Below are 57,671 nucleotides of genomic sequence, written 5' to 3'. Positions count from 1 at the left end.
CACGACCTGCGGCACTCGTATGCCACGTGGCTCATCAGCGACGGGGTACCGGTCGACGCCCGTTCAGCGGGTGATGGGGCACGAACGCGCGTCAACGACTCTCAACCTCTACGTGCACCCGTCTGCCGACCACGACGACGTACGGGACGTGTTCGGCGACTTCTGCTGACGATTCGCTGATTCTGGTTCATGGCCCGGCTGGTCAGCGTGACCAAGGTCGATGCCCTGGCACACTGACCAGCCAAAACGTGGGTGGAGCCAAGGGGACTCGAACCCCTAACCCCTGCCTTGCAAAGGCAGTGCTCTGCCAGTTGAGCTATGGCCCCGAGCGGTCCCGCGCCAACGGTGCCGACCGCCGTCGGGGGACCGGAGTCGGATCAGCGAAGGTCAGGAGCGGTGGTCGCCTCGTGCCAGAGGGCACGCTCGTCGCTGGTCTCCTTGACCTTCTTGGCGATCAGCGCGGCTACGCCGATGACCCCGGCGATGATGAGGAGCTTCTTGACCATGGGGCGTGTCCCCTTACGCTCGACTGTCGTGGAGTGGGGCTAGCTGGAATCGAACCAGCGACCTCAGAGTTATCAGCTCTGCGCTCTAACCGACTGAGCTATAGCCCCGTACGCGACGAGCAAGGTTACCGCACCCGTGCCCTACACCCCAACTCGGGGCGAAAGCCACCGGCGTCCCGGCGAACGGAGCGCCGGACCATGGGGAGACTACCGGATCGCGGACGGCCGGGGCCAATGGGTATCGACCCGCCCGGCCGTCCTCCACTTCCCTGCGTGGGCCAGGTCAGTCCCGCTCGGCCAGAGTCAGTTCGATCCCGCCGACCAGGTCGGCGCAGACGTTGTAGATGAACGCGCCGAGCGTCGCCAGCGCGGTGTAGAGCACCACGTTGATCAGCCCGAACAACGCCGCCGTGCCGATCACGCCCTGGGCGGTGATCCGCAGGCTCGGACCGTCCCCGGCTCCGGTGCCGATCAGGTCACCGAGGCTGGCGTTGACACTCTGGAACACGCCCATCGCGTCGAGCGCCAGGTAGAGCACCGAGGTCGCGACGATCACCACGATGAACAGCACCAGCGAGACCGCGAACGAGAACTTCATGACCGACCAGGGGTCGATCCGCTTCAGGTTCAGTCGAGCACGACGAGGCCCTCGCGAGGCAGCCGAGCTGACCCCGGGTCGCGCGGTCCGGGCACCGTCCGGGCCGACTCGCGCCGCGCCGGCGCCGGCACCACCGATCGTGCGTACGGTCGGCGAACCCAGCCCGGTCCGCGAGCCGGGGGTGGCCGTTCCCACCCGGGCCGTGCCGCCGATGGTGCCGAACTGCCCGGTGGGTCCGAGCCCACCGCCCGGTCGGGTGCCACTTGCCGCAGTGGCGCCGAGCGCTCCACCGGTGAATCCGCTGCCGGAGCTGGCCGGCGGAGCGGATGAAACAGGAGGTGCCGACGTCACAGGAGGTGCCGATCTTCCGGAAGAGGCGGAGCTGCCGCCGAGCTGAGTGGCGCTGTCGCCGGTGCCGCCGGCGCGGGTCGAACCGTCGACGGAGTCGCCGGTGTCACCGGCTGAGTCGTCGGCAGGTCTGTCGGGCGGGGGAGGCATCCCTGGCGCCCGGGTGAACTTGGGCGACGGCGAATCACCGGGCACGCTGGCCCGGCCGACAGCGGCGCGGCCGGTGGCCGTTGATGTGCCTCCGGCGGCGGATTCCTCGTCGACCGGAGCCGCCGAGGATCCTGTGCCCCCCGACTTCGCCTGGGTCTCCGTCATCAACTAGTCCTGTTCGTCAGGCTCGTCGGCATTGCGAGCAATGGCCACGATGGTCACGCCGTCTGGGAGGTCCATGAGCTTGACCCCCATTGTGTTCCGGTCCCGGGTACGTCGTACAGGCTTCACCGGGGTCCGGATCACGCCACCGTTGCTGGTGATCGCGAAGAGTTCGTCGCCCGGACTGATGACGACCGCGCCGACGAGACCACCGCGGCGCTCGGTGATCTTTGCAGTCAGCACGCCCTTGCCTCCCCGGCCCTGCACCGGATACTCCTCGATCGGGGTACGTTTCGCGTACCCGCCGTTGGTGGCGACCAAAACATCCAGGTCCATCCCCTCTCGGACGACCGCCATGGCGAGCAGCTCGTCGGTGTCGGTGAACCGCATCCCGATCACCCCCGACGTGGCCCGGCCCATCGGGCGCAGCGCCTCGTCGGTCGCGGTGAACCGAATCGCCTGGGCGTTCTTGGAGACCAGCAGCAGGTCGTCGGCCCCGCCGGCGAGAGCCGCTCCGACCAGTTCGTCGGCGTCCCGCAGGTTGATGCCGATGATGCCACCGGACCGGTTCGAGTCGAACTCCTCCAGCCGGGTCTTCTTGACTAGGCCGTTGCGGGTCGCCAGCACCAGGTAGGGCGCCACCTGGTAGTTCGGGATCCGGATGACCTGGGCGATGTGTTCGTCCGGCTGGAAGGCCAGCAGGTTGGCCACGTGCTGCCCCCGGGCGGTACGCGACGCCTCCGGCAACTCGTACGCCTTCGCCCGGTAGACCCGGCCCTTGTTGGTGAAGAACAGCATCCAGTCATGGGTGGACGCAATGAAGAAGTGGCTGACGATGTCGTCCTGGCGCAGCGTCGCACCGCTGACGCCCTTGCCGCCCCGGCGCTGCGAGCGGTAGAGGTCGACCTTGGTCCGCTTGGCGTACCCGGTGCGGGTGATGGTGACCACCACGTCCTCGCGGGCGATCAGGTCCTCCATCGAGACCTCGCCGTCGAACGGCACGATCTTCGTCCGCCGCTCGTCGCCCCACTTGGCGACGATTTCGCCGAGCTCCTCCGAGACGATCCGCCGCTGCCGCTCGGGCTTGGCCAGGATGTCCTTGAGGTCGGTGATCTCCAGCTCGATCCGGGCCAGCTCGTCGATGATCTTCTGCCGTTCGAGGGCCGCCAACCGGCGCAGCTGCATGTCCAGGATCGCGGTGGCCTGGATCTCGTCGACGTCGAGCAGCCGCATCAGGCCCTGCCGGGAGTCCTCGACCGTCGGCGACCGCCGGATCAGGGCAATTACCTCGTCGAGCATGTCCAGCGCCTTGACCAGACCGCGCAGGATGTGCGCCCGCTCCTCGGCCTTGCGCAGCCGGTACGCGGTGCGCCGCCGGATCACGTCGATCTGGTGCTCGACGTAGAACCGGATGAACTGCGCCAGGTTCAGCGTGCGTGGCACCCCGTCGACCAGGGCCAGCATGTTGGCGCCGAACGTCTCCTGCAGCTGGGTGTGCTTGTAGAGGTTGTTGAGCACCACCTTGGCGACGGCGTCGCGCTTGAGCACCAGCACCAGCCGCATGCCGGTACGCCCGGACGATTCGTCGCGGATGTCGGCGATCCCGCCGATCTTGCCTTCCTTGATCAGCTCGGCGACTCGCTCGGCAAGGTTGTCCGGGTTGACCTGGTACGGCAGCTCGGTGACGACCAGCGACGTCCGGCCCTTCTTGTCCTCCTCGACCTCGACCACGGCGCGCATCCGGATCGACCCGCGACCGGTGCGGTAGGCGTCCTGGATCGGGGTGGTGCCGACGATCAGACCGGCGGTCGGGAAATCCGGACCCTTGACGATCTCGATCAGTGCGTCGAGCGTGGTGGCCTCGTCGACCTCCGGATTTTCCAGGCACCACTGCACCGCCGCCGCGATCTCTCGCAGGTTGTGCGGCGGGATCTTGGTGGCCATGCCGACCGCGATGCCCTCGGAGCCGTTGATCAGCAGGTTGGGGATCCGGGCCGGCAGGATCACCGGTTCCTTGGCCCGCCCGTCGTAGTTGTCCTGGAAGTCGACGGTGTCCTCGTCGATGTCCCGCAGCATCTCCATCGCCAACGGGTCGAGCTTGCACTCTGTGTAGCGCATCGCGGCTGCCGGATCGTTGCCCGGGGAGCCGAAGTTGCCGTTGCCGTCGACCAGCGGGTACCGCAGCGACCAGGGCTGCGCCATCCGGACCAGCGCGTCGTAGATGGCCGAGTCGCCGTGCGGGTGGAACTGGCCCATCACGTCGCCGACGACCCGGGAGCACTTGACGTAGCCCCGGTCCGGCCGGTAGCCCGAGTCGAACATGGCGTAGAGGATCTTGCGGTGTACGGGCTTGAGCCCGTCCCGTACGTCCGGCAGCGCCCGCCCGACGATCACGCTCATCGCGTAGTCGAGGTACGAGCGCTGCATCTCGACTTCCAGCCCGACCGGCTCGATGCGGTCGTGGCGGGCGACCGCCGCCGCAGCGGCTGCCACGGGATCCGGCTCGCTGCCAAAGGACTCGGGAGTATCCGTCACAGTTAACCCTTATCAACCTTTAAACCGTCGTACCGTGCTGGACAACGGCTGTGGAAGCTGGCGAAGTTGCTGATGACGCGGCCGGGCCGGCACCGGTTCGGGGGTCGCCCGGCCGCGCGGGGCGCTAGATGTCCAGGAAGCGGACGTCCTTGGCGTTGCGCTGGATGAAGGAGCGCCTCGCCTCGACGTCCTCACCCATCAGAACGCTGAACAACTCGTCGGCGGTTGCGGCGTCGTCCAGAGTCACCTGACGCAGCGTACGCGTCGCCGGGTTCATCGTCGTCTCCCACAGCTCGGGGTAGTTCATCTCGCCCAGGCCCTTGAAGCGCTGGATGTCGTCCGGCTTGGCGTTCGGCTTCTTCTGCTGGCGCAGCACGATCAGTCCGTCGCGCTCCCGGTCGGAGTACGCGTACTGCGCGTCGTCGCCCTTCCGGTTCCACTTGATCTTGTACAGCGGCGGGGCGGCGAGGTAGACGTGGCCCAACTCGACCAACGGACGCATGAACCGGAACAGCAGGGTCAGCAGGAGCGTCTGGATGTGCTGGCCGTCCACGTCCGCGTCGGCCATCAACACGATCTTGTGGTAGCGCAGCTTCTCGATGTCGAAGTCGTCGTGGATGCCGGTGCCCAGCGCGGTGATCAGCGCTTGGACCTCGTTGTTCTTCAGCACCCGGTCGATCCGGGCCTTCTCCACGTTGAGGATCTTGCCCCGGATCGGCAGGATCGCCTGGGTACGCGGATCCCGCCCCTGCTTGGCCGAGCCGCCGGCCGAGTCGCCCTCGACGATGAAGACCTCCGACTCGCGCGGATCGGTGGACTGGCAGTCGGCCAGCTTGCCCGGCATCGACCCGGACTCCAGCAACGACTTGCGCCGGGCCAGCTTGCGGGCCTGCTGAGCGGCGATCCGGGCGCGGGCCGCCTGGGTGGCCTTCGTGATGATCATTTTGCCTTCGGCCGGGTTACGGTCCAGCCAGTCGACGAGCCACTCGTTGCAGACCCGCTGCACGAAGCTCTTCACCGGGGTGTTGCCCAGCTTGGTCTTGGTCTGGCCCTCGAACTGCGGGTTGGCCAGCTTGACCGAGATGATCGCGGCAAGCCCTTCCCGGATGTCCTCGCCGGAGAGCTTCTCGTCACCCTTGAGCAGCTTCTTGTCCATGGCGTACTTGTTGACCACGCTGGTCAACGCGGATCGGAAGCCCTCCTCGTGGGTGCCGCCCTCGTGGGTGTTGATGGTGTTGGCGAAGGTGTAGACCGACTCACCGTATGATTCGTTCCACTGCATGGCGAGCTCGACCGACATGCCCTCCTCCTCCGCGCCGAACTCGACCACGCTCTTATGGATCGGGTTCTTCGAGGCGTTGAGGTGGCGGACAAAGTCCGAAATGCCACCCTTGTAGCAGAAAGTCACCTCACGGTGCTTCCCGTCTTCATCAGCCACCCGCTCGTCCCGCAGCTGAATGGTCAGCCCACGATTGAGGAAGGCCATCTCCTGCAACCGGCGGTAGATCGTCTCGAACGCGTACTCGGTGGTTTCGAAGATCGACGGATCCGGCCAGAAGGCGACCGCGGACCCGGTCCGGTTCGTCGCCTCGCCCTTGTCCAGCGGCGTCGGTTTCGAGTTGGCGTACTGCTGCCGCCAGACGTGGCCGTCCTTGTGGATCTCGACCTCCATCTTCACGGACAGCGCGTTGACCACCGAGACACCGACCCCGTGCAGACCGCCGGAGACCGCGTACGCCTTACCGTCGAACTTGCCGCCGGCGTGCAGCACGGTCAGGGCGACCTCGACACCCGGCTTCTTCAGCTTGGGATGCAGGTCCACCGGGAAACCGCGGCCGTTGTCAGTGACCCGCACCCCGCCGTCGGCGAGCAGCACCACCTCGATGGTGTCGCAGTGCCCGGCCAGCGCCTCGTCGACCGCGTTGTCCACGACCTCCCAGACCAGGTGGTGCAGGCCGCGCTCACCGGTCGACCCGATGTACATGCCCGGTCGCTTGCGGACCGCCTCGAGACCCTCCAGCACGGTGATCGACTCGGCGCCGTACTCCTGGTTGTTCTGCGCTGACACCCTCAGCCACTTTCTCGCACCTCTGGGCCGCGACGGCACAGGGACGCGGGGTTCGGCGAATCTTCCGACGGCGGACGGACGCGAACCGGCACCATGGCCGACAACCCGCATTTTCCGGGTGGATCGCCGACGGGTGGCGAAACGCGCCGTACGCCGCAGCAGACCCGCGGATCACGAACGGCTGGGCCCCGTACGGTCTGGCGATCACGGCTGCCGGTGGTCACCTCGTCGGTGATCCTGCCAGGCGGGCTCCGGATCGTCGCGCCGCGCGGGTCTCCCTCGTCTCTGTCTCCGATCCTACTGTGCCGAGCCGACATAACCGGGACGCGGCACCCCCGTAAAGCGGCTGAGAGGTTCGTAGCCGGCCGCACCCCACCCACCGCGACCACCCCCACACGCATCAGATCCGTCATTCGGACGGCCACGGGGCACCGCAACGTCGGTCCGGCGGCCCGCTGGGCCACCTGAAGGTGAAACGACTACCCGGATGCCGCTACAGTGCCGCTACCGCACAGGCTCGCACCGGACAGCAGCATCTCGGATGCGCACCCGGCCCGGGCCACCAGCTGGAGAAGGGTGACGCTTGCGATGGGGCTGGACAACGTCGCGGTGCAATGGCCACGGGTCGGCGAATTCTACGAACCGGTCGCACCGGCCGAGTTCGTCGACTTCGACAAACTGGCGGAGCAGGCCGACGTCGCGGCGCCGACCGCCGCGCTCGCCGGTTACATCGCGAAGACCGGCAGTGTCCGGGCCACCGCCTACACCGAGCTGGTGGACCTGCTGCTGGGGCTGACCGGAGTGCTGTACGCCACCGAGGCAGCCGCCGAGGACGAGGACCCGGTGATCGACCCGGACGGCTGTGCCTGGATCGCCGGCGGCCTGGAGCGGTTCGTCGACGGCCATGACCGGTACGGCGACACCGTCACCTTCGACACGGTCGGAGCGGTGCTGCGCGACGCCCTCGCCGGGGCCCGGCTCGCCGAACAGCAGCTGCGCTGGCTGGCCAGCCGGCTCGACGCGCTACGCGACGACGCCGGTGACGCGCCGCAGTGGAGCTTCCCCCGGTCGGAGCTGGCGGCGCTGTCCCGCTTCTACCGCCGCTGCGCCGACCGCGGCTTCGCCGTCTACGCCGACGCAGAAGCCTGATTTCGGGCGGCCGGCGTCTTCCGGGCGACCGGCGTCGGCCAGGGAGCGGACCGGCCGGATGGGATCAACCGTACGTGTCCCGCGGGCCACGACCGCGGACCCGCCGCGGACCCTTCGACCAGGACGGCGCGGCCGGGCCGTGGATGTGCAGTTTCGTCACCACGTTGTGCCCGACCTCAGCGGCGATCTGGCGCAGCAACGAGCGGGCGAGCAGACGTAGCTGGGTCGCCCACGCGGTCGACTCCGCCTCGACCGTCAACTCGCCGTTCTCCAACTTGACCGGGCGGCTGTGCTTGGCCACCTCCGGCCCGACCACCCGTTCCCAGGCACCGAAGACGGTCGCCTCGGCAGCCGGCCGTTGCCAGCCGCGCGCCTTGACCAGCCGGGCCAGCACGTCGCCGAACAGCTGGGGATCACGGGGGTCCGGCCCCGGACCCGAGTAGCCGCGCAGTCGTCGGCTGCCCGACCCGGCTCCCCCCGCGTCACTGCCGCCACCGGTCCGGCGGCGGGGCCGATTCGCCCCCCGACGGGCGCGGGCCGCGTCAAGCACCGCCCTGGCCAACTGCGGGCCGGTGGACGGCGGTGGCAGGATCGGTGGCTGGTTGGCAGCCTGCGCCGACTCACCGTGCTGCGGCTCATCCGACATGGCGTACCTCCCCGCGGCTGACCTCGAAGCGTGCCCCGCGCAACGCTACCGGGACGTCCTCGGCCACCGCGCAGGTCACCAGCAGTTGGCTGGCCCCGGCGACCAACTCGGCGAGCCGTTCCCGGCGGCCGCTGTCCAGTTCGGCGAACACGTCGTCGAGGACCAGGACCGGCTCGATGCCTTCCGCGCGGAGCAGGTCGTACGCGGCCAGCCGCAGCGCCAGCGCGCAGGACCAGGATTCGCCGTGGCTGGCGTACCCCTTCACCGGCAGGCTGCCGATCGTCAGATGCAGGTCGTCGCGGTGCGGACCGACCAGGGTGACGCCACGGTCGACCTCACTGCGGCGGGCCTCGCCCAGCGCGGCCAGCAGCGCTGACTCCAGCATGGACCGGTCCGCCGCCGGCGGAACCGTCCCGGCATCCGGCAGCTCGATCGACGGCCGGTAGCTGATGCCGGCCGCTGCGCTGGTGGCCGCCACCGCGTCGTACGCCTTGGCCACGTGCGGGGCAAGCGCGGTGACCAGCTCCAACCGGCCGGCAAGCAGCTCGGCTCCGTGCCGGGCCAGATGGGCGTCCCAGACACTTAGCGTGCTCAGGTCGCCGCCCCGGTCACCACCGGTCTTGCGGGCCAGGTACGCGCTGCGCAGCAGCGCGTTGCGCTGCTTGACCACCCGGTCGTAGTCGGCCCGCACGCCGGCGAACCGGGGCAGCCGGGTGACCAGCAGCTCGTCCAGGTAGCGGCGGCGTTCGGCCGGGTCGCCCCGGACGATCTCCAGATCCTCGGGGGCGAACAGCACCAGCCGCAGCGCACCGATCACCTCCCGTGCCCGGCGGGTCGGCGACCGGCCCAGCCTGGCCCGATTGGCCCGACCCGGCACGATCTCCAGTTCGACCAGCAGCTCCCGTTGGTCGTGCACGACCAGGCAGCGGATGATCGCCGAGTCGGCGCCGACCCGGACCAGCGGCGCGTCGGTGGCGACCCGGTGGCTACCCAGCGTCGCCAGGTAGCCGAGCGCCTCGACGAGGTTGGTCTTGCCGACCCCGTTCGGCCCGACCAGCACGCTGCCACCCGGTTCGAAGGTGAGCTCGACCCGCTGGTACGAGCGGAAGTCGATCAGTTCGAGACGGCGAACGTACACGGAGGTCAGGGGCTGGACTGCACGGCGTGCCCGCCGAACTGGTTGCGCAGGGCGGCGACCGCCTTCATCGCCGGAGAGTCGTCCTGCCGCGAGGTGAACCGGGCGAACAGCGACGCCGCGATCACGTTCAACGGCACCCCGAGCCGGATCGCCTCGTCGACCGTCCAGCGCCCTTCGCCGGTGTCCTCGGCGTACCCGCGCAGCGCCGCCAGTTGGGGGTCCTCGTCGAGCGCGGCGTCCAGCAGATCCAGCAGCCAGGACCGGACCACGGTGCCGTCCCGCCAGGACTTGATCACCCCGGGCACGTCGGTGATCAGCTCGCTCTGCAGCATCAGCTCGTAGCCCTCGGCGTAGGCGTGCATCAACGCGTACTCCACGCCGTTGTGGACCATCTTCGCGTAGTGTCCGGCACCGACCGGGCCGGCGTGCACGAAGCCGTGCTTCGCCGGCGGCTTGAGCGTCTCGAAGATCGGCATCATCCGCTGGACGTGCTCGGCGTCGCCGCCGACCATCAGCCCGTACCCAGCCTGCCGGCCCCACACCCCGCCGGACACCCCGACGTCGAGGTAGCCGACGCCGTGCTCGGCCAGCCGGGCCGCGCGCGGCCCGTCGTCGCTGAACCGCGAGTTGCCGCCGTCGATCACCAGATCGCCGGCGTCGAGCAGGCCGCACAGCTCGTCGACGACCGACGACGTCACCTGGGCCGGGACCATCATCCAGACGGCCCGCGGAGCGGCGAGCCGGTCGACCAGCTCGGCGAGGCTGGCGACGTCGCTGACCGCCGGGTCCCGGTCATAGCCGTACGCCTGGTGACCGGCGTCGCGTAGCCGGTCCCGCATGTTGCCGCCCATCCGGCCCAGGCCGATGATGCCCAACTGCACGGTGTGCCCCCTTCGTCGCTGCCCGATCGTCGCCCACCGGGTGTCCCGGTGTTACCGGGTTACCCGGATCGGCATGATCAAATAGCGGTAGCCGGGGATGATCTGATCGTCCTCACCGGCCGGCGAGATCACTGCGGGCTTGAACGCGTCGACGAAAGTGAACACCGCCGTGGCCGAGCCGAGGTTCTGCAGGCCGTCGATCAGGTACTGCGGATTGAACCCGATGGTCAGCGGCTCACCGGTGAACGCGGCCTCCATCGCCTCGCTGGCCCGCGCCTCCTCGGTGTTGCCGGCCTCCACGACGAGCCCGTCCGCGCTGAAACTGAGCAGCACCGGGGTGGTGCGCTCGGCGACCAGGGCGACCCGGCGTACCACCTCGACGAGAGTACTCACGCCCACCCGGGCCTCGGCGTTGTGGCTGCTCGGGAAGAGCGACCGGACCGGCGGGTAGTTGGCACCGTCCAGCAGCCGGCTGGTGGTCCGGCGGGTGCCGCCGGCAAACCCGATCATGCCTTCGCCGGCCCCGCCGTGTGCCAACGCGATGGTGACCTCGCCGCCGATCGGACCGAGCGTCTTGGCTGTGTCGGCGAGGGTACGGGCGGGCACCAGCGCGTTCAGGCTGATCTCCGGATCGTCCGGCTGCCAGTCGATCTCCCGGATGGCCAGCCGGTACCGGTCGGTGGCGAGCATGGCGAGCCGGGTGCCCTCGAGTTCGACCCGGACCCCGGTCATCATCGGCAGCGTCTCGTCACGGCCGGCGGCCACCGCGACCTGGGCGACCGCGGCGGCGAACGTCGGGGCGTCGACCCGGCCGGCGCTGGCCGGCATTTCGGGCAGGGTCGGATAGTCCTCCACCGGCATGGTCGGCAGGGTGAACCGGGCGCTGCCGCAGACCAGCTCCAGATGCGCACCGACCGCCGCGATGTCGACCGGCTTGGCCGGCAGCGACTTGGTGATCTCGGCGAGCAGCCGACCGGAGACCAGGGCCGAGCCGTCCGCGTCGCCCTGCACGTCGACGGTCACCTGGCTGGAGACCTCGTAGTCGAATCCTGAGACCTGCAGGGAACCGTCGGTGACCCGGAGCATCGCGCCGGCCAGCACCGGCACCGACGGCCGGTTCGGCAGGCTCTTGGCCGTCCAGGCCACCGCGTCGGCGAGCGCATCGCGCTCCACCCGGAACTTCATCCCATGCCTCCGCACTTCATGCCGTGCCTCCGCGTCGACTCGATCGAACGATCTTTGGTGGTGCCGGACCGAGGCGGTCCCTGGGCGGCTCGACCGTCATCGGTCGACGGACCTCACCGAACGATAGGCCAGACCGCCGGGCCCGTGCGTCCGGCCCCGGACTTCTGCCGGTCGACCGGACCGGCAGGTGCAGCGGGTCGGCTGCATCCACACCTATCCCCAACGCCGGTGATTGGTTTTTGTTGTCTAGAAGATAAATCTCATCGTCTTCGTCGGGGCTGTGCACTCTGTGGATATCTCGCGTTTACGCAGGTCAGATTGGTTCGATGGCGGTGGATTACCTGTGGAGAGGGCTGGGTACAACCGGGGTCGTTATCCACAGGCTGCCCGGCCGTCCACAGCCGTGCCGAGTTATCCACCGGTTGTCCACCGGTTATCCCGAGGGTTCGTCCCCAGCTGTGGACAAGCTGCCGGCACCATGCCGGTCCGTCGTCCCCAGAACCTTCAACAGGATCCCCACAGGCACGGGTAGACCTGTGGACAGTTTGTGACTGTGAGTCATTGTCCACAGCGGTTTCCCCAGGAGTTGTCCACAGCCTGTGGACAACCGGTCGGCAGAATCCAGGCGCCATCCACCGCCGGGCGGCGGCGGTGGAAAACCTGTGGATGAACCTGTGCGTGATTCGCCGGATCAACCGGTGGACGGCGCCGCCGGCAGGCGGCGGGGCGTCAGGCGATCTGCTTGATCCGGTTGGTCAGCTCGGCGATCTGGTTGTAGAGGGACCGGCGTTCCGCCATCTGCTGTCGGATCTTGCGGTCGGCGTGCATCACTGTGGTGTGGTCCCGGCCACCGAACGCCTGTCCGATCCGGGGTAGCGACAGGTCGGTCAGCTCGCGACACAGGTACATGGCGACCTGGCGGGCGTTGACCAGCACCCGGGAGCGTGAGTTACCGCGCAGGTCCTCCAGGCTGACCCCGAAGTAGTCGGCGGTGGCCACCATGATCTGGTCGGCGGTGATCTCCGGGCCGGCGCCGTCCGGGATGAAGTCCCGCAGGACCTCCTCGGCCAGGCTCAGCTCGACCGGTGACCGGGTGAGACTGGCGAATGCGGTGACCCGGATCAACGCGCCCTCCAGCTCCCGGATCGAGTTGGCGATCCGGGACGCGATGAACTCCAGCACGTCCGGCGGCGCGTACAGCCGCTCCTGGGCCGCCTTCTTCTGCAGGATGGCGATCCGGGTCTCCAGGTCGGGCGGCTGGATGTCGGCGAGCAACCCCCACTCGAAGCGGGTCCGCAGCCGATCCTCGAGGGTGGCCAGCTGTTTGGGCGACCGGTCCGAGGTGATCACGATCTGCTTGTTCGCGTTGTGCAGCGTGTTGAAGGTGTGGAAAAACTCCTCCTGGGTCCGCTCCCGGTTCTCCAGGAACTGGATGTCGTCGATCAGGAGGATGTCCACGTCACGGTAGCGGCGCTGGAAGGCGCTGGTCTTGTCATCACGCAGCGAGTTGATGAAGTCGTTGGTGAACTCTTCGGTCGACACGTACCGCACCGACCGGGCGTGTCCGAGGGTGGTGGCGTAGTGACCGATGGCATGCAGCAGGTGGGTCTTGCCCAACCCCGAGCTGCCGTAGATGAACAGCGGGTTGTACGCCTTCGCCGGTGACTCGGCCACCGCGACCGACGCGGCGTGCGCGAACCGGTTCGAGGAGCCGATGACGAACGTCTCGAACATGTACTTCGGGTTGAGCCGGTTCCCGCCGGTGTCCACCCCCGGTCCGGTCAGCCGGCGGTCGTCCCGGCCGGTGCCGCGGTGGTCCAGCCCACCCCGCCCCGGGCCGCTGTCGGGCGGGCTGGTCGGCAGGCTGTCGCCGACGCCGCCGTACCGTTGGTCCGGTGGGCGGTAGCCGGTCGGCGGCCGGGCCGGGCGTTGCTGCGTCGGCGGTTCGAGGTCGTGGTCGAGCCGTTGCGGACCTGGCGGTCCGGCGGCGTAGTCGTCACCGAAGAGCGCGCCCTGGTCGCCGGTCCGGGCCGCCGGCACCACCGGCAGCCGGCTGGTGGCGCCGTCCAGTGCCTCGGGTACGCCGACGCGGTGCTCCGGCGCACGGGGTCCGTCGGCTGTGTCCGGCCCGCCGCTGATCGGCTCCGGCGCCTCGGGTCCGGCGATGCCCTCGCGGTCCCAGCGGTGGTTGTCGGTGTCGCGGTGGTCCGGTCCGGGCGGGGGCGGGCCCAGCCGTGGGTCGGGCTCGTCCGGGTGGTGCAGCCGGGTCTCGACGGTCGCGGTGCCGTACACCGTGCCGACCGGTCGACCCTGACCGTCCTCCGGCGGACGGACGGTGACCGCCACCTGGATCGGTCGACCGAGCCGCCGCGACAGCGCCTCGGTGATCGCCGGGCGCAGTCGCGATTCGATGACGTCGCGGGTGAACGCGTCGGGTACGGACAACAGCGCGGTGTCCTCGACGATGGCGCGCAGCCGGGTGAGCCGCAGATAGGCCCGCTGCTGGGCGGAGACGATCTCGTCCGCCAGCTCGTCCGTGGTCGCCAACCAGACCGCGCCGAGGTCTATCGTCTCGGCCACCGTAGCGCCACCCCCATCGCATCCGAGTACCCGGCCGCCGGCACTGTCTCTGTGTCGGCCGCCGGTCGGGATCGGTCCCGCTCTCGAACAGGTACGACGAGCCATGCTGCGGGCCGCTGAACTGACCGTCATCCACAAGTTATCCACAACCTGTGTGTACTGCTGACTGCGGCTCCCCGTCGTCCGCCGAACCTGCCCCCTGCCGGCTCGGCGCCCGGTGTCGATCACCGTCGCGGGCGACCGGCCCGGCTGCCTGGTTCGTACCGATGAAGCGGTGCCAGGTGCTGTCTGATGCTTGACCGGCAATCGGGCACGCTAACAGCGTTGTCCACAACCGTTCAACCGGCGGTCGCCGGTCCCCGTTGTCGGTTTCGGTGAAAACCGTGCAGCGGCACAGGCCGCGTCGCTCCACGGTCCGATCACCGGCGGTGGCCGGCGGCGGGCCAGCCGTGGGCGCTGGTCCCCTCTGATAAGCTAGTCGGGTGCGTTGTGCCCTTACGGCGCACTGGCGCAGACCTGCACCGTCGGCCTGACCAACGGGCCGGATCAGATCTGCACCGCCGGTTCTGACCAACCGCCGGCCCGACCAACGGCCGGATCTGACCAACCGCCGGCCTGACCGACAGCCGGTCTGATCATCTGACTCCGGGCCGCCGGCCGGGAGCCACACCTGACGGAGAGTCTGACGTGAGCAAGCGCACCTTCCAGCCGAACAACCGCCGGCGTGCCAAGACCCACGGCTTCCGGCTGCGGATGCGTACGCGTGCCGGCCGTGCCATCCTCTCCACCCGCCGCGCCAAGGGCCGCGCCCGCCTGTCCGCCTGATGGTCTTCGCGGGCGTCGTGGAGATCTAACCGCCATGCTGGCCGCCGCTGAGCGCGTACGGAATCGTGCCGACTTCACCGAGGTCGTACGCAGGGGTCGGCGGGCCGGCCGTGGCTCACTCGTCGTACACCTGTTGCTGCCGTCTGCGGTGCCGGGCAACCAACCGGGGCCGACCGGTGGCTCCGGTGCCCGGGCCGGCTTCATCGTCTCCAAGGCGGTCGGCAACGCGGTGACCCGCAACCGGGTGCGTCGTCGGCTCCGACACCTTGTCCGGTCCCGGCTGGCAGCGTTACCGGGCGGTGCCCTGCTGGTCGTCCGAGCCCTCCCGCCGGCCGCCGCGGTCTCCTCAGCAGGGCTGGCCGTTGACCTTGACGCCGCGCTGTCCGCCGCGGTCCGCGCCGCCGACCGCCGTTCCCGCAGCACCTCCGGTGATCGCCCATCCGGCGTGCCGCGCACCGGACCCCGGACCCGGGCCAGCGCGGGGGACGCCCGATGACCGCCTCCGACGATCTACCTCGCCCCGCGACACCGGGTGGCCGCCTGCTGACAGGTGCGATCGTCGCGTACCGTCGTTGGATAAGCCCGGCTCTGCCGGCCCGCTGTCGGTTCTACCCGTCGTGCAGTGCGTACGCCCAGGAGGCGATCGCCCGGCGCGGAGCACTTCGGGGGGTGCTGTTGGCGGGTTGGCGCCTGCTGCGCTGTCATCCCTTCCACCCCGGTGGATATGACCCGGTACCGATGCCGGGCGGCCGCCGTGCCGATGCGACTGGAGCCCCGAATTGAGTCTCGACTGGATCTACTGGGCCATCTCGTGGATCCTCCTGTTCTGGCACTCGGCCTGGGACCGGATCGGTGTGCCGTCGACCGAGGTGCTCGGCACCAACTGGTCGTGGATCCTGGCCATCATCTTCCTGGTGGTCACGGTCCGGGTGATCCTGTTCCCGGTCTTCGTCAAGCAGATCAAGTCACAGCGGGCCATGCAGGCGCTGCAGCCGAAGGTCAAGGAGCTGCAGGAGAAGCACAAGGGTGACCGGGAGACGCTCCAGAAGGAAATGATGGAGCTGTACCGGAAGGAGAAGGCCAACCCGCTGATGGGCTGCCTTCCGATGTTCCTGCAGATCCCGGTCTTTCTCGGCCTGTTCCACATCCTGCGCCGGCTGAACCCGGAGCAGACCCGCAACGTCGACCTGTACGGCTGGACCGCGGACCAGTTCTACGAGGCCTCCCGGGCCAGCCTGTTCACCGCGCCGATCGCCGGGCGGTTCGGCTCGACCGCCGACGAGCTGGCGGCGATGGGTGCCAGCGGCACCACGGTCAAGGTGATCGCCGGGATCCTGGTGATCGTCATGATCGTGACCACCTACCTGACCAGCCGACAGATGATCCTCAAGACCGGCTGGGCGGAGGACCCGCAGCAGAAGATGATCCAGCGGCTGATGCTCTACGGAATCCCGGCCTCGCTGCTCATCTCCGGCGCGATCTTCCCGATCGGCGTCATCATCTACTGGGTAGTGAACAACATGGTCACGCTTGGCCAGCAGCAGTGGGTACTGCGCAAGTTCCCGCCCCCGCCGATGCCGGCCGGCAAGGGGAAGCCGGCTGCGAAATCAACCTCGACCTCGACCTCGAAATCCGCCGGCCGGCCGGCGGCGAAGTCCGGTGCCGGCCAGTCACGCAAGCCCGGCACGACCGACGCCAAGCCCAAGTCGGCCGGTGTCTTCGCCCGGCGCGGCAACGGTGCCGAGGCCGCCGCCTCCGAGCCGGCCCCGGTCCGCGAGGGTCTCAAGCCCAAGCCTGGTGCCAAGCCGGTCAACCCGAAGAAGCGGCGGCCGGCGAAGCGTCCGGGTTGACCGGGCAGACGTGCCGGCGGCCGGCGACTGCTGGCGGGCTTCCCGGTGGCCGGCGGGGCGTCCCGCACAGCCGCAACGGCGGCAATGTAGACCTCCCGAGGGCACGGCGCCCGTCCGCCGGTCCTCGGTAACCAGCGGACCGACCGGTTCCGCCGAGCGAGTACGGAGATGACACCGTGACCGATACCAGCCTGCCCAGTGCCGACCCGTCTGTCGACGAGGAGGTTGTCCCGGCCCCGGCCGCCGACGGCGCTGACGACCGCCCCGGCGACGCCGACGACGCGGGCACCGACGAGGCTGACGAGGACGCGGCCGGCAAGGGCGCGTCAGCGCCCACTTCCGCCGCCACCGACAGCGACCTGTTCCAGCAGAGCGAAATTGCCGCCGACTACGTCGAGGGACTGCTGGACATCCTCGACTACGACGGCGACATCGACGAGCTGGTCTCCGCCGGACGCCCCGTGGTGGAGGTGGTCGGCGGGCAGCTCAGTGCCCTGGTCGGACAGCGGGGTGCGACCCTGGAGGCGCTCCAGGAGCTGACCAGGCTTGCGGTCTTCCGGCAGACCGGATCGCCCAGCCGGCTACTGCTGGACGTCGGTGGTTACCGGAACAACCGACGCAAGGAGCTGGCCGCGGTGGCGAAGAACGCGGTGGAGAAGGTCAAGGAGTACGGCGAGCCGGTGCGGCTGGAGCCGATGTCCGCCTTCGAGCGCAAGTGCGTGCACGACGTGGTGAATGCACTCGACGGCGTGCTGAGCGAGTCCGAGGGTGTCGAACCGACCCGGCGCATCGTCGTCCGTCCGGCCGACTGAGCACCATGACCGATTTGCCCGAGCAGACTGAGCGGGTGGCTACCGGCCCGGACGGGTTCCCGTCCGGGCCGGTTCCGTCTGGAGCGCCCGTTCCGTCAGGACCGGCCACGCTGGCGTCGCCCCCCGATTGTGCCCGCGAGATCTTCGGTGCCGAGCAGCTGCGGCTAGCGGTCCGGTACGCCGGCCTGCTGGCCTCGGAGGGACTGCTCCGTGGACTCATCGGGCCGCGCGAGGTACCCCGGCTCTGGGAGCGGCACCTGCTGAACTGCGCGGTCCTCGGCGAACTCGTCCCCGACGGGGCGACGGTGCTGGACGTCGGATCCGGAGCCGGTCTACCCGGGCTGGTCCTGGCCGTGGCGCGACCGGACCTCAACGTCATCCTGGTTGAGCCGTTGGCCCGGCGTACCGTTTTTCTCGTCGAGGCGGTGTCGGTCCTTGGCCTCACCGACCGGGTCCGCGTACTGCGTGGCCGGGCCGAGGAACTGCGCCGGGATTTCCCCGACGGTGCGGCACCGGTGGTCACCGCGCGGGCGGTGGCCCCACTCGACCGGCTGGCCGGCTGGTGTCTACCGCTGGTCGAGCCCGGTGGGCGGCTACTCGCCATGAAGGGCGATTCGGCCGGGGCGGAGATCACCGAGCACCGATCGGCGGTGGTTCGGTCGGGTGGCGGTGATCCGGTGCTGCGTCGCTGCGGCGAACGATGGCTCGACCCGCCGACCACCGTGGTGGAGATCGAACGGTCCGCTCCGGTGCCCGGGGCAGGTGGTCGACGCCGCTCGGGACGCGGCGACCGAGTACGGCCGCGTTCGTCGCGGCGGACCCGGGGCCGACCGCCGAACCCGCCCTGATCGCGGGGTGGAACGACGTGAAGGCTGCGACACGTCGGACAGTCGGCCGTGGCCACACCGGCCCTGTTCCCCGTAGGCTGACCGCGCGTCGATAGTCTGGACCGGGCGGCAACGCGAAGTTGCACGACTCCTGCCGCCCCGTGCCGGTCCGCACGCCACGCCCGAAGCGCGGTCGTGAGCGCTGGCGGTGCCGATCCATCCAACGCGGGCAGGGATGACACGGTGCATGACAACGGTAGTTTCGAGGATCCGCGGTTGACCGGCGAGCGCCACGGTGTCGGCGACCCCACGTTGGTTTCACGTGAAACGGCGTACCACCCGGGTTGGCCGGAGGGTGGGGCGGTGCCGGTCAGCGGGGCACCTCAGCCGCCCACGACGGCGCCGGTGCCCACCACGCCGGGCGTCCCGACCCGGGCCGGCGTGCCGCTCGTAGCGGACACGTCGGTCGGCGCCGCATCCCCGACGCCGGAGCAACCGGCGCCCAACCCGACCTCCCCGGCCGCCGACGAGCCGTACGTTTCACGTGAAACACCGAATCGGGAAGAGGATGATCCCCCCTTGGCTATGGAGGCTTTGCGCGCCGTGCAGATTCTGAACCCCAGCGGCGAGGTGACCATGCCCCGGCCGGACCGGACCCGGGTGATGTGCGTGGCCAACCAGAAGGGGGGCGTCGGTAAGACGACCACGACGGTGAATCTCGCGGTGGCCCTGGCACTGCACGGGAACCGGGTGATGGTTGTTGACCTCGACCCACAGGGCAACGCCTCGACCGGACTCAACGTCCCGCACCACGCGGGCGTACCGGACGTCTACGACTGCCTGATCGACAACGTGCCGCTGACCGAGGTGGCGCAGCCGGTCGAGGGGATACCCGACCTGTGGTGCGTCCCAGCGACGATAGATCTGGCCGGGGCCGAGATCGAGCTGGTCTCCGTGGTGGCCCGGGAGTCCCGGCTGTCCCGAGCCATCACGGCGTACCCGGTCGAGCTGGACTACGTGTTCATCGACTGCCCACCGTCGTTGGGTCTGCTGACGGTCAACGCGCTGGTCGCCGCGCAAGAGGTGCTGATCCCGATCCAGTGCGAGTACTACGCGCTGGAAGGACTCAACCAGTTGATCAACAACATCAACCTGGTCCGGCAGCATCTCAACCCGACGCTGGACGTCTCCACCATCCTGCTCACGATGTACGACCGGCGGACCCGGCTGGCCGACGCCGTCGAGCAGGACGTGCGCAACCACTTCGGGGACAAGGTGCTCCAGTCGGTCATCCCCCGCAACGTCCGAGTGTCGGAGGCGCCGAGCTACGGCCAGTCGGTGATGACCTACGATCCCGGATCGCGGGGTGCGACAAGCTACTTCGAAGCGGCCCAGGAGATCGCCGAGCGCGGTGTCGCTCGGCTCGGTCGCAATGTCTGACACGGTGGTTGGAGCGGGAGGCAGGGCATGAAGAACCGTCCGAAGGGCGGGCTCGGGCGCGGGCTCGGTGCCCTCATCCCCACCACCGCTCCGGTTCAGCCGGGTGTCGCACAGCCAGCCCCGGCTCCGGTGACTCCGTCCCCGGCCACTGCGGCCGTCTCCGGCAGCGGCGGGACCGCTGCTGCCGTCGCGACGGAACCGGCCGTCGCGACGCCCGTCGACCTGTCGCCGCCCGTCGACCTGTCGCCGGTGCCTGGTGCCCGGTTCGCCGAGCTGCCGGTCGCCGCGATCATCCCGAATCCGAAGCAGCCCCGCCAGGTCTTCGACGACGAGGCGCTCGAGGAGCTGAAGGTCTCGATCGAGCAGGTCGGGTTCCTGCAGCCGATCGTCGTACGACAGCTGGACGACGGTGAGCAGTACGAGCTGGTGATGGGGGAACGCCGCTGGCGTGCCGCGCAGGCGATCGGCCGGGAGTCCATCCCCGCGATCGTCCGGGACACCAGGGACGACGCGATGCTCCGGGACGCGCTGCTGGAGAACATCCACCGGGCCAACCTCAACCCGCTCGAGGAGGCGGCCGCGTACCAGCAGTTGCTCGACGAGTTCGGGGCGACCCACGAAGAACTCGCCAAGCGCATCGGCCGGAGCCGGCCGCAGATCTCCAACACGATCCGACTGTTGAATCTGCCGGCTCAGGTGCAGCGGAGGGTGGCCGCCGGCGTGCTGTCGGCCGGTCACGCCCGGGCGCTGCTGAGCCTCGACGATTCCGACGCCCAGGACGCCCTGGCGCTACGCATCGTCGCCGAAGGGCTCTCGGTCCGGGCCACCGAGGAACTGGTGGCGCTCGCCGGGACCGATGACTCGGCGAAGCGTACGGCCAGTCCGCAGCGTCGCCCGAAGGCCCACGCCCCGGCCCTCACCGATCTCGCCGATCGCCTGTCTGACCGATTCGACACCCGGGTCAAGGTCGACATCGGGCGGAGCAAGGGCAAGATCACGATTGAGTTCGCCACGGTCGACGACCTGGAGCGGATCGTCGGAATCATCGGAGTGGGCGACGGGGACGACACCTCAGGCGACGTCGACTGATTTGCCGGGCCGGTCCGTCGACCCGGCAGATGGCATGTCCTCGCAGGGGCTGGTGTTTCACGTGAAACACCAGCCCTTCTTCTGCGGTCCCGGCCCGCGCCGATTCAACGCCCCGGCCCCTGCCATTGCCGACCGGTCCACCCTTGCCGACCGGTCCACCCGGAGTCGGCACCCACGCACTCGCCAGTCGCCCGGTCGGAGGCGACCGCGCGGCTCGTTCCACGTGAAACGGTGGGCCGGCGGGGGCCGCTACCCGGCCCGGTAGCTGCCCGGTGGGGCCAGTGGGGGCGCCCGGTAGCGATGTTTCACGTGGAACCGAACGACGGTCTCGCCCGGCCGCTCCGGAGGGCCGACCTACGGCTGTTCCGGGCGGCGCCAGACGGCTCGCCGAGCCCGGTTACCACTCGGTCGATGGATCGTTGAGAAGACCGGGCTACCGGAGGCACCAAGACGTATCCGCGGCCGACCGGGCGGCTCCCGGGTGTCCCCGGGATCGATCCGCTACGGGGCCGGGCGTTTTCCACAGGCGTTTTCCACAGGGTGCCTCGTTTCACGTGAAACAGCGGGTAGACCGGGCTGGCGCCCTGTGGATAACTCCTGTGGAGAACTGGGACGGCGAGCCGTGGTCGGCAGCCGACCAGGGACCGGTCGTCCCACCGGATGAGAGTCGCGGGCCGGCCGAAACGGGGAACGACAGGCGGCGCAGACTCGGTTAGGGTCAGCGTCGTGCCAGACACCCCTGCCTCGGTTCCCGACTTCGCGCGATGGCCATCCTTCCCCTTCGAGGGCGACCTGCGGGTCAAGCGACTCGATGACCCGGTTGACGTCGAACCGCCTCGCAAGGGTGAGGGCACGGCGGAATGCTCGTCCTGCTCCGCCCCGGACGACGCGTACATCTGGGTCAGCGAACGCTGGCGGGTCCGTGCGATGGACCGCCCGACCGGGCTACCGATGGTCCTCATCCTGGAGTCCCGGTCCCACTTCGACCTCGGCGATCTGCCGAACCTGCTCGCGGCCGAACTCGGCGTGATGACCGTCCGGCTCGAGCGGGCGATCCGGTCGCTCGACGGCGTGGCCCGGGTTCACGTGAACCGATGGGGGGACGGCTCGGCACACCTGCACCTGTGGTTCCTGGCTCGGCCGTACGGGCAGCTGCAGCTCCGTGGCACGTTCCTCTCCCTGTGGGACAGCATCCTGCCGCCGATCTCCGAGTCACGCTGGCGGGAGAACCTGGCGCTGGTCGCCGCGTGGCTGGCGGAGTTCGGCGGTCGTCAGCTCGCTGAGCCGCCGCGGATTCAGTGGCGGGCACCGTCGAACCTCACCGAACAGGCGAGCCATCCGGTCAGCGTCGACGACTTCGATGAGATCGACGGTGCAGGACCGGCCGTGGCCGAGCTCGTGGTGCCGATGGAGAGCATCGAACCAGCTGCTGATCTCGGCGAACTCGCCAGCGACGTCGCTACTACCCAGCAGGGTGAACCTCTTGCTGCCGACCCGGCCGACGTCGAGGATGCCGCTGCCCCCACCGACGACAGGGCCGCGGCAGGTGCCGGTACTGAGGCGGAGGAGGACGACGACCCGGACCCGGAGGGCGCTACGGACCAGGGCGGGCCCGAAGTCCCGGCTGCGGGCGATTCGGCGGGGTCGCCGACCGGCAGCGCCCGGTGATCAGTTCGCCGGGTCGTACGGTCGGGCCGCGGCCCGGACCACCAGCGTGGCGAGCAGCTCACCGAGGTCCAGCCCGCCAGCCTGGACCGCCAGCGGCAAGAGCGAGGTCTCGGTCATCCCGGGTGAGACGTTGACCTCCAGGACGTGCGGCCGGCCGTCGGCGTCGACGATCATGTCGACGCGGGAGAGATCCCGCAGCCCGAGTGCCCGGTGAGCGGCGACGGCGGTCGCCGCCACCTGCTCGGCAGCCGGCTCGTCCAGCCGGGCCGGCGCGTGCCACGTCGTCAGTCCGGCGGTGTAGCGGGCAGCGTAGTCGTAGACACCGTTGCGTGGCACGATCTCGACGGCCGGTAGCGCCTCCGGGCCGGCGCCCCGGTCGACGACCGATACGGCGACGTCCATCCCGGTGACGTACCGCTCCACCAACGCCGTCGAGTCGTACGCGAAGCAGCCAACCATCGCTGCGGAGAGTTCCGCCGCCTCGCGTACCACCGCCGCGCCCAGCCCGGAGCCACCCTGCGCCGGCTTGACCATCAGCGGCAGGCCGAGCCGTTCGACGATCCGCTCCAGCACGGCGACCGCACCCAGTTCGGAGAACCGGTCGTGGGGCAGCGCGACCCAGTCCGGGGTCGGGATGCCCGCCTCGCGCAGCACCGCCTTGGCCGACGGCTTGTCCCAGGCCAGGCGGGCGGCGCGGGCGTCGCAGCCGATGTACGGCACGCCGCAGAGATCCAGTACGCCGCGCAGCGAGCCGTCCTCACCGGTCGCCCCGTGCAGCGCGATGACCACCGCGTCCGGCGGGTCGGAGCGCAGCGCTGGAATCAGCGAGACGTCGGCGTCGCGCATCTCGGCCTCGACGCCGACCGAGCGGAGCGCGTCCAGCACCCGGCGACCGGACTTCAGCGAGACGTCGCGTTCGTACGACAACCCGCCGGCGAGAACGAGCACACGCGGATCCGGGGCGGCGGACGACGACGATGATTCGGTTGCGGTGGGGTCCAACGCTGGGCTCATGCCCGAATCATGCCAAGTCAGGCCCGGGCGCGTCCGCGCCGGGGCGCTGGCGTCGGCCAGATCCGCCGGAGACCGGTCCGAAGACCTCGCGCATCGCCGACTCCCGCTCCATCACGCCGGCCAGCCGCCGGACGCCTTCCCGGATCCGCTCCGGCGGGGGGTAGGAGAAGTTGAGCCGCATGTTGCCGGCCCCGGAGCCGTCAGCGTAGAAGCCGGTGCCGGGAACGTAGGCCACCCGGGCGGCGATGGCCCGGGGGACCATGGCTTTGGCGTCCAACCCGTCCGGCAGCGACGCCCAGACGAACAGGCCGCCGCTCGGTCGGGTCCAGGTCGTCCCGGCCGGCATCAGGTCGGTCAGCGCGGACAGCAGTGCGTCCCGCCGCTCCCGGTAGACCTCCCGGTACGTCTTGAGCTGCTCCCGCCACGGCATGGTGGCCAGGTAGGTGGCGACCGCGGCCTGGGCGTAGGCACTGGGGCAGAGGATCTGCGCCTCACTGGCGATGACCAGCTTCTCGCGTACCGCGTGCGGGGCGAGAATCCAACCGACCCGCAGCCCTGGCGCGAAGGTCTTGGAGAAGGTGCTCAGGTAGAAGACGCCGTGCCGGCGTCGGGCCCGCAGCGGCGCCGGCGCTTCGCCGTCGAAGCTCAGCTGGCCGTACGGGTCGTCCTCGACGACCAGCAGGCCGGCGCGTTCGCAGATGTCGAGTACCCGGTCGCGGCGCTCGTCGGTCAGCGTCACGCCAGCCGGGTTCTGAAACGTCGGGATGGTGTAGAGGAACTTCGCCCGTCGGCCGGACCGGGCCACTTCGGTGATCGCCTGCTCCAGCGCCTCGGGGATCAGCCCGTCGGCGTCCATCGGCACGTGCACCACCTGGGCCTGCGCCGCCTGGAACACGCCGAGGGCGCCGACGTAGGTGGGGCCCTCGGCGAGGACCACGTCGCCCGGGTCCAGGAAGAGCCGGGCGACCAGATCGAGGGCCTGCTGCCCGCCGACGGTCACCACCACGTCCTCGGGGGAGGCCCCGGACGAAACGTCGATCCCGGACAGCGACATCACTTCGCAGATCCGTTCCCGCAGGTCGAGGGTGCCCTGGCCGATGCCGTACTGCAGGGTCGAGGTGCCGGTCTCGGCGGCGAGGCGGCCGAGCATTTCGCCGACCGCGTCCAGCGGCAGCGCGGCGACGTACGGGGCTCCGCCGGCGAGCGACACCACCTCCGGCCGACTGGCGACGGCGAACAGCGCCCGGATCTCCGAGGCGGTCATCCCCCGGACCCGGCGGGCATAGCGGTCGGTGTAGTCGTCGAGCGTCGTGCCGGTCATGACCTCACCTCGAAACGCGTCGCACCGGTGGTGCCGGGTCGGGCCGCGACACGCACTGATCGTCTGATGGTAGTCCGGCGTGTCGCGGTCCGGCGTGGGCATTACCACACCGACCATATGTCGGACCAGCGAACCCGGATTGGCCTGCGAAGACAGCGACCGGACGCCCGACCTCTCCCCGGACGCGAGGTTGCGGCGTACGATCGCTCGTTGGGGACAGGAGACGGCGCGTGGTGAGGCTCGGCGGGTTTCAACGCTTGACCGGTTCGGTGGTGGGGGATCGCCAATGTCGCGACGTCTGGTCAGTCTGACGCTGGACACGCTGGAGGAGCTACCCAGATCCTGCCGGCGGTGTGTCTTCTGGGAGCTCGATCCGGTGGCGGCCGACCGCGCCCGGACCTCCGGCGACCCGGCGCTGGAGAAGGAGGCGTGGGTCTCCCAGACTCTCCTGGAGTGGGGTTCCTGCGGCAAGCTCGCCTACGTCGACGGCATGCCGGCCGGCTTCGTGATGTACGCGCCGCCGGCCTACCTGCCGAGGTCGATGGCGTTCCCGACGTCCCCGGTCTCCGCCGACGCGGTACTGCTGACCACGGCGCACGTGGTGCAGCCGTTCGCCGGCGGTGGCCTTGGGCGAATGCTGGTGCAGGGCGTGGCCCGGGATCTCACCAAACGGGGCATCAAGGCGATCGAGGCGTTCGGTGACGCCACCGCCGACCCGGCGGAGACGTCCGGTCGGGGCTGTCTCGCCCCAGCCGACTTCTACCTGTCGGTCGGCTTCAAGACGGTCCGACAGCACCCCCGGTTCCCCCGGCTACGGCTGGAGTTGCGGACCGCGTTGTCGTGGAAGTCGGACGTCGAGTACGCCCTGGAGAAGCTGCTCGGCTCGATGACTCCGGAGCACCTGCTGCGCCCGGCCACCCACGCGGCGACGAACTGACTGACGTGGTTCAGGCCTCCGCCGTCGCGTCGACCACCGCGCGCAGCGTGTGTACGTCGATCGACCCGGTCGGCACGTCCAGCTCCACCGGGTAGTACATCCGCTGCACCGCCGCTACCAGTGCCTCTGCCACCTGGTCGCGAAACCCGGGCCGGATCAGCCGGGCCCGGTCGGCCGAGCAGGTCAGATAACCCACGTCCACCCGTACCGCCGGCATCCGGGTCAGCCGTAGCAACTCCCAGCTCTTCGCGTGGACCCGGCAGTCGCGCAGGCCGGTACGTACCGCGATCTCCCGCTGTACCAGCCCGGCCAGCCGCTCGCCGACCGTCGACGTGACCCCGTTGCCGGTGCCGTAGTGGTAGGTGGCCACCCCGTCGGCGGCCGGGTTGGCATGCCCGTCGACGTGCAGGGAGATGAACAGGTCCGCGCCGACGTCGTTGGCCAACTGGGTCCGCGCCGGGTCGCTGAGCACCGAGGTGGTGGCCGGACCCCGGGTGAGATGCACCCGCATCCCGGCTGCCGCCAGCCGCCCCTCCAACCGGGCGGCGAGGTCGTACGCCAGCTCCGCCTCGGACCAGCGCCGGCCGCTGTCGATGACCACAACGCCGGGATCGGATCCCCCGTGACCAGGGTCGACGACGATCGTCTTGCCCACCAGGTTGGGGCCGGACTCGCGGAACGCGTCGGCTTCCCGCAGCCACTGTGGGCGTCCGCCGACCACCTTGCGGCCCAACCTGCGCATCGCGTGCATGGTGTACGGCCCGCAGCCGCCGTCGGCGGTCAGTCCCACCTCCCGCTGGAACTGGGTGACCGAGCGGGCGGTGCGCCCGCCGTACACGCCGTCGGCGCGGCCCACGTCGTAGCCCATCTCCAGCAGACGTTCCTGCAGCGCCCGGACGTCCTCGCCGACCAGCGGCTGCGATATCGAGTGGTAGAGCGCCCGGTCACCGAGCCGCCAGCGGGCGGCGTCCAGCGCCCGCCAGGTCTCCGCGCCTACCCGGCCGTCGATGCTCAGTCCACGGAGTTGCTGGAAGGCGCGTACGGCGTGCTCGGTGCGGGCGTCGAAGACGTCGGCCCCCGGGGTTGGCTCGAGCAGCTCCAGGTTGACCAGGATGGAGCGGATCTCGGCCACGGCGGGACCCTGATCGTCACGGCGGATCGGGCGCACGGGACGTGGACCTCCCCCCTGCAGGCGCGGACGATCCGGAGCGTAACCCGGCCGGCAGGTGCCCGTACCCGGGTTACGGCGAAGCGGACCGTACGGGGAGCGCCCGGTGTTCGGACGATCAGCCCGGGAACGAACCAACCAGCAGCCCTATAACGGCGTCGCCAGCAGCCCGAAAACGGACCAGCCGGCCCACCCGTCAGGTGGGCCGGCTGGTCCGCCGTGCCGCGCGGGGCAGCCCCGCTGAAGTTCAGAAGGCCGACTCGATCAGCTTGACCAGGTCGCCCTTGGGCCGGGCGCCGGCCACCGACTGCACCGGCTCACCGGCCTTGAACACGGTGAGCGTGGGAACCGACATCACCCGGTACCGGCGGGCGATCTCCGGGTTCTCGTCGATGTTCAGTTTGACGATCGACACCTTGTCACCCATCTCGGTGGCGATCTCCTCGAGCAGCGGTGCGACCTTTCGGCACGGCTGGCACCACTCGGCCCAGAAGTCCACCAGCACCGGCTTGTCGGACATCAGTACGTCGGTGGCGAAGCTGGCCTCGGTGACCGCTCGGGTAGCTCCCACGGGAAAATCCTCCTCCTCGACCGCCGGCGCGCCGGCGGTCAGACCTCTTCGAGTGTGGCGAGGTAACGCTCGGCGTCGAGCGCCGCCGCGCAACCGCTGCCGGCAGCGGTGATCGCCTGCTGGTAGGTGTGGTCGACCAGGTCACCGGCGGCGAACACGCCCGGCACGCTGGTCCGGGTGCTCGGCGAGTCGACCAGCACGTAGCCGTTCTGGTCGAGCTCAACCTGGCCGCGGAACATTTCGCTCCGTGGGTCGTGACCGATCGCGACGAAGACCCCGGTGACGTCGAGTGTCCGGGACTCGCCGGTGTGCGTGTTGCGCAGCCGGATCCCGGAGACCTTACCGTCGGCACCGAGGATCTCCTCGACGACACTGTTCCACTCGACCCGGATCTTGTCGTTGCCGAGCGCGCGGGTCGCCATGATCTGGCTGGCCCGGAACTCGTCGCGGCGGTGCACGATGGTCACCGACTCGGCGAACCGGGTGAGGAAGGTGGCTTCCTCCATCGCCGAGTCGCCACCGCCGACCACCACGACGTGCTGCCCCCGGAAGAAGAAGCCGTCACAGGTTGCGCAGGAGGACACCCCGTGGCCGAGGAACTCCTGCTCACCGGGGACGTTCAGGGGACGCCACGCGGAGCCGGTGGCCAGGATGATCGCCTTGGCCCGGTAGCCGGTCTCGCCCACGTACACCGTGCTGGCCTCGGTGGCGCCCGGGGTGCCGGTGTCGGCCAACTCGACCCGCGTCACGTCGTCGGTGACGAACTCGGCACCGAAGCGCTCGGCCTGCTTGCGGATCGAGTCCATCAGCTCCGGACCCATGATGCCGTCCGGGAAGCCGGGGAAGTTCTCCACCTCGGTGGTGGTCATCAGTGCTCCGCCGGACTGCACCCCCTCGATGACGAGTGGGCGCAGGTTGGCGCGTGCGGCGTACACCGCAGCGGTGTAACCGGCCGGCCCCGAGCCGATGATGATCAGGTTGCGGACCTCGTCCACTGCCGACTCCCAAAGTCTGATTTCTGCGCAACGGCGACCGTTGACGACAACGCCTCGGAGCCGGGGAGTAATCCCGCTCCGGTGCCGCGTGTCCCACGTCACGCGGCCGGCAGGGTCACCCTACCTGTGCCGAGTACCTGGTGTCCGCGCCGGCCGCAGGCGTACCGCAGCCGGTGCCGCTCACCCAGATCCAGCTGGCACCGAAGCTGTCACTGAACGAGAGGACCAGCGCCGGTTCACCTTCGAAGGCCGCGAAGTCCACCAGGTCGACGCCGAGTACGCCGTTACCGTGCTCGGCGGTCACCGCGGCCACGCAGTCGGCCAGTGCGGCCGGGTCGGCGAGGCGGGCCAGTGCCGTCGAGGCGGGCGACTCCTGCAGTACGGTGTCCTCGCCGGCAGCCGGTTGCCCCCCGTCGACGCCGCCACGCCCGACGGCCTCGAACATCGGCACGATCGTCGCCCGCTGGTAGTCGGTGCCGCTGGCCAGCAGCCGAGGTGCGGAGGCGTCCATCATCGTGCCCGGCTGGTCCTCCTGTCGGGTCTCGGCGCTCTGGCTTTCAGCGCTGCCAGCATCGTCCGATGGGCTACCCGCCGTGGTGCTCGCGTCGTCGGCGGACCCGGCACCGAGCAGCTGGCCGACTCCGAGGCCGGCGAACGCCACGGCGGCCGCCGCGACGGTGATCGGAGCGGCGTACCGCTGCCAGCGGCGGCGACGGTCCCGCCGCACCCGGGCCGCCGCAAGCGGCACCGGCGCCGCGACGGTGGCCAGATCCGGGCTGATCGCCGGGTCCGAGGCCGGCGGCGGTAGCGGCTCGGCGGCCAGGGCGGCGTGCACCCGGTCGGCGACGTCGGGTGGGATCGGCTCGACGACGCTGCCCCACTCGGCGAGCATCGTCTGGACCAGCTGGGTGGCCTCGACCAGCTCGTCGTGGGCCGCCCGCCAGGACGGTCGTTCCACGATCAGCCGGGCCACGGCGACCTCGTCCGGGGTGCCGTCGAGCGCCCCACCGACATAGTCGGCGAGCAGCTCTCGATCGACCTCCTGGAACCGGTCGGCGGTCACCGTTCCTCCTTGCCACCGTCGCCACGTGCGGACCCTGATGGGACGTCGTCGAGCCGCTGCGGGTTCCGTGGGGTGAGCGACGACACCTGGGCGCGTGGTGGTGCCACCTGCGCGTTCGCCCGCTGTGGCCGCAGATGCCCGAGAAGCCCGGCCAGCCGGGCCCGTCCCCGGGCGCAGCGGCTCTTCACCGTGCCCTCGGCGACGCCGAGCATCACCGCCGCGTCGGCGACCGGGTATCCCTGCACATCGACCAGGATCAACGCGGCCCGCTGTTCCGCCGGCAGCTCGGCCAGTGCCTGGCGGACGACCAGGGCGGTGTCGTGATCGACCGGGGGTGCCACCGGCTCGGTGCCTCGTACACCGTCGCCGTCCCGGCCACCGTCGGGCAGCGGCACCGTGGGGTGGGACTTGCGGCGGCGTACCCGGTCCAGGCACGCGTTGACCACGATGCGGTGCAGCCAGGTGGTGACCGCAGCGTCGCCCCGGAACCGGGCGGCCGCGCGGTGTGCCGACAGCAGCGCGTCCTGCAGCGCGTCGGCGGCCTCCTCGCGGTCGCTGAGCGTCCGCAGGGCAACGGCCCAGAGCCGGTCCTGATGCCGCCGTACCAACTCACCGAACGCCTCCGGGTCGCCGTCGACGTGTGCCCGGAGCAGCTCCTCGTCGCCGAGGTCGACCCGGCCTCCGGTCATGGCCCCTCGACCGTGATCTCCTGAACGCCGATCTGGTACTTGTCGTTGCCGATCGGAGGCAACTTGGTGATCCACACCAGGAGGTACTGGTAGGTCTCGTCGGGAGAGAATCCGCTGAAGGTGAGGGTCGCTCCGTCGGCGTTCTCGAACCGGGCGCCGATCCGGTCGGTGAACGTCTCGAGGATCTCGTCGTCGCCTTCCCGGGTCGCTCCCGGGTCGTTCGGACCGGCCAGTAGCTCGGCGGTGGCACCGGACGCGGAGAGCTCGACCTTCACGCTGGTCACCGCCCGTGGCTCCTGCAGGTCGATCAGCACCCCCATGCCCCGCTTCAGGTTGCCGAAGTTGGGGTTGCGCTCGTAAGCGTCGGTCTCCCATCCGGTGTTGGTGTCGCCGTCGACGGCGGCCTCCGCCCCGTCGAGCTCGTCGCGGGCACCGTCGGCGTCGACGATGCGGACCTGGCCGCCGGAGAGGGCGATCGGCTGTGGCTGGGCCGGGGCACTGGTCTCGGTGGGACCCGGGGTCGAGGTTACCTGGGTCTCGGGCGGCGTGGACCGACCGCCCTCGCCGTCACGGTCGTTGCCGAGCGCACTGATCCCGAAGTACAGCCCGGTCACCGCGATGACCAGCAGCCCGGCGACACCGGCGGCGATCTTGCGACGGGAAGCGAGTGGGGTGCCGGTCGGCTCGTCGTCGTCGGCCGCCGAGAACCGCAGCGGTCCGACGCTGCCGAGGTAGTGCTCTTCGGTGCCGGCGTCGAGCCGACCCAGCTCGGCGGCGAGCACCTCCGAGGAGGGCAGCGCGAGTCGCGGGTCGAGCAGGTCCATGGTCAGGTCGTCGAGGTACGCCGGAACACCGGAGCGCACCTGACGGGGGGCGGCGACCGCCCCGGTCGCATCCCGGACCGCGTCCGGCAGCGTCGTGCTGCCGGCCTCGTGCTGTGGCCAGTGGCCGGTCATCGCGAAGTAGAGCACACCGCCGATCGCCCGGATGTCGGTTTCGTAGGTGTCGGAACTGTCGGCCCGTGCGTCGGCCAGCACCACCCGGCCGTCGTGGCCGATCATCACCGTGCCGGGGTGGATGTTGCCGTGCACCATGCCGGTGGCGTGCACCGCAGCGATGGCGGAGGCGACCGAGTGAGCGATCATGGTGGCCCGGGCCGCGTCCAACGGACCGGCGGCGGCGATCACCTCGCGCAGCGAGTCGCCCTCCACCCACTCACGGACGACGTAGGCCCGCTGCCCCTCGTCGATGGCGTCGTAGACGCCGACCAGGTTGGAGTGGATGACCCGACTGGCCCGTACCGCGGCCTGCAGCATCTCCATGGCGGAATCGCCACCGGGGTAGCGCAGCACCACCGCGACCGGACGGCGCAGCACCACGTCGACCCCACGCCAGACCTGCCGGCCCGCACTGTCGTTGTTGACGTGCTGAGCCAGCTGGTATCGCTCGGCGAGGATCTCGCCGGCGGAGGGCGCATCGAAGGCCATCATCGGCGGACTGGCCTCGTCCGCCTCCTGGCCTTCGCCGACCTGGGTCACCCGTCCTCCCTGTGGATCGTCTCGGTCGAACCCTGGTGCTGGTCGTCCGGTGTTCTGCCGGTTGTCCGATTATCCTGCCGGTCGCGCTTGCCGTGCTGGTCGTCGTGCTGCCGGCACCGGCCGGCCCGCAGCGGTGGAACGTCACCGTTCACGACCCGGTGTCGCACATATCCGTCCAGAACGACTTTACCTGCGTTGCGGCACCACCAACATGTCAGCTTCCCGCAGCTCCCGCAATGCCGACCGGCGATCGACCTGCCGTCGGGCGGACCATCGGTCAATGCCGCCCCGCCCGTACGGCCAGCCGCACGCCCGTCCGGTGAGTAGCTACCGGGGGTGACACTGGCCCGGCCGCATAACCTCCATCGCAAATATACGTTGTACCGCCCGGGTGCCGCTCCCAGCCCGCCGCGACAGCCCGCCGCCACCGGACCACCGAGGCTCCGACACCGCCCGTAACGAGGATCCTGGTTTTGAGTTATCCACAGGCGCTGACCTGGTGTCGAGCGTGTCCAACCCGGTTATCCACAGGCCTGTCCACAGGCTGATCTCAGCCAAGCAACGTCCAGTGACACTGCGTCAACGTGCTTGACGCGCTCATCCAACCTGCCAACGGCAACACCTGGATCTCCCCACTACCTGACCCGCACCGACCAACCGATCGCCAGGCTCCTATCAGTTGCGTGTTGGCGAAGGCGCACCGTGCAAGATGCGGTTGATCATCCTGAAATGGCTAGTCAGCGGGTGAGCCGACGGCGGACCATTCCGAGCACCTCGGTGATCTCGGTGATCTTCAGTACCACGGCCAGCCCGAGGTACGACGTACCGATCACCGCGCCACCGATCGCCAGTTGGACTGCGGCGGCCGGCCAGCTCAAGTGAGCCGGGTCGCCGGGCAGCAGCTTGACCACCAGTAGCCCAACCACGGCGGCACCCAGCGCAGCGACCACCACTCGGCCCAGAGTGCCCATGATCTGACCCAGCCCGATCCGGCCGACCCGTGGGCGCAGCAGGACTACCGAGACCACCGCCGCCGCAACGTACGAGATCGCGTTGCCGAGCATCATGCCGGCCGCCGCGAAGGTAGCAGAGAAGGCCAGGTAGAGCCCGACCTGAACGAGTACCCGGAGGATCACCACTGGAATATTGATCAGAGCCGGTGTGCGGGTGTCCGGCAGCGCGTAGAAAGCGAAGGTGAACAGCTGGCTGATTGCGAACGGAACCAGGCCGACCGCCGCTACGAGCAGCACGGTCGACGTGGCCACTGCGTTGTCGCCGGTGAAGGCGCCGTATCGGAAAACCACGACCGAGATTGGCCCGGCCAGCACGGCATAGCAGACCGCGATTGGGGCGAGTACCGCGGTGACCGTCCGGGTACCCCGGGAGAGGTCGGCGGTGAAGTCCCGAAACCGGCCGTCTGCGGCTGCCGCGCTGATCCGTGGCATCAGCGCGGTGATGACTGAGACGGCGATGATGCCGTGCGCCATCATCAGCAGGAGGAATACGTTGTTGTAGATCAGCAGGCCGGCGCTGTCCTCGCCCGCCGCCCGGGTCAGCAAATTGACTACCACGAACAGCCCGAGCTGGTTGACCGCAACGTAGCAGAACATCCAGCCACCGAGTTTAGCCAGCTCGCGTAGACCCAGCTTGCGGAAGTCGAAGCGCAGCTTCCACCGGAAACCGACCTTGCGAAGCGCCGGCAGCAGGCCGGCTGCCTGGACTGCTACACCAAGCAGAGCACCGCCACCGACCAGCAGGATTCGACCCGCGTCCATCTGGTCCGGCCGCAGCGCCCGGGCTCCGTAGACCAGGATGTAGAGGCCGAACGCACCGATGACCACCAGGTTGTTGAGGATTGGCGCCCACATCGGCGCGGCGAAGTGACCCCGGGTGTTCAGGACTGCGGCAATCAGCGCACTCAGGCCGGTGAAGAACAACATCGGCAGCATCAGGTACGACAGCTTGGTGACCAAGTCGGTGTAGTCCGCGTCCTTGCCGCTGGCGTAGAGCGCGGTCAGCACCGGTGCGGAGGCCATCGCGATCAGCGCGGCGGTGGCCAGGGCGATCACCGCCAAGGTCAGCAGGCGCTGGGCGTACGCCTCGCCCCGGTCCGGGTCGTTCTTGCTTCGCCGGACTAGTACCGGAATCAGAACGCTGGTGAGGACACCGCCGAGCAGGAACTCGTAGACCTGATTCGGCAGAAACTGCGCGGTGGTGAAGACGTTGCCGACTAGGTTACCCAGCGCCGCGCCGACCATTAGATTACGGACGAATCCCGTACCCCGGCTGACTAGGCTGCCGATCGCCATCACCGCGCTGTTCGCTGCGGCGCTGGTCTCGGCGACCACCTCCTGTGGGGGTGCGGTGGCTTCAACGGCCGGCTGGTTCAGAGGCTCTGCCGAGATGAAGGTAGCCTCGTCGTCCGGCACCTGTCCGCCGCCGTGCGCGTTGGCGCTGCGGTAGAGTCCACCGGCCATCTTCCTGCCTCCAAGGGTGGGCCGGACATTCTTTCCAGCCAAAACGTTCACAAGGGGTGGGATAGGCGCGTACTCCCCGCCGAGCTTGCTGAACGCTTCGATCGTGCTTCAGCACTGGGCCAGCCGAAGATACTCTGGGCGACGGTAGCCTCGGCCGCCCCGACCGGGGTCGGCGTTCGTGCTCCGGTACAACCCGCCACTCATCGGACCTCCCACCCCGCCGGTACGCCGGAACCGCCGCGCCGGACGCAGGACCGAGCCTATCGGCCGTCGTCGTCGGCCGGGACGATGCCCGACAGTGCGTCGACCACCCAGGCGGCCTCGGCCGGCACCACCGGCTCGGTCAGCGCGTCCAGCACGGTCGGATGGTCGCAGCCGGCGTCGGCCAGCGTCCGACCGAGCACCGGCACCACCGCCAGGTCACCGGTGTCGCGGGCCCGCCGGGCCAGTTCGGCGACGGCCGGGGTACGCCACGGAGTGTCGAGCACCCGGCGGTGCCGGGCCGCCGCTCGGCGTACCAATTCGGTGACCTCGTCGAACGGAAAGGACTCCGCACCGAGGACGCGGGCCGGTGCGCCGGGGCCGTCCGGCTGCCCGGCGGCCACCCAGCCCCAGCCGGCGGCGTACCGCCAGTGCGTCCGGGCGCCGTGGTCGAGATGGTCGCGCACCTGCCGGGCCACCGACTCGTCGTCGAGAATCCGGGGGTCGACCGTGGCCGGTGCCGGCCACCAGGACGGGTCGGCGAACAGCTCCAGTGGCGGCTGCACCGGGCCGGTCCTCGCATCGGTGCCGTCCGGGTCGCCCGCCGGACCGTCGCCATTGATCGCTGAGCCATCAGGTGCCGCCGGGTCTTCGGTTCCCGACGGCCCGGCGCGGCGTAGCGCGCGCAGCGCGGTGGCCAGCATGGTGGCTGCCCGGTCCTCCTCCAGCGGGTCACCGGCCGGTGGTGCGTACCGGTGCAGCAGCGCCACCAGCAGACCGGGATGTGGCCACGCCGGATCGTCCAGGGCGAGCAACCGGCCGATCAGGTCCAGTTCCGCCCAGCGCAGCACCGCCGCGTACGGCCGGCCCGGGTCCAGCCGGGCCAGCGGCAGCGGCTCGGTCGCTCCCGGCTGACGCAGGCCGAGCAGGCATTCGCCGTACCCGAGGTCGATCTCCAGCACCAGGCCGTAGCCGTCGGCGACCGGCAGCACCACCCGGGTCTGCGCGTGATGGGCCGGTACGGGTCCGTCCACTGGCGGCAGGTACGCCGCCCAGAAGGTCGGATCGGTGGTCAGGCTGGCCAACGGTTCGGGAATCGGCACGGTGACTCATCCTGCCCGGCGGGGGCGGCGGCGGCCACAGCGGCTACTCTGGCGATCCCATGTCCGAAACCTCCGCGCCTCGCGCCACCGATGCTCGCGCCACGGACGCTCGTGCCGCCGCCGGGTCCGACCGCACTGCGGCGACCCCGGGTGACCTGACCGCCGTGCAACGCAACGCCGTCGCCGAACTGCTCCGGGTCTCCCCGGTCGCCGACGAGCTCGGCAACCGGTTCGCCGCCGCCGGCCACGAGCTGCACCTGGTCGGCGGCTCGGTCCGCGACGCGCTGCTCGGCCGACTCGGCAGCGACCTGGACTTCTGCACCGACGCGCACCCGGACCAGACCCTGGCGGTGGTCAAGGGCTGGGCGGAGGCGATCTGGGAGACCGGCCGCGAATTCGGCACCATCGGCGCCCGTCGGGGTGGGATGACCCTGGAGATCACCACCTACCGGGCGGAAGCCTACGACGGGGTGACCCGTAACCCGGTGGTCGCCTACGGCACCAGTCTCGCCGACGACCTGCGGCGGCGCGACTTCACCATCAACGCGATGGCGGTCAGCCTGCCCGAGCACCGGTTCACCGACCCGTACGGCGGGGTCAGCGATCTGGCCGCGAAGATCATCCGTACCCCGGGGACGCCGCAGGACTCGTTCGGCGACGACCCGCTGCGGATGCTGCGGGCCGCCCGGTTCGCCGCGCAGCTGCGGTTCGCCGTGCATCCGGACGTCCGCGCGGCGATGGCCGCGATGGCGGCCGACCTGGACCGGATCACCGCCGAACGGATCCGGGACGAGTTCAGCAAGCTGCTGTGCGGTACCGACCCGGTCGCCGGGTTGCGGCTGCTGGTCGACTCCGGGCTGGCCGACCGGTTCCTGCCCGAGCTGTCCGGGCTGCGGCTGGAGATCGACGAGCACGCCCAGCACAAGGACGTGTACGAACACACGCTGACCGTGGTGAGCAACGCCGTCCGGCTGGAAAGCGACGGCTGCGACTTCGTCCTGCGGATGGCGGCGCTGATGCACGACATCGGTAAGCCGGCGACCAAGGCGGTCGGGTCGGACGGCCGGGTCAGCTTCCACCACCACGAGGTGGTCGGTGCCCGGATGACCCGGCACCGGATGAAGGCGCTGCGCTACCCCAAGGAGGTCACCACCCAGGTGGCCAAGCTGGTCGGCCTGCACCTGCGGTTCTACGGGTACGGCCGGGGCGAGTGGACCGACTCGGCGGTCCGCCGCTACGTTACCGACGCCGAAGATCTGCTGCCCCGACTGCACAAGCTGACCCGGTCCGACTGCACCACCCGCAACCGGCGAAAGGCCGCCGCACTGGCCGCCGACTACGACGCGCTGGAGGAGCGGATCGCCCGGATTCAGGCCGAGGAGGATCTGGCCCGGGTCCGGCCGGATCTGGACGGCAACGCGATCATGGAGCTGCTCGGCGTACCGCCGGGACCGGTCGTCGGCCGGGCCTGGCGGCATCTCAAGGAGGTCCGGCTGGAGCGCGGCCCGCTGGACCGCGACGAGGCCGAGGCGGAGTTGCTCCGGTGGGCACGGGACGAAGGGATCCTGTCCGACGCCGGTTAGCCACCCGTAGCGCCCGAATCGGTGGTTACCGGGCGTTGTGCCGCTCGACTACCGTCGCAGGACGGACGGTGCGGCGATCTTGCTGGCGGTCGCGCGCCACGGACAGCTGATCAACCGGGAGGGCCCAGATGCAGCCGTGTGCGGTCTGCGGCGGTGTGTCCGTCAACCAGGCCGGCTACTGCCTCCAGTGCGGCACGTTCCGCGGTGTTCCGTCCAGCCAGGCCGGCTACCCCGGACACCCGCCGCCGCAGCCGCCGGCACCGGTCTACCCCGGCAGCGGTGCGCCGAGCTATCCGGGCTACCCGATGGCGCCGCAGCCGCCCGACCGCGGCCGGTCCTACCTGGTCCCGCTGGTGGCCCTCGGCGCGACGTTCGTTGTACTCGTGGCGGCGATCGGCGTGGTGATCGCGGTCCGCGGCACTGGCGACGGCAACCGGGTCACGGCCGATCCGAGCGTCTCCCCGACCTCCGGCGCCTCCGTGACTCCCGGCGCCTTGCCGACTCCGAGGGAAGCCTCGCCGCCGCTGGTCGACCCCTGCGTGGTCGGTACCTGGCAGGTGGACTCGTACGAGGAGGACATCGCGCTGGAGGAGCCGTTCGGCAGGACCAGGTTCAGCGGCGTCGGCCCCGGTGCCCGGGTCGAGTTGCGCGAGGACGGGTCGGGCACCACCGACTACGGCGACGGCACCACCTTCGAGGGATTCGTAGCCGGGACCGTCGTCACCCTAACCATCAGCGGACGGGTCACCTACCGCTTCCGTGCCTTGGAGGGCACGGTCTCCTTCAGCGACGTTGACGCGGACGGCACGGTCACGTTGAGCGCCCCGGGTGTCGACTCGGAGAGCCAGCCCCTGCTCGTCGACTTCGACCCGGCCAGCTATCAGTGCGACGGCGACACCATGACGCAGCGCACGACGCTCTACACAGCAGAGATGTCCAAGCGCTGAGAGTCAGGTGACAAGTCCACTCAGCAGTTCGCCGTCCGGTACCGCCGCGCCGGCCTGGTCCCGTAGTAGCGCTCGCAGTGGATGTCCTGAACCCACGGGTCGGAAGCGAGCGACATCAGCTGTGACCGCAGCTCGTGGTCGCTGTCCACGATGATGCTCTCGACGTAGTCCTCGCGGAGGAGCCGTCGTGGGCTCCAGGTGACCTGGAGCCGCCACCGTCGGCCCAATTCAAGGTCAAGCGTCCTGGTCTGGGACATGAGGGTTCCTTCCTCGTAGAATTGGTGATGCCGTCGTCAGATGGCGGGCGTCGAGGGCGGTCAGCCTGGTCGGCCGGGGCGCCGGCCGGATCGGGTGCGGGGATGCGGCGTCGGTGTCAGGAGAGGCAGCCCGACGAAGAAGACGCAGACTCCGGCCAGAGCCGCCGCTGCCAGGGTCAGCCACCAGTACGGTACGGACGCCGCACGGCAGACCGCAGCCACCACGACCGTGGTGAGCAGAGTCGACGCGCAGACAATCGCCAGGTTGATCGTTTGGTGGAGTTGTCCCTTCACCTCGACGGCGCCGCGCAGGGTCAGCAAGCGGTTGCGGACGCTGACCGTCATCTTGTCGGGCTGTATCGGGACCTGTTCAGCCTTGGCGCTGGGCTCCTCGTGTGCGAGGTCGATCTCCCGAGTGTCCCGCTGGGCTCCGTCTGCCATCCGTACTTCTCGCATCCTCGTAGCAGATGTGCACTGAACGTGATCGGTCTTCGTGTAGCAGTCTATGCAACTGAGAGTTCCTCTGGGTGCGCATGACACGCTGACGATATATGCATGAAGCACCTATCTGGCTGCCACAACCCGTCAGATCAAGGGGTGACTGGTGTGTAACTCAGTGTGACTTTGCTCCGGGTTGGCCGTCGAATCGATCCCTGGTCGCCGGTAGCGGAGCGCATTCATCCGCTTTGAGTGAAGCCTAGGGCCTATCTTTCGTGGTCGAGGGCTGTGGGATGTGAAACTCGAGATTGATTCGCTACTCAGGAAGCGCTAGCTTGACCGGACCAAGATCTAGCAGGTTGGTGGATGTCAGTTCGTGTGTCTGAGGTGCATCACTCGTACGTAAGAGGGGCACATATTCGATGCAGATGTGGCATCATCTACAGCGTACGCCCGTTCGGTTACCCTGAGTGGCGGCGTGCGTGGGGCCAATGGTCCTGATTGTCGGGACGACGTCCGTGACCAGCTCGTCACGCAAAGGAGACAGGCAGTCATGAGTCCACTACCAAATGCTCCTGACGGAGTGCGGTCGGCCGCATCGGGTCGGCCCTCGAACGGTTCGACCGAACACACCGGTGCCGGGGGCCGCCGCGAGGAGTCCTCCACAGGCGGGACCGCGGCTGTCGGAGCGCTGACCCGCGTGACGGCGAACTTCACTCCGAGGGCGATCTCGGCCTTGGAGAAGATCGCCGTTGAGACCGGCGATTCCAAGACCGACATCCTCAACCGGTCCGTGCTGCTCTACGACGCGATCCTCGATGCGGTCGAACGTGAGGGCGGTACCCTGCACGTTACCTACCCGGACGGCACCCGCGAGCGGTTGCGGTTCATCGGCTGACGAGATTCAGCCGAGCCCAGGTCTGCCAGGCCGGTCGCGCTGCGTCCCAGGTGACGCCGGCGGGGATCGGCCGGGCCTCGAGCTGTCGTCCAGCCGCCGGTCCGATGGGACAATCGGCGGGTGCAGGTGCTCGTCCGCTCGACGCTGACCCCCGCCGACCTGGCCGCGATTCGGCAGCTCGACACATCGTTCGTCGCCACCTCGATGTACCACGTCGTCGCCCGCCACGACGGTTTCACGCTGCGGGAGGTTCCGGTGTCGCCGCCGGTGCGCAAACGGTACGACCTGACCGAAGGGGTAGCCGAGGGCGGTCGGCCATGGGACCTGTACGCGCTCGCGATCGCCGGCGACCAGCCGGCCGGCTTCATGGCGACCACCTACCAACGGTGGAACGGGCGGCAGGTGGTCAACGAGCTGCACGTGGCACCGGCGTACCGCCGGCGCGGGGTGGCCCGGGAGCTGATCGGCATAGTGCAGGTCACCGCCCGGGAGAACGCCGCCCGGGAGATCTGGTTGGAGACCCAGAACGTCAACGTCGCGGCGGTACGCGCGTACCGCCGGCTCGGCTTGACCCTGACCGGCATCGACACCACCCGCTACCCGCCGCCGTACGCCGACGAGGTGGCCCTGTTCATGTCGGCCGCGGTGCCGCCCGCACCCGGTGACCCGGCCCGTCAGCCGACCGGCGGACAATCGGCGGATGCGATGGGCGGTGCTGGACTCACCGATCGGTGAGCTGTCGGTGGCGGTGGACGACGTCGGCGTGTGCCGGGTGCTGTTCGGGCGTACCGACGAGGTGGTCGACGTCGCGCCGACGGACCTGGTGCTGTGCGCGGCGCTCGACCAACTGCGCGGCTACTTCGCCGGTGCGTCCACCGGTTTCACGGTGCCGCTGTCGGTGCGGCGGGGCACGGAGTTCGAGCGGGCCGTGTGGCGGCGGATGACCGACATCCCGTACGGACAGACCGAAACCTACGGTGCGGTCGCTGCGGCGGTGGGCGACCCGCAGGCGGCGCGGGCGGTCGGGGTGGCCTGCAACCGCAACCCGGTCCCGGTGATCGTGCCCTGCCACCGGATCGTCGGAGCCGGCGGCAAGCTGGTCGGCTTCGGTGGCGGGCTGGCCCGCAAACGGCATCTGCTGGAGCTGGAGGCGGCGGTGGCGCTGCGCCAGGCATGGACCTGAACGGTTCCGGGCGGCCCCGCTACAGCGGGACCGCCCGGCGATGCGAGGTGCCGATCGACCGGCGAACGGCCGGGGATCAGCGCTCGATCTTGTTGACGATGAAGTCCTCGACCGCCTGGCGGGCGTCGTGGTCGGCGTACTGCTCCGGCGGCGACTTCATGAAGTAGGACGAGGCCGACAGGACCGGGCCGCCGACGCCCCGGTCGAGGGCGATCTTCGCGGCGCGCAGCGCGTCGATGATCACGCCGGCGGAGTTGGGCGAGTCCCAGACCTCAAGCTTGAGCTCGGCGTTCAGCGGGGTGTCACCGAACGAGCGGCCCTCCAGCCGGATGTACGCCCACTTGCGGTCGTCCAGCCACGGCACGTGGTCGGACGGGCCGATGTGCACGTCGCTCTTGGCCATCTCGTGCGGCACCTGGGAGGTCACCGACTGGGTCTTCGAGATCTTCTTGGAGACCAGTCGGGTGCGCTCCAGCATGTTCATGAAGTCCATGTTGCCGCCGAAGTTCAGCTGGTACGTGCGCAGCAGCTCGACGCCCCGGTCCTCGAACAGCTTGGCCAGGGCCCGGTGCACGATGGTCGCGCCGACCTGGCTCTTGATGTCGTCGCCGACGATCGGCAGCCCGGCGTCGGTGAACTTCTGCGCCCAGGTCGGGTCCGAGGCGATGAACACCGGCAGGGCGTTGACGAAGGCGCAGCCGGCGTCGATGGCGGCCTGCGCGTAGTGTCGGGCGGCCTGCTCGGAGCCGACCGGCAGGTAGCAGACAACCACCTCGGCGCGCGCGTCGCGCAGCGCCTGGGCGATGTCGACCGGCTGCTGGTCGGATTCCTGGATGACCTCCTGGTAGTACTCGCCTACCCCGTCGAGGGTGGGGCCACGCTGCACCAGCACCCCGGTGGGCGGTACGTCGCAGAAGGTAATGGTGTTGTTCTCGCTGGCGTTGATCGCCTCGGCGAGGTCCATGCCGACCTTCTTGGCGTCCACGTCGAACGCCGCGACGAACTCCACGTCCGAGACGTGGTAGTCGCCGAAGGTGACGTGCATGAGACCCGGGACGCGGTCGTTGGGGTCGGCGTTGCGGTAGTACTCCACGCCCTGTACCAGGGACGAGGCGCAGTTTCCGACACCGACGATGGCGACGCGGACGGAGCCCATCGCGTTTGCCTCCTTCTTGTTCTTCACGGCCGCTCCGGCTCGTCTCCGGGCTGTCCCGGCGGAGCCTCCCTGGTCTGTCCAGGCGGGGGCGGATCGTTCTCTGCGGGTTCGAACTTCATGGGTTCGGGGTGGCCGGTGCGTGGGGCCCGGCCGGACCGCTCGCTGGCGATCAGCTCCTCCAGCCAACGGACCTCGCGTTCGCAGGCGTCGAGTCCGTGCCGTTGGAGTTCGAGGGTGTACGCGTCGAGCCGCAGAGCGGCTCGACCGAGCACCTCGCGGAGCCCTTCCCGGCGCTCCTCGATCTTGCGCCGCCGCCCCTCCAGAATCCGCAGCCGGGTGGCCCGGTCGGTCCGGGAGAAGAAGGCGAAGTGCACGCCGAACCCGGTGTCCTCGTAGGTCTCCGGACCGGTCTGGGCGATCAGGTCGGCGAACCGTTCCTTGCCTTCGGCGGTGATGGTGTAGACGACCCGGCCGCGGCGGCTGGTCAGTGCCGGGATCTCCGCGTCGGCGGTCGTGTGGTCGTCGGCTTCGGCGATCAGGCCGTTGGCCTGCAGCCGGCGCAGCGTGGGGTAGAGCGAGCCGTAGCTGATCGCGGCGCGGATCGCCCCGAGTTTGGCGGCGAGCTCCTTGCGGAGCTCGTAACCGTGCATAGGGGACTCCTGAAGCAGGCCGAGGATGGCGAGTTCGAGCACGCTGCCCCTCCTACCTCGTGGTCTGCCCGGCATCGTCGACTCGATGTATCGAGCCGATACATCGACACGGTAGACGGAAACCCGACACCGGGCAAATGGTTCCCTGCGTACGGTCGGCTACTGATCGTGACCGTAGTCGCCAAGGTCAGCCGGGACCGCGTACGCTCGTGGCCATGCGTTCGCAGCGTCAGGTCGTCGACTACTCGCTTCAGCGACGAGCCGTGCTGCGCGAGGTGTTCTCCGGCCGGGTGAGCAGCCACGAGGTCTGCGATGCCTCGCCCTACCTGAAGAGTGCTGCCCGGTTCCACGGCGAGCCGACCGACGAGAGCTGCCCGATCTGTCACCGCGAGAACCTGACCCACGTGCACTACATCTATGGCGATGAGCTGAAGCAGTCCGCCGGACAGGCCCGAAACCGGGCCGAGTTGTCGTTGCTGGCGATGACGCTGCGTGAGTTCCAGGTGTACGTCGTCGAGGTGTGTCGCGTCTGCAACTGGAACCACCTGGTGGAGCAGTATCTTCTCGGCCGGGATGGCCTAGGCGTTGGCGGTGACGGCGAGGCTGACGACGCCGTCGCCGTGTCTGGCGGCGGCCGCCCATCAATGACCAAACGAAGGCGAGAGGCCCGACGGTGAACCTGATTGCCCGGTCGCTACGTAGGCACCAGAGAGTAGGCAGGGCAACGTTTCTGGTTAACCGGACAAGTCACGATATTTCTGATGAAGTGACTTTCGGCTGCTGGTGTCGCTCCGGCACCGGTAGTGGGCCAACTCACGGCAGACCGGTGGTGGCGCTGGAGCGCACCACCGCAACCGGCAGGGTGTGACACATGAACTCGTACGGCGACCCCAACTCCGCCCACGGGCGTGCCTACAGTCCAGGCAGCGGTGGCGGATACGGATCCGAGCCGGATGACTACCACTGGGCCGGGGCGGACGACGCCGGGCCGGCCCGCGGCCACTCCGCGCGGGGCGACTCCGAAGCAGGTTGGCACGGCGGAGAAACTTTCCGCGGACCGGCCAGCCCCGGCACCGGTCGGGCCTCGGTCGGTGGCCGGGCTCCGGTCAGCGGCGCCTCCGCCGGACGGGCCTCCGCCGGACGAGCGTCGGTGGGTAGCGCGTCGGTCGGCAGCGCATCGGTCGGCGGCGGCCCAGCCGGTCGGGCCTCGGTCGGTGGCCGGGCTCCGGTCAGCGGCGGTGCCCCGGTCGGTGGTGCCGCCGGTCGCGCCGGAGTCGGCCGGGCGACCGTCGGGCGGGCCAGCGTACGACCGGTGTCACCGGCCGGTGGGTTCGGCGGCGGTCCGGGTGGACCGGGTGGACCGGGCGGACCGGGCGGTCCGGGTGGACCCGACGGCCCGTCCGGGCCGGGTCGCCGTGGCCGGGGCGGTCGCGGCGGCGACCCTGCCGCGGCGAAACGGGCCAAGCAGCGTCGGCGAATCAACCTGCTGATCGCGTCGTTCGCGGTCCTGATCATGCTCACCGGTGGTGCGGTCGTCGGCGGCACCTACTACTCGACGACGGTGACCCTGCCCGAGGAGCTGCCGCTGCCGCTGGCCAGCACGATGTACGCCAGCGACGGCACCACCCGGATCGCCAAGCTGGGCGAGTTCAACCGGGTGTTCGTCACCGTCGACCAGATCCCCGAGCACGTGCAGCGGGCGGTGGCCTCCGCCGAGGACCGCAAGTTCTACGAGCACTCCGGCGTCGACTACGTCGGTATCGCCCGGGCGGCCTGGAACAACTTCACCGGCGGCACCCGGCAGGGTGCCTCGACGATCACCCAGCAGTACGCCCGAAACGCGATGGACCTGCAGGAGGTCTCCTACGCCCGGAAGGTCCGCGAGGCGGTGCTGGCCTCGAAGCTCACCGACCGGTACGACAAGTCCGAGATCATGGGCTTCTACCTCAACACCATCTACTTCGGCCGCGGCGCCTACGGCATCGAGGCCGCAGCGCAGCAGTACTTCGGCAAGCCGGTCGCCGACCTGTCGGTCGCCGAGGGCGCGGTGATCGCGGCAGTGATCAAGCAGCCGGAGCCGGACGCGACCACCGGGCACCAGGGCTACGACCCGGCGGTCAACGAGGCCGAGGCCAAGGTCCGCTGGGAGTACGTGATCGGTGGCATGGTCGAGATGGGTTGGTTGCCCGAGGCCGAGCGACCGACCGAGTACCCGGAGATCCGGGAGGTCGACCCGAACAGCTGCATCATCGACTGCGGGATCAACACCCCCGAGGGCAACGTCATCAACTACGTCCGCGACGAGATGGTGCAGATGGGCATTTGCACGCCGGACACCTGCTCGCAGGAGCTGCGGCAGGGCGGCTACCGGGTCGTCACGACGATCGACGCGAAGATGCAGAACGCCGCAGAGAAGGCGATCTGGCGTGAGGCCAAGGGGTCGGCCATGGAGGGCCAGCCGGAGAACCTGATGGCGGCGATGGTCGCGATCGATCCGGAGACCGGCCGGGTGCTCGCCTACTTCGGCGGCGACAACGGCACCGGGCACGACTACGCCGGCCGCAACTACGAGAACGGCCAGTGGACCGGTGGTCACTCGCCCGGCTCGACGTTCAAGATCTACACGTTGGCCGCCGCCCTGGACAACGACATCTCGGTCGACTCGCACTGGACGGCCGAACCGTTCAAGGTCGAGGGCACCGAGATCCAGGTGCAGAACGCCGGCCGGAACGCCAGCTGTGGCGAGTGGTGCTCGCTGGAGTTCTCCACCGTCCAGTCCTACAACGTGCCCTTCTACCACGTCACCGAGCAGATCGGCGCCGACAAGGTGGTCGGCATGGCCAAGGCGGCCGGCGTCGCCACCATGTGGAACACCGCCGACAACAAGCCGTACGACCTGACCACGGCCGACCCGAAGGAGGTCGCTCCGTCGCCGTTCTTCAACGTGGTCGGGTACGGGCAGTACCCGGTGACGGTGCTCGACCACGCCAACGGGGTGGCAACGCTGGCCAACCGCGGGGTCTACAACAAGGCCCACTTCGTGATCTCGGTCGAGAAGAAGAACCTGGTCAGCGGTGAATGGGTGACGGCCGGAGGCGAGCAGCTCAAGCCGGAGCAGCGGATCCGGCAGGAGGTCGTGGCGGACCTGACCGACGTGCTGACCCAGATCCCGAACAACATCAACAGGGACCTCAACGGTGGGCGTCCGGTCGCTGGCAAGACCGGCACCTGGGAGCTCAACGAGTCCAGCGGCGAGAACGGCGATGCCTGGATGGTCGGCTACACCCCGCAGATCGCGACGGCGGTGTGGGTCGGCAACGTCGGAGACCGCAAGGCGATCCGCGACAAGAACAACAACAAGATCGGTGGTAGCGGACTGCCCGCCATCATCTGGCAGCGCTTCATGAACGAGGCACACAAGGGAATGGACGTCGAACAGTTCCCGGCTGCCCGGGAGATCGGCAGCGTCGACGCCGGCAACGGCAAGTCGCCGGCCCCGCCGCCGCCGGACCCGCAACGACCGGGTCGCGGCGGAATCTGCGACGGCCCGCTGGGCGACCTGTTCTGCCCGGGCGGTGACAACAACGGGAACAACGACGGCGACCAAGGCGACGACGGTGCCGGTAACCCCACGGGAACTCCTGGTAATGGGGCCGACCCCAACGACGGTGACGACCAGGGTGGCGACGGCGGCATCGGGTTCGACTTCGGCGGTGGTGCTGGCGGCACCACCGTGCCGCCGACACTGCCGCCACCGACACGCTGATCGACGGACGTAGATCACCAACCATCGCGCCGGCCGGTGACCAGGTCAACTGACCTGATCACCGGCCGGCGCGGTACATCGGTGAACTCGACATGCCGGTCCTGGGCAGACGAAAGCAGGTCGAGTACGGCAGGATGCCTGTTCATGAGCGTGCAGCCGCCGAACGGTATCGATGGAGTTGAGCGGGCCGAGCAACCTGGACCGGCTACCGCAGCCGAGGGCGAAGCGGTCGAGCGGCCACCCGTCGACCACCCGTCGCGCGCTGACCGGTTCGTCCGCGGCCTGTCCGAAGCGATCGGGGGCCCGCTCGGCCGGCACGCCGCCGGCCAGGACCGGCCCGCCGGCCGGCCCGGCCGGTTCTGGACCGCCGCCCGGATCGTTCTCGCGCTGATCTGCCTCAGCCTCGCGGCGCACTGGGTGCAGAAGTCGCCCTGCATGGACGGCGCCTGGCAGGACAACATCCAGTACACCCGGTTCTGCTACACCGACGTACTCGCCCTCTACTACGCCGAAGGGCTCAACGAAGGCAAGGTCCCCTACCTCGACCACCCCGTCGAGTACCCGGTGGTGACCGGCTACTTCATGGGGGCGATCGGGCTACCGGTGCACGCGCTCGGCACAGACCGACCCGAGCTCAACCAGGCGATGTGGTTCTACAACGCCAACGCCCTGGTGCTCTGCGCGCTGGGGGTGGCCGCCGTGGCGGCGATCCTCGCCCTGCGCCGCCGCCGGCCGTGGGACGCCGCGATGTTCGCCCTCGCCCCTGCGCTGGTGCTGACCGCCACCGTCAACTGGGACATGCTGCCGATCGGGTTCGCGATGTTCGGCCTGTTCGCCTGGGTTCGGCAGCGTCCGCTGCTCGCCGGCGTCCTGCTCGGCATCGGCGGCGCCGCAAAGATGTGGCCGCTGTTCCTGCTCGGACCGATCCTCGTCCTCGGCCTGCGGTCGGGCCGGATCCGGGCCATCGTCACCGCGATCGTCGCGGCGGTCGGCACCGTGGTCGCGGTCAACCTGCCGGTCTACCTCTTCGCCCACGACGGGTGGCGGCGGTTCTTCGAACTCAACTCCGAACGGCCAATCGACTGGGGAACGCTGTGGTACATCGGGCGCTACCTGGACGGCAAGTGGGCCGGCGGTGCGTCCGGCAGTCAGGGTCCGTTCCAGTGGCTCGGCGACAACATTCCGACGCTGAACACCCTGTCGTACGTACTGTTCGGCCTGGCCTGCCTCGGTGTCGGCGCGTTGGCTGTGCTCGCGCCGCGTCGACCCCGGCTGGCCGCGTTGGCCTTCCTGGTGGTCGCCGCGTTCCTCATCTTCAGCAAGGTCTGGTCACAGCAGTTCACCCTGTGGCTGCTGCCGTTGATCGTGCTGGCCCGGCCGCGCTGGGGTGCCTTCCTCGCCTGGCAGGCCGCCGAGGTCGGGTACTTCCTTGCCTTCTACGGGCAGCTGCTCGGCACCGCGACCGGCAGTCAGATCATTCCCGACGGGGTCTTCGTGCTGGCCGCCACGCTGCGGCTCGGCACGGTGGTGGCGCTGTGCGTGTTCGTGATCCGCGACATTCTCCACCCGGAGCGGGACGTGGTGCGCCGCAACTACTCCGACGACCCGGACGGCGGCGTCTTCGACGGTGCGCCGGACGCCGGCTGGGTGCCCAAGGTCCGCCGCTGGTTCAACGACCAACGCGAACCCCGGCCGGCCGCCGGAGGATCACAGTCGGTAGACGACGGTGTCGCCGATGTCGACCCGGTCGATGCCGAGCCCGTCAACCGGTAGGTCGACGGTGGTCTGCCACGGCGTCCCGGGCACCTGGTCACGCCGGAGCACCACGGTACGCACGCCCAGCTCGCGCAGGTATCCGATGCTGGCCTGGTCGGGGAACGTCCGGGTAATCTCCCGTACCTCGGCCAACTGGTCCGGGGTGAAGCCGCTGCCGCCGTTCACCACCGGCTGGAACCGGGTCGTCGACCAGAGCATCACGTGCTGGTCGAGATTCTGGCTGCTGGGCAGCACCAGAATCGGGCCGTCGTCGACCCGCATGATCTGCGGCTGCTCGGGCACCTCCGGGTGCGGGGTGACGTTCAACCCCTCCACCAGGACCAGCAGCAGGGGCAGCAGGGTGGCCAGCCGCAGCAGCGCACCGGGCCGTTCGGTAACTCGTAGCCGGGCGATGTCGTCGACCCGACCGACGAACGCCGCCACCGCGCCGGCGGCGAGGATCGCCAGCAGCAGCGTGGTCCACAGCATCATCCGGCCCGGCGTGCGGATTCCGTCCCAGCCGGGGACGTACTCGAAGAGCAGGCCGTAACTGTAGGTGCCGCCGAAGAAGCTGCTGCCCATCGCCAGGATCCCGGTGAGCAGCACCCCGCCGAGCAGCAACAGCCGTTGCCGCCAGGTCCAGATGGACAGCACCAGCCCGGCGAGCGCCAGCGCGTACAGCACGAAGCCGGGCAACAGAGTCATCTCCGGATGCCAGGGCAGTGCCGCGCGGGCGTCGGCGTGCCGGTCGCCCCAGATCAGCGACTCCGCCGGCGCGGTGAAGAACCCGGACACCGGCGGTGAGTACGCGGCCAGGTCGGCCATGGTCCGAGCGGCGTTCGGGTGCAGTTCGGCGACCCGGAAGTACGGGATCGCCAGCAGCACCCCGACGGCGGTGAACAGCGCGCCGCCGGCCAGGTCGGTGAGCAGCAGTACGGCTCCGAACGGCTTTCGCTGCGGCCAGAACCAGGTGCGCCGTACCAGGTACATGGCCAGTGAGGCCAGGCAGATGATCGCCAGGATGTAGATGAACGGCAGTCCGATACCGAATCCGAGGCTGATCTGCCAGGCCGCGGTCAGCCAGCCGGCCAGCGCCCAGCTGACGCTGCGCCGCTGCGGTCGGTAGCCGTACCGCAGTGACCAGCCGTGTCCCCGGGCCAGCATGGCCAGCGCCAATGGAATGCCGCCGTTGGAGACGATGTGCAGGTGCCCGGCCTGTGACAGCAGCCACGGCGCGTACGCGTAGCCGGCCGCACCGACGGCTGCCGCGGTCCGCCCGGTGCCGAGCTGGCGGATCAGTGCGTACGCGCCGAGCGCCGCCAGGGCGTGGGCCAGCACGAAGATGATGTTGTAGCGCAGGACCGCCGCCACCGGCCCGTCTCCGATCATGCCGGCGGGCGCATAGCCGAGCAGGGTGTCGGAGAAGGCGAAGCTCCACGACTGCGGGTAGAAGGTGTTCGACTGCCACAGCTGGGTGGGGTCGGTCAGCAGAACATGCCCGGACCAGGCCATCTGCCAGGCCTGCAAAGTCGGATCCCAGGTGTCCTGCGGGATCGTGTAGAGCGGGTAGCGCAGCGTGGGCCAGGTCATCGCCACCGCGACGACGAGCGCCGCGACGGTGGCCAGGCTCCATTCGTGGATCAGCACCCGGACGACGGCCTGCCGGGCCCGCACCAGCCGACCCGGCCGGCTCTCCGGCGCCGGACCGAACGCGGTGAACGGATCGTCGGTCGGCTCGGCCTTGCTCTCCGGCGGATCGTCGGTCGTGACGGACTCGGCCTCCGGCCGGCCCACCGTCGTCTCGTCGAGTTGCTGTTTGGCGCCGTTGGTCGATGCCGGGTCGGGGCGGACCGGGTCGGCCGTGCTGGCCCGGTCGCCGTCGGCGGCTGCTCGCTTGCCGGTCATCGGGCCGTATCCTGCTGCCCCAGCCGATCTCGCAGGAAGGCGATGTCCGCCGCCTGGCCGTCGGTGCCACCCGGAGTCTCGACGATGACCGGCGCGTCGGCGGATCGGATCACCGCGACGATCAGTTCCGGGTCGATCATGCCGGCCTGGAGGTTCTCGTGGCGGTCCCGGCTGCTGTCGAAGGCGTCTTTGGACCCGTTGGCGTGGATCAGGTCGATCCGGCCGGTGATCGCCTTGACCCGGTCGACGATGTCGAGCAGCTCCTCGCCTGCGGCGTGGGCGTGGCAGGTGTCCAGGCAGAAACCCGGCCCGAACTCGCCGATCGTGTCCCACAGCCGGGCCAGCGCGTCGAACCGTCGAGCGCAGGCGTTCTCCCCGCCTGCGGTGTTCTCGATCAGCACCGGCACCGGAAATCCGCCCTGGTCCCGTGCGTAGGCGAAGGTCTTGCGCCAGTTGTCGAAACCCACCGCTGCGCCGTCGCCCCGGCTGACGTGGCCGCCGTGCACGATCAGACCCTTCGCCCCCACCTGGCGGGCACCGGTGGCATGGCTCAGCAGGAGCTTGCGACTCGGAATCCGGATCCGGTTGTTCGAGGTGGCGACGTTGATCACGTACGGAGCATGCACGTAGCGGTCCACGTCCGAGCTGGCCAGCTGAGCCGCGTCGGTGCGCGGCTGCGGGGCCTTCCAGCCCTGCGGGTCGGAGAGGAAGAACTGGACCGCGTCTGCCCGTCGGTCGGCGGCTGCGGTGAGCGGGTCGCTGGGGTCGACGTGGGCTCCGATACGCATGGGCCGAGCCTACGTGGCAAGCCTGACGATCCGGGCACCGGCGGTTCGTGCGTCCACCGGTTCGTACCGGTGGACGTGGGCCGGCCGCCCGGCGAGCCGGCCGCGTCACCGCCGCCGATCGCGGTCGTTGCTCCCGGTAGAGAACCGGCCCGGTGTCTCCGCCGATCGGCGGAGACACCGAGGTCTTCGTCCTCATCTTCGTGCCGGGACCGGTGCCACCGTTCGTGCTGGGAGAGGACGTGCCGATAGAACTGTCGCTTGCGGAGGGCGTGGCGGACCGCTGGCTCGCCGGTCTGACCGGACAAGATCATCCAATCGGACTATTAGCGCTCCTTGCGCTAATTGCTGTGATTGGCGTGTCTGTAGCAGCAATAAGGGTTATAGTTGTGCAACACGGGCAGAGGTTCAAGCACCTGCCCTGACCAGCGCACAACTGCACAGGCTCCGCGGGGCGCCTCACGTCCAACCTCGTCGGTGTGGTCGTTCCTCCCCAGGTCCCACCCAAAGAATGCGGACAGGGGCGCCCCGCGGCTCGTGCCCGCAGCCGGCTATCCTTGTCCGGTTGCGCCGACGTCAGTTGCCTGACTGGTCGTCGGCGTCACGACGCTGGACCTCCTGCCACGGAAGGACCGTGGCCGTCAGCCCACAGGAGGTGAGTACGTCTTGCGTCATTACGAGATCATGGTCATCCTCGACCCCAGCCTCGAGGAGCGCACGGTCGCGCCCTCGCTCGACACGTACCTCAACGTGATCCGCACCGCCGGAGGCTCAGTCGAGAAGCTCGACGTCTGGGGTCGCCGCCGCCTCTCCTTCGAAATCAACAAGAAGGCGGAAGGCATCTACGCGGTCATCGACCTGCAGGCCACCCCGGATGCTGTCGCCGAGCTGGACCGCCAGCTGCGACTCAACGAGTCGGTGCTGCGCACCAAGGTCATTCGGCCGGAGACGCGCTGACCGCGTCCCACCGGTCCGCCCGACAGCTCTCGTCGGTCCTGTCACACGGCTCTGGCAGCCTGGTGTCGAGGACGTCGACTGAGTGCGCGAGGAGATGGTCATGGCAGGAGATACCACCATTACGGTCATCGGCAACCTGACCGATGACCCTGAGTTGCGCTTTACCCCGTCGGGAGCAGCGGTCGCCAAGTTCCGGGTGGCCTCGACCCCCCGGTACATGGACCGAGCTTCCGGCGAGTGGAAGGACGGCGAGCCGCTCTTCCTGTCCTGCACGGTGTGGCGCCAGGCGGCGGAGCACGTCGCCGAGTCGCTCCAGCGGGGTGCCCGGGTGATCGTCTCGGGTCGGCTGCGGCAGCGGTCGTACGAGACTCGTGAGGGCGAGAAGCGGACCGTCATCGAGTTGGAAGTCGACGAGATCGGCCCGTCGCTGCGGTACGCCACGGCGAAGGTGCAGAAGATGTCCCGATCCGGCTCCGGCGGCGGCTTCGGCGGCTCCGGTGGCGGTGGCAACCAGGGCGGCGGCTTCGACGACCCATGGGCCACGGCCGCGCCGGCCGCGCCGGCCGCCTCGTCCGCCCGTTCGGGCGGCGGGAACTTCGACGAGGAACCTCCTTTCTGATATGGCTTCCAACGCCCGCGATCGCAAACCAGGAGCACGAGCAATGGCCAAGGCTGCGGCACTTCGCAAGCCGAAGAAGAAGGTGAACCCGCTCGACAAGGACGGGATCACCTACATCGACTACAAGGACACCGCACTGCTGCGCAAGTTCATCTCCGACCGGGGCAAGATCCGTGCCCGGCGGGTGACCGGGGTGACCTCCCAGCAGCAGCGACAGATCGCCCGCGCGGTCAAGAACGCCCGCGAGATGGCGCTCCTGCCGTACACCACGACGGCCCGCTGAGCGGAGGCACCGATATGAAGATCATTCTCACGCAGGAGGTGTCTGGGCTCGGTTCCCCCGGGGACATCGTCGAGGTGAAGGACGGCTACGGCCGTAACTACCTGCTGCCCCAAGGGTTCGCGATCTCCTGGACCAAGGGTGCCGAGAAGCAGGTCACCTCGATCAAGCGGGCCCGTTCCGCCCGGGAGATCCGCGACCTCGGGCACGCCAACGAGGTCAAGGGTCAGCTGGAGAGCCTGAAGGTCACCCTGACCGCTCGGGCCGGCGAAGGCGGTCGACTGTTCGGCTCGGTCACCCCGGCCGAGGTCGTTGACGCCGTCCGTACCGCCGGCGGTCCGGCCCTGGACCGGCGGCGGCTGGAGCTGCCCGGCCACATCAAGTCGGTCGGTACCTACCCGGTGAAGGTCAAGCTGCACCCGGACGTCACCGCCAGGTTCGACCTCAGTGTGCTGCAGGCCAGGTAGCTTCCGGCAACCACTGCGAGCGAGACATCCGGCTCAGGGGCCGCACCAGACGGTGTGGCCCCTGAACCATGCTCAGCGCAGAATGCTGGAGACGACGACCGGCTCCCCGGACCCGAGGTAGAAGATGCCCGGGTAGCCGGCGGTGGCGAAGCCGTGACTGGTGTTGCGGCGCAGCACCGAATCGGTCAGTTCGAGGGTGCCAGACCGGTCGTTGCTGACAAAGAAGATGGCCCCGCCACCTTCCCGCGCCTCGTTGTCGGCGATGACGGTGCCGGCGATCGAGACGGTGAACCGGTTGCCGTCGGTGTAGATCGCCCCACCGCTACCGCCGCCCGGAGTGCCGGGCTTGGCTGGATTCGCACCGTAGCCGGTTGCCGAGTTGTGCGTCAGTACGCTGTTCAGCACGATCCATGAGACACCGATGCTGCTCAACGCACCGCCGTTGGCACACACTCCGCCGTCGCCGGGTGCCCCTCCGAAGGTGCTCTGCACCACGTACACCGGCTGGTCCTGCCACTGGTCCAGCACCCGGATCGCCGCGCCTGCGAGATCCGGTCCGGTCGGGTCGCACCGGTTACCGACGAATCGGGAGTTGACCACCCGGAACTGGCCGCCCCGGACGAAGATCGCGCCACCGCCGCCACCGTCGACCTGCTCACCGGTGGAATCGCCGTCGGCAAAGGTCAGGTTCTGCACGACCAGTTCGGGATGGTCCTGATCATTGCAGTGTGAGGTCGTCCAGCCCTGCGCCTGGTCGCAGGTGTTCATGTACAGAATTCGTCGTTGCCCGGCGCCGCTGAGGGTGACCAGCCCGCCGCCGTCCAGCACCACCTGCCGACTGGCCGCGTTACGGACCTTCGCCGTCCGGTCCATCGTGATCACCACCGGTTCCGGCCCGCAGGCGAAGGTGATGATCCCGCCGGCTGCGACCGCCGCGACGACCGCCTGGGAGGTGCAGCTGGCCGGCGTACCGTCGCCGATCGTGCGGGTTGGCCGGCTGGTGTCCACCGCGCGGGCCCGCGCCGGCACCTGGGCTCGTCCATCGGGGTTGCCGGTCGCCGTCGTCCGGTCGGGAGCCTCCGACGGCACCGGGGCCGCGCCCAGCCCGGCCGCGCCGGACGGTGGTGGTGTGCCGTCCGACGGGACAGCGGCCGGCGTGGTGGTAGCGGACGACGCCCCAGGCTGCGCTTTGGTGGGAGGCGGACCGGCACCGACCGCCGAGCCGTCGCCGGCCGCGCCGCACCCGGTCACCAGCCCGGTCACCAGCCCGGCGAGAAGCGGCCCGGCCACGGTCAGGTTGATCCTCCAGCTGCGGCTGAACACTGGTCGATCCTAGGAGCGTGGCACCCGCGACGAACAGCGCGAACTGTCGGGGATCCGGGGCCCGCCCGGTAGGTCCGGCGTCAACCGATCGGCTGGCCGGTGATGGCGCTGGTGAGCACGGTCGACATGCCGCCGCCGATCACCGCCGACGCCAGGCCGACACTCGAGGCGCGCCACGTGCCGCTGACCCACCTGATCGACACCGCCAGGACCAGCGAGATCATCAGCGCGTACGCGAAGTCCGGCGCGGCGGCCAGCAGCGAGTTGATCGCCTGCGCCCGAGCGGAGAGGCAGCCGCCGTCCACCCCGAGAACGCAGTCGGTGGTCGCCGGGGTGCCGTCCAGGGTGAGGCTCCAGATCAGAAACGCCACCACCGGCAGGGCGTACCAGGCGGCCGTGTACAGCAGCGATGACAGGTAGCCGCCCTGGTCGGCGTCGATCAGTTCGTCGTCGATCCGGTACGTCAGCCGACGCTGCGACGGCGGCTCGTACCTCGGCCGTGGTCGTTGCTCGGGCAGCACCCGGGAGCGGGGCGCGCTCGGCAGGGCGATCGGTGACCGGGGTGCCGAAGCCGGCGTCTCCACCCACCTGGGGTCGTCTTCCGCCAGCCGGGTCCCCGACCAGAAGGTACCTTCCCGGCCTGGCTCGACCTGTGGCCACGGATCGACCGGCGGAAGGATATCGGCGTCGACGTCGCCGACCTCGGCCGCGCGCCTCTTGCGCGCCCCGGTGCGGCTACCGGCCGGCCAGCTCTCCGGGTCGTCGCCCCGGTGCCACTGATCGGTCTGGTCGCCGATTTCGCGCCAACTGTCGACCGGTTTCGGGCGGTACGCCCTGCGGCTGAGCTCCCCGGCCCGGCCGGTGGGCGGCTGCGCCGGGCCGGCACCGATCGCCCGCGGCGAGGACGCGGTACGCGGCCAGGTGCCGGTCTCGTCGGTGAACTCGCGCCGGGGCGGTTCGATCTCGCGACGGGCGGGCCGGTCCCATCGCCCGGCCTGGTCCTCCTCCCGCGACCACCCGCCGGTGCGCTCGCTGGCCCGGGACCACTCGCTGGTGTAGTCGGCGCCCCGGGACCATTCGCTGGTGTGGTCCGTCGCGCTGGACCATCCACTGGTGGGGTCGGAACGCCTCGGCCACTCGCCGGTGTGGTCCGATCCACCGGACCACCCGCTGGTGGGCTCGTCGTCGCGTAGCCACTGCGCCGCGTGGTCGTCGTCGAGCCGACGCCGGATGTTGTCGCGGTCGCGCCGTCGGCGGCCGGGACGGTCGGAGTCGGACGGCGGGCCGGTACGACGGGACGACCGACGACTGCGACCGTCGTACCCCTCCAGGTCACCGGGGTCACCTGGATCACTGGGCGATGCCGACCACCGCGCCGACGCGGTCGACCAGGTAGCGGGTGGCGTAGTGGCTGGACCGCCCGGGTCGAGCGGACCGGCACCCGACACCGGCCCGTATCGGCTATCGGGCGACTCACGCCGCCAGCCCGCTGGATCGCCGGACACCGGGCTGCCGGAGATCGGGTTCCCGGACACCGGGCTGCCGGAGATCGGACCGCCGGAGATCGGGTCCTCGGCCGCGCGGCGCCGGCCCGGTGCCCGCCGGGGCCGGTCCCAGGCAGGGGCGTCCATCTCAGGCCCGGCCGCTGGCAGCGCCGGCCGGCCACGGGACCGGCGGGTCCGTACCGGCTGCTCGGGGATCTGCCACGATTCGTCGCGGTGCCGCCCGGCCCGGCTGGCCGGCGGATCCCGGTGGACCGGCTCACCCGCTGGCGGCGTCGGGCCGGCGGGCAGCGCCCACCGGCCCGACGCCGGGCTGCCCCAGTCTGCCTGGTGCTGGGCACCGTCGCGCTGGTCCTCGTCGCGGCCGCGTCGGTCCTCGTAGCGGCGCCGGCCGCGGGGCGCCGCGTCATCCTCGGCCGGGTCGTAGCGCCGTGACCGACGAGAGCGTGGTGCCGGGTCGGCGTCGGTGTCGTCGGGCCACCGGGCAGCCGACCGCCGCTCGCGTGGAGGGCGGTCGCCGTACTCCCAGTCCCGGTAGTCCACCGCCGGAGCCTCGCCCCTTCGCTATCGAGCCGTGATCGGCTGGGCCGGCGAATCAGTTCCCGCCCGATAGTAGCCGGTGGCCAGGTGGGCAGCCCGGTGCAGATTTTTGTCCACCGGCTGTGGATCGCAAAGTCCCAGCTCAGCGGGCATCTCCTCGAGGTGGCGGCAAGTTTTCCACAGGCTGTGCACAAGGTTGTGCACAGCCTGGGCCCTCCTGTCCACAGCTTGTCCAGAGGTTCATCCACCGCCGTGTTTGGGCATGCCGCCGCAAGTCCGTATCGTTTCCCGGAGCCCTCCCACGCCGATGCGACGTCCCCTGGTCGCCCGGTCCCTGGTGGGTCCGACCGCAGGTCGTCGACGACGCACGAGCAGACGATGTCGTACCCGCGCAGTTGACTCGCGGCAGTGATGTAGTGAAGGGGGGTGCCCGGATGTCCATCACGGACGACCTGCAGACCGAGCCCCGGCCACCGGCCCGCCCGTCCGGTCCACCCGGCCCGCCGGCCAAGCCACCCGGTCCACCCACCGGCGGTGAGCCCTTCGACCGCACGCCACCCCAGGACGTCGCCGCCGAACAGTGCGTCCTCGGCGGAATGCTGCTCTCCAAGGACGCCATCGCCGACGTCGTGGAGATCCTCAAACCGAACGACTTCTACCGCCCGATCCACGCCACGGTCTTCGACGCGGTGCTGGACCTGTACGGGCGAGGCGAGCCGGCGGACGCGATCACCGTCTCCGCCGCGCTCGCCAACTCAGGTGACCTGGGCCGGATCGGCGGCGCGCCGTACCTGCACACCCTGATCGCGAGCGTGCCCACCGCGGCCAACGCCTCCTACTACGCCAGGATCGTGGCCGAGCGCGCGGTGCTGCGCCGCATCGTCGAGGCCGGCACCAAGATCGTGCAGCTCGGGTACGGTTCCGCCGCCGGCGGTGGCCGGGACATCGACGACGTCGTCGACCTCGCCCAGCAGGCGGTGTACGACGTCACGGAACGGCGGGTGAGCGAAGACTTCGCGGTCCTGGCCGACATGCTGCAGCCGACTCTCGACGAGATCGAGGCGGTCGGTGCCCAGGCCGGCATGATGACCGGAGTGCCCACCGGGTTCACCGACCTGGACCGGTT

The 57,671-nt window shown here is 69.8% G+C and carries 51 protein-coding genes, 2 tRNA genes and 1 pseudogene (1 of these 54 running past the window's edge); 25 read left to right on the top strand and 29 right to left on the bottom strand.

Translation table 11 applies throughout. The features are described 5' to 3' along the window. Positions 1–253: 253 nt before the first annotated feature. From ACFHWS_RS09785 to gyrB, 6 genes are all read right to left on the bottom strand, one after another. Positions 254–326: transfer RNA gene (locus ACFHWS_RS09785), tRNA-Ala, on the bottom strand. A gap of 51 nt (positions 327–377) precedes the next feature. Further along, positions 378–506 carry a DLW-39 family protein gene (locus ACFHWS_RS09780; protein ID WP_282233038.1) on the bottom strand — a complete coding sequence of 43 codons (129 nt, stop codon included), beginning with the start codon at positions 504–506 and terminating at the stop codon, positions 378–380. A 34-nt stretch (positions 507–540) separates the two neighbouring features. Continuing rightward, positions 541–614, bottom strand: a tRNA-Ile gene (locus ACFHWS_RS09775). A 175-nt stretch (positions 615–789) separates the two neighbouring features. Beyond that, entirely contained in the window at positions 790–1,767 is a 978-nt protein-coding gene (locus ACFHWS_RS09770; protein ID WP_416568048.1) for a DUF3566 domain-containing protein, read from the bottom strand. Between the two features lie 3 nt (positions 1,768–1,770). Next, complete coding sequence (gyrA, locus tag ACFHWS_RS09765; protein WP_416550902.1) at positions 1,771–4,299, bottom strand: DNA gyrase subunit A; 2,529 nt, start codon at positions 4,297–4,299, stop codon at positions 1,771–1,773. Positions 4,300–4,423: 124 nt separating this feature from the next. After that, entirely contained in the window at positions 4,424–6,367 is a 1,944-nt protein-coding gene (gene gyrB / locus ACFHWS_RS09760; protein WP_416568047.1) for a DNA topoisomerase (ATP-hydrolyzing) subunit B, read from the bottom strand. Between the two features lie 588 nt (positions 6,368–6,955). Between gyrB and ACFHWS_RS09755 the strand changes: the two genes are divergently transcribed. Then, entirely contained in the window at positions 6,956–7,516 is a 561-nt protein-coding gene (locus ACFHWS_RS09755; RefSeq protein ID WP_416568060.1) for a hypothetical protein, read from the top strand. Positions 7,517–7,580: 64 nt separating this feature from the next. On the opposite strand, the gene ACFHWS_RS09750 is transcribed toward ACFHWS_RS09755, so the two are convergent. The 5 genes from ACFHWS_RS09750 to dnaA all read right to left on the bottom strand — a co-directional run bounded on the left by ACFHWS_RS09750 (position 7,581) and on the right by dnaA (position 13,946). After that, positions 7,581–8,162: a DciA family protein gene (locus ACFHWS_RS09750; protein WP_416550901.1), complete on the bottom strand. Its 582-nt coding sequence runs from the start codon at positions 8,160–8,162 to the stop codon at positions 7,581–7,583. Further along, on the bottom strand, positions 8,152–9,300 hold the full coding sequence (gene recF, locus ACFHWS_RS09745) for a DNA replication/repair protein RecF (protein WP_416550900.1): 1,149 nt from the start codon (positions 9,298–9,300) through the stop codon (positions 8,152–8,154). Before recF ends, ACFHWS_RS09750 begins: the two co-directional genes overlap by 11 nt. 5 nt (positions 9,301–9,305) lie before the next feature. After that, a complete protein-coding gene (gene gnd, locus ACFHWS_RS09740; protein ID WP_416550899.1) occupies positions 9,306–10,181 on the bottom strand; it encodes a phosphogluconate dehydrogenase (NAD(+)-dependent, decarboxylating) in 876 nt (291 codons plus the stop codon). 51 nt (positions 10,182–10,232) lie between these two features. Beyond that, on the bottom strand, positions 10,233–11,366 hold the full coding sequence (gene dnaN, locus ACFHWS_RS09735) for a DNA polymerase III subunit beta (protein WP_416550898.1): 1,134 nt from the start codon (positions 11,364–11,366) through the stop codon (positions 10,233–10,235). Positions 11,367–12,095: 729 nt separating this feature from the next. Then, a complete protein-coding gene (gene dnaA / locus ACFHWS_RS09730; protein WP_416550897.1) occupies positions 12,096–13,946 on the bottom strand; it encodes a chromosomal replication initiator protein DnaA in 1,851 nt (616 codons plus the stop codon). A gap of 687 nt (positions 13,947–14,633) precedes the next feature. On the opposite strand from dnaA, the gene rpmH reads away from it, so the two are divergent. The 9 genes and pseudogenes from rpmH (at position 14,634) to ACFHWS_RS09685 (ending at position 22,457) form a co-directional block, all read left to right on the top strand. Then, entirely contained in the window at positions 14,634–14,771 is a 138-nt protein-coding gene (gene rpmH / locus ACFHWS_RS09725) for a 50S ribosomal protein L34 (RefSeq protein ID WP_123606641.1), read from the top strand. A gap of 34 nt (positions 14,772–14,805) precedes the next feature. Continuing rightward, positions 14,806–15,189, top strand: a pseudogene (gene rnpA / locus ACFHWS_RS09720) (ribonuclease P protein component); the annotation flags it as partial. A 74-nt stretch (positions 15,190–15,263) separates the two neighbouring features. Beyond that, positions 15,264–15,554: a membrane protein insertion efficiency factor YidD gene (gene yidD, locus ACFHWS_RS09715; RefSeq protein WP_278172879.1), complete on the top strand. Its 291-nt coding sequence runs from the start codon at positions 15,264–15,266 to the stop codon at positions 15,552–15,554. Then, positions 15,551–16,621: a membrane protein insertase YidC gene (gene yidC / locus ACFHWS_RS09710; protein ID WP_416550896.1), complete on the top strand. Its 1,071-nt coding sequence runs from the start codon at positions 15,551–15,553 to the stop codon at positions 16,619–16,621. Before yidD ends, yidC begins: the two co-directional genes overlap by 4 nt. Positions 16,622–16,797: 176 nt before the next feature. Continuing rightward, positions 16,798–17,433: a protein jag gene (locus ACFHWS_RS09705; protein WP_416568046.1), complete on the top strand. Its 636-nt coding sequence runs from the start codon at positions 16,798–16,800 to the stop codon at positions 17,431–17,433. Positions 17,434–17,438: 5 nt separating this feature from the next. Beyond that, a complete protein-coding gene (gene rsmG / locus ACFHWS_RS09700) occupies positions 17,439–18,281 on the top strand; it encodes a 16S rRNA (guanine(527)-N(7))-methyltransferase RsmG (RefSeq protein WP_416550894.1) in 843 nt (280 codons plus the stop codon). Positions 18,282–18,503: 222 nt separating this feature from the next. Continuing rightward, positions 18,504–19,700, top strand: a complete 1,197-nt coding sequence (locus ACFHWS_RS09695) for a ParA family protein (protein ID WP_416550893.1) — start codon at positions 18,504–18,506, stop codon at positions 19,698–19,700. Positions 19,701–19,727: 27 nt separating this feature from the next. Then, a complete protein-coding gene (locus ACFHWS_RS09690) occupies positions 19,728–20,789 on the top strand; it encodes a ParB/RepB/Spo0J family partition protein (protein WP_416550892.1) in 1,062 nt (353 codons plus the stop codon). A gap of 726 nt (positions 20,790–21,515) precedes the next feature. Further along, a complete protein-coding gene (locus ACFHWS_RS09685; RefSeq protein ID WP_416550891.1) occupies positions 21,516–22,457 on the top strand; it encodes a hypothetical protein in 942 nt (313 codons plus the stop codon). On the opposite strand, the gene ACFHWS_RS09680 is transcribed toward ACFHWS_RS09685, so the two are convergent. Continuing rightward, complete coding sequence (locus tag ACFHWS_RS09680) at positions 22,458–23,471, bottom strand: D-alanine--D-alanine ligase family protein (protein WP_416550890.1); 1,014 nt, start codon at positions 23,469–23,471, stop codon at positions 22,458–22,460. It abuts the gene before it with no gap. A gap of 7 nt (positions 23,472–23,478) precedes the next feature. Further along, positions 23,479–24,792: a PLP-dependent aminotransferase family protein gene (locus tag ACFHWS_RS09675; RefSeq protein ID WP_416550889.1), complete on the bottom strand. Its 1,314-nt coding sequence runs from the start codon at positions 24,790–24,792 to the stop codon at positions 23,479–23,481. A gap of 286 nt (positions 24,793–25,078) precedes the next feature. Here ACFHWS_RS09675 and ACFHWS_RS09670 point away from each other — a divergent pair, with 286 nt between their 5' ends. Then, positions 25,079–25,729, top strand: coding sequence for a GNAT family N-acetyltransferase (locus ACFHWS_RS09670; RefSeq protein WP_416550888.1), 651 nt, complete (start codon positions 25,079–25,081; stop codon positions 25,727–25,729). A gap of 10 nt (positions 25,730–25,739) precedes the next feature. Here ACFHWS_RS09670 and ACFHWS_RS09665 read toward each other — a convergent pair whose 3' ends face one another. The 8 genes from ACFHWS_RS09665 to ACFHWS_RS09630 form a co-directional block, all read right to left on the bottom strand. Beyond that, the gene (locus ACFHWS_RS09665; RefSeq protein ID WP_416550887.1) at positions 25,740–26,897 is read right to left on the bottom strand and encodes an N-acetylmuramoyl-L-alanine amidase; all 1,158 of its coding nucleotides are present in this window, start codon (positions 26,895–26,897) and stop codon (positions 25,740–25,742) included. A 247-nt stretch (positions 26,898–27,144) separates the two neighbouring features. Beyond that, positions 27,145–27,468 carry a thioredoxin gene (gene trxA / locus ACFHWS_RS09660; RefSeq protein ID WP_123606654.1) on the bottom strand — a complete coding sequence of 108 codons (324 nt, stop codon included), beginning with the start codon at positions 27,466–27,468 and terminating at the stop codon, positions 27,145–27,147. A gap of 38 nt (positions 27,469–27,506) precedes the next feature. Further along, positions 27,507–28,463 carry a thioredoxin-disulfide reductase gene (gene trxB / locus ACFHWS_RS09655; protein ID WP_416550886.1) on the bottom strand — a complete coding sequence of 319 codons (957 nt, stop codon included), beginning with the start codon at positions 28,461–28,463 and terminating at the stop codon, positions 27,507–27,509. Positions 28,464–28,578: 115 nt separating this feature from the next. Further along, positions 28,579–29,526, bottom strand: a complete 948-nt coding sequence (locus tag ACFHWS_RS09650; protein ID WP_416550885.1) for a hypothetical protein — start codon at positions 29,524–29,526, stop codon at positions 28,579–28,581. Then, positions 29,523–30,215 carry an RNA polymerase sigma factor SigM gene (gene sigM, locus ACFHWS_RS09645; RefSeq protein WP_416550884.1) on the bottom strand — a complete coding sequence of 231 codons (693 nt, stop codon included), beginning with the start codon at positions 30,213–30,215 and terminating at the stop codon, positions 29,523–29,525. The genes ACFHWS_RS09650 and sigM overlap by 4 nt, the downstream gene beginning before the upstream one ends. Next, positions 30,212–31,753 (bottom strand): protein kinase domain-containing protein, encoded by a 1,542-nt coding sequence (locus ACFHWS_RS09640; RefSeq protein WP_416550883.1) that lies wholly within the window; start codon positions 31,751–31,753, stop codon positions 30,212–30,214. The genes sigM and ACFHWS_RS09640 overlap by 4 nt, the downstream gene beginning before the upstream one ends. 737 nt (positions 31,754–32,490) lie before the next feature. Beyond that, complete coding sequence (gene murJ, locus ACFHWS_RS09635) at positions 32,491–34,230, bottom strand: murein biosynthesis integral membrane protein MurJ (protein WP_416550882.1); 1,740 nt, start codon at positions 34,228–34,230, stop codon at positions 32,491–32,493. A 260-nt stretch (positions 34,231–34,490) separates the two neighbouring features. Continuing rightward, a complete protein-coding gene (locus ACFHWS_RS09630; RefSeq protein ID WP_416568045.1) occupies positions 34,491–35,534 on the bottom strand; it encodes a hypothetical protein in 1,044 nt (347 codons plus the stop codon). A 59-nt stretch (positions 35,535–35,593) separates the two neighbouring features. Here ACFHWS_RS09630 and ACFHWS_RS09625 point away from each other — a divergent pair, with 59 nt between their 5' ends. Beyond that, a complete protein-coding gene (locus ACFHWS_RS09625) occupies positions 35,594–37,117 on the top strand; it encodes a CCA tRNA nucleotidyltransferase (RefSeq protein ID WP_416550880.1) in 1,524 nt (507 codons plus the stop codon). Between the two features lie 128 nt (positions 37,118–37,245). Continuing rightward, complete coding sequence (locus ACFHWS_RS09620; protein WP_416550879.1) at positions 37,246–38,064, top strand: hypothetical protein; 819 nt, start codon at positions 37,246–37,248, stop codon at positions 38,062–38,064. A gap of 20 nt (positions 38,065–38,084) precedes the next feature. On the opposite strand, the gene ACFHWS_RS09615 is transcribed toward ACFHWS_RS09620, so the two are convergent. Continuing rightward, the gene (locus ACFHWS_RS09615; RefSeq protein ID WP_416550878.1) at positions 38,085–38,321 is read right to left on the bottom strand and encodes a hypothetical protein; all 237 of its coding nucleotides are present in this window, start codon (positions 38,319–38,321) and stop codon (positions 38,085–38,087) included. Positions 38,322–38,381: 60 nt separating this feature from the next. Further along, positions 38,382–38,762 (bottom strand): hypothetical protein, encoded by a 381-nt coding sequence (locus ACFHWS_RS09610; protein WP_416550877.1) that lies wholly within the window; start codon positions 38,760–38,762, stop codon positions 38,382–38,384. Between the two features lie 697 nt (positions 38,763–39,459). On the opposite strand from ACFHWS_RS09610, the gene ACFHWS_RS09605 reads away from it, so the two are divergent. The 3 genes from ACFHWS_RS09605 (at position 39,460) to ACFHWS_RS09595 (ending at position 40,840) form a co-directional block, all read left to right on the top strand. Next, a complete protein-coding gene (locus ACFHWS_RS09605) occupies positions 39,460–39,657 on the top strand; it encodes a hypothetical protein (RefSeq protein WP_416550876.1) in 198 nt (65 codons plus the stop codon). A gap of 120 nt (positions 39,658–39,777) precedes the next feature. After that, entirely contained in the window at positions 39,778–40,392 is a 615-nt protein-coding gene (locus tag ACFHWS_RS09600; protein ID WP_416568044.1) for a GNAT family N-acetyltransferase, read from the top strand. Continuing rightward, positions 40,358–40,840 (top strand): methylated-DNA--[protein]-cysteine S-methyltransferase, encoded by a 483-nt coding sequence (locus ACFHWS_RS09595; protein WP_416550874.1) that lies wholly within the window; start codon positions 40,358–40,360, stop codon positions 40,838–40,840. The genes ACFHWS_RS09600 and ACFHWS_RS09595 overlap by 35 nt, the downstream gene beginning before the upstream one ends. Positions 40,841–40,916: 76 nt before the next feature. On the opposite strand, the gene ACFHWS_RS09590 is transcribed toward ACFHWS_RS09595, so the two are convergent. After that, positions 40,917–41,996 carry an inositol-3-phosphate synthase gene (locus tag ACFHWS_RS09590; protein WP_123607432.1) on the bottom strand — a complete coding sequence of 360 codons (1,080 nt, stop codon included), beginning with the start codon at positions 41,994–41,996 and terminating at the stop codon, positions 40,917–40,919. Between the two features lie 23 nt (positions 41,997–42,019). After that, the gene (locus tag ACFHWS_RS09585; protein WP_416568043.1) at positions 42,020–42,688 is read right to left on the bottom strand and encodes a PadR family transcriptional regulator; all 669 of its coding nucleotides are present in this window, start codon (positions 42,686–42,688) and stop codon (positions 42,020–42,022) included. 173 nt (positions 42,689–42,861) lie between these two features. Here ACFHWS_RS09585 and ACFHWS_RS09580 point away from each other — a divergent pair, with 173 nt between their 5' ends. The 3 genes from ACFHWS_RS09580 to ACFHWS_RS09570 all read left to right on the top strand — a co-directional run bounded on the left by ACFHWS_RS09580 (position 42,862) and on the right by ACFHWS_RS09570 (position 48,185). Further along, positions 42,862–43,323 carry a DUF5318 domain-containing protein gene (locus tag ACFHWS_RS09580; RefSeq protein WP_416550872.1) on the top strand — a complete coding sequence of 154 codons (462 nt, stop codon included), beginning with the start codon at positions 42,862–42,864 and terminating at the stop codon, positions 43,321–43,323. Positions 43,324–43,517: 194 nt separating this feature from the next. Then, on the top strand, positions 43,518–46,412 hold the full coding sequence (locus ACFHWS_RS09575) for a transglycosylase domain-containing protein (protein ID WP_416568042.1): 2,895 nt from the start codon (positions 43,518–43,520) through the stop codon (positions 46,410–46,412). Between the two features lie 144 nt (positions 46,413–46,556). Then, complete coding sequence (locus tag ACFHWS_RS09570; protein ID WP_416568041.1) at positions 46,557–48,185, top strand: glycosyltransferase family 87 protein; 1,629 nt, start codon at positions 46,557–46,559, stop codon at positions 48,183–48,185. Here the strand turns inward: ACFHWS_RS09570 and ACFHWS_RS09565 are convergent. Then, a complete protein-coding gene (locus tag ACFHWS_RS09565; protein WP_416550869.1) occupies positions 48,120–50,072 on the bottom strand; it encodes a hypothetical protein in 1,953 nt (650 codons plus the stop codon). The genes ACFHWS_RS09570 and ACFHWS_RS09565 overlap by 66 nt on opposite strands. Beyond that, positions 50,069–50,860, bottom strand: a complete 792-nt coding sequence (locus tag ACFHWS_RS09560; RefSeq protein ID WP_416550868.1) for a deoxyribonuclease IV — start codon at positions 50,858–50,860, stop codon at positions 50,069–50,071. Before ACFHWS_RS09560 ends, ACFHWS_RS09565 begins: the two co-directional genes overlap by 4 nt. A 152-nt stretch (positions 50,861–51,012) precedes the next feature. Here ACFHWS_RS09560 and ACFHWS_RS09555 point away from each other — a divergent pair, with 152 nt between their 5' ends. The 5 genes from ACFHWS_RS09555 to rplI all read left to right on the top strand — a co-directional run bounded on the left by ACFHWS_RS09555 (position 51,013) and on the right by rplI (position 53,180). Next, complete coding sequence (locus ACFHWS_RS09555; RefSeq protein WP_416568040.1) at positions 51,013–51,282, top strand: hypothetical protein; 270 nt, start codon at positions 51,013–51,015, stop codon at positions 51,280–51,282. Positions 51,283–51,523: 241 nt separating this feature from the next. Next, entirely contained in the window at positions 51,524–51,814 is a 291-nt protein-coding gene (gene rpsF, locus ACFHWS_RS09550) for a 30S ribosomal protein S6 (protein ID WP_363851323.1), read from the top strand. A gap of 82 nt (positions 51,815–51,896) precedes the next feature. Continuing rightward, positions 51,897–52,433: a single-stranded DNA-binding protein gene (locus tag ACFHWS_RS09545; protein WP_416550865.1), complete on the top strand. Its 537-nt coding sequence runs from the start codon at positions 51,897–51,899 to the stop codon at positions 52,431–52,433. A 43-nt stretch (positions 52,434–52,476) separates the two neighbouring features. Further along, the gene (gene rpsR / locus ACFHWS_RS09540) at positions 52,477–52,716 is read left to right on the top strand and encodes a 30S ribosomal protein S18 (RefSeq protein ID WP_091551811.1); all 240 of its coding nucleotides are present in this window, start codon (positions 52,477–52,479) and stop codon (positions 52,714–52,716) included. A gap of 14 nt (positions 52,717–52,730) precedes the next feature. After that, positions 52,731–53,180 carry a 50S ribosomal protein L9 gene (rplI, locus tag ACFHWS_RS09535; protein ID WP_416550864.1) on the top strand — a complete coding sequence of 150 codons (450 nt, stop codon included), beginning with the start codon at positions 52,731–52,733 and terminating at the stop codon, positions 53,178–53,180. A 72-nt stretch (positions 53,181–53,252) separates the two neighbouring features. On the opposite strand, the gene ACFHWS_RS09530 is transcribed toward rplI, so the two are convergent. Together ACFHWS_RS09530 and ACFHWS_RS09525 are read right to left on the bottom strand one after the other, a co-directional pair. Further along, complete coding sequence (locus ACFHWS_RS09530) at positions 53,253–54,431, bottom strand: hypothetical protein (protein ID WP_416551097.1); 1,179 nt, start codon at positions 54,429–54,431, stop codon at positions 53,253–53,255. Between the two features lie 152 nt (positions 54,432–54,583). Beyond that, positions 54,584–56,548 (bottom strand): hypothetical protein, encoded by a 1,965-nt coding sequence (locus tag ACFHWS_RS09525; RefSeq protein ID WP_416568039.1) that lies wholly within the window; start codon positions 56,546–56,548, stop codon positions 54,584–54,586. A gap of 431 nt (positions 56,549–56,979) precedes the next feature. On the opposite strand from ACFHWS_RS09525, the gene dnaB reads away from it, so the two are divergent. Beyond that, positions 56,980–57,671, top strand: partial view of a replicative DNA helicase gene (gene dnaB / locus ACFHWS_RS09520; protein ID WP_416568038.1) — the 5' end (the start) only. Its footprint extends 1,651 nt past the window's final position; the window shows 692 of its 2,343 coding nt (coding positions 1–692); its start codon is at positions 56,980–56,982; its stop codon lies off the right edge, out of view.

Source organism: Micromonospora sp. LOL_013 (genome assembly GCF_048060315.1).
GTDB lineage: Bacteria > Actinomycetota > Actinomycetes > Mycobacteriales > Micromonosporaceae > Micromonospora_E.
The sequence above is the reverse complement of the archived record's forward strand: the minus strand, read 5'-3'. Positions and strand labels throughout refer to the sequence as shown.

What these genes read in the sequence shown, in the direction of transcription:
- yidD (WP_278172879.1), top strand. Translation starts at nt 15,264, where the DNA reads ATGACCGCCTCCGACGATCTACCTCGCCCCGCGACACCGGGTGGCCGC.
- ACFHWS_RS09565 (WP_416550869.1), bottom strand. Translation starts at nt 50,072, where the DNA reads ATGACCGGCAAGCGAGCAGCCGCCGACGGCGACCGGGCCAGCACGGCC.
- ACFHWS_RS09750 (WP_416550901.1), bottom strand. Translation starts at nt 8,162, where the DNA reads ATGTCGGATGAGCCGCAGCACGGTGAGTCGGCGCAGGCTGCCAACCAG.
- murJ (WP_416550882.1), bottom strand. Translation starts at nt 34,230, where the DNA reads ATGGCCGGTGGACTCTACCGCAGCGCCAACGCGCACGGCGGCGGACAG.
- ACFHWS_RS09770 (WP_416568048.1), bottom strand. Translation starts at nt 1,767, where the DNA reads ATGACGGAGACCCAGGCGAAGTCGGGGGGCACAGGATCCTCGGCGGCT.
- ACFHWS_RS09590 (WP_123607432.1), bottom strand. Translation starts at nt 41,996, where the DNA reads ATGGGCTCCGTCCGCGTCGCCATCGTCGGTGTCGGAAACTGCGCCTCG.
- ACFHWS_RS09570 (WP_416568041.1), top strand. Translation starts at nt 46,557, where the DNA reads ATGAGCGTGCAGCCGCCGAACGGTATCGATGGAGTTGAGCGGGCCGAG.
- sigM (WP_416550884.1), bottom strand. Translation starts at nt 30,215, where the DNA reads ATGACCGGAGGCCGGGTCGACCTCGGCGACGAGGAGCTGCTCCGGGCA.
- ACFHWS_RS09625 (WP_416550880.1), top strand. Translation starts at nt 35,594, where the DNA reads ATGTCCGAAACCTCCGCGCCTCGCGCCACCGATGCTCGCGCCACGGAC.
- ACFHWS_RS09560 (WP_416550868.1), bottom strand. Translation starts at nt 50,860, where the DNA reads ATGCGTATCGGAGCCCACGTCGACCCCAGCGACCCGCTCACCGCAGCC.
- rsmG (WP_416550894.1), top strand. Translation starts at nt 17,439, where the DNA reads ATGACCGATTTGCCCGAGCAGACTGAGCGGGTGGCTACCGGCCCGGAC.
- ACFHWS_RS09680 (WP_416550890.1), bottom strand. Translation starts at nt 23,471, where the DNA reads ATGAGCCCAGCGTTGGACCCCACCGCAACCGAATCATCGTCGTCGTCC.
- ACFHWS_RS09675 (WP_416550889.1), bottom strand. Translation starts at nt 24,792, where the DNA reads ATGACCGGCACGACGCTCGACGACTACACCGACCGCTATGCCCGCCGG.
- ACFHWS_RS09690 (WP_416550892.1), top strand. Translation starts at nt 19,728, where the DNA reads ATGAAGAACCGTCCGAAGGGCGGGCTCGGGCGCGGGCTCGGTGCCCTC.
- rplI (WP_416550864.1), top strand. Translation starts at nt 52,731, where the DNA reads ATGAAGATCATTCTCACGCAGGAGGTGTCTGGGCTCGGTTCCCCCGGG.
- ACFHWS_RS09575 (WP_416568042.1), top strand. Translation starts at nt 43,518, where the DNA reads ATGAACTCGTACGGCGACCCCAACTCCGCCCACGGGCGTGCCTACAGT.
- ACFHWS_RS09595 (WP_416550874.1), top strand. Translation starts at nt 40,358, where the DNA reads ATGCGATGGGCGGTGCTGGACTCACCGATCGGTGAGCTGTCGGTGGCG.
- rpsR (WP_091551811.1), top strand. Translation starts at nt 52,477, where the DNA reads ATGGCCAAGGCTGCGGCACTTCGCAAGCCGAAGAAGAAGGTGAACCCG.
- ACFHWS_RS09610 (WP_416550877.1), bottom strand. Translation starts at nt 38,762, where the DNA reads ATGGCAGACGGAGCCCAGCGGGACACTCGGGAGATCGACCTCGCACAC.
- ACFHWS_RS09615 (WP_416550878.1), bottom strand. Translation starts at nt 38,321, where the DNA reads ATGTCCCAGACCAGGACGCTTGACCTTGAATTGGGCCGACGGTGGCGG.
- ACFHWS_RS09755 (WP_416568060.1), top strand. Translation starts at nt 6,956, where the DNA reads ATGGGGCTGGACAACGTCGCGGTGCAATGGCCACGGGTCGGCGAATTC.
- ACFHWS_RS09580 (WP_416550872.1), top strand. Translation starts at nt 42,862, where the DNA reads ATGCGTTCGCAGCGTCAGGTCGTCGACTACTCGCTTCAGCGACGAGCC.
- ACFHWS_RS09620 (WP_416550879.1), top strand. Translation starts at nt 37,246, where the DNA reads ATGCAGCCGTGTGCGGTCTGCGGCGGTGTGTCCGTCAACCAGGCCGGC.
- ACFHWS_RS09670 (WP_416550888.1), top strand. Translation starts at nt 25,079, where the DNA reads ATGTCGCGACGTCTGGTCAGTCTGACGCTGGACACGCTGGAGGAGCTA.
- dnaN (WP_416550898.1), bottom strand. Translation starts at nt 11,366, where the DNA reads ATGAAGTTCCGGGTGGAGCGCGATGCGCTCGCCGACGCGGTGGCCTGG.
- ACFHWS_RS09780 (WP_282233038.1), bottom strand. Translation starts at nt 506, where the DNA reads ATGGTCAAGAAGCTCCTCATCATCGCCGGGGTCATCGGCGTAGCCGCG.